Here is a 57,671-nt window from a genome sequence, read left to right as displayed (position 1 = left end):
GTCGCCGACCGAAACCGGCAGCGCCCGCCGGACGTGAAGCCCGGCCCGCTCACCGCCCATATCCCGATGCTGCGTGCCAACGACGCGGTCCATGTCTCGGGCCGCGCCGCGACTGTCGGCGCCGTCGAAGTACTCGCCGCGAGCGTCGGCGCGCGCTGCTACACCATCCCGCTCGACCCGACGCTCTGACAAGAAAGGCCCGCGGCGACGGATCGCGGCGGGCCCTTTGGTCGGACAGCGTTGTGGTCAGGCGACCTTCACCCGCCAGATCTCCGCCGCATATTCGCGCATCGAGCGGTCCGATGAGAACCACGCCATACGCGCGGTGTTCAAGATCGCCGCACGCCACCAGGTTGCCGGACGCTTCCAGGCGGCGTCGATCTCCCGCTGAACCCGCCAATAGTCATCGAAGTCGACGGTGATCAGGTAGGGATCGTGATAGCGCACGCCGTCGACCAGCGAGCCGAAGCGGCCCCGCTCGTCCGGTGAGAACATCCCCGATCCGATGGCATCGAGCGCCTTGGCGAGCCGCGGCGATGCTGCGATCGCCCGCTGTGCATAGGCATGCTCGGTGACGCGTGCCTGCACGCCAGCGGCGTCGAGGCCGAAGATGAAGATGTTGTCCGCGCCGACATGGTCCCGGATCTCGATGTTGGCCCCGTCGAGCGTGCCGACGGTCAGTGCGCCGTTTAGCGCCAGCTTCATGTTGCCGGTGCCCGAGGCCTCCATGCCGGCGGTCGAAATCTGCTCGGAAAGGTCGGCCGCGGGAATGATCGCTTCGGCTAGGCTCACCGAGTAGTTCGGCAGGAAGACCAACTTGAGCCGGCCGGCGACGTCGGGATCGTCGTTGATCGTGCGGGCGATGTCGTTCGCCAGCTTGATGATGAGCTTGGCCTGGACGTAGCTCGGCGCCGCCTTGCCGCCGAAAATTTTGACCCGCGGGGTCCAGTCCTTGTGCGGAGCCTCCTTGATCGCCTGATAGAGCGCGACCGTCTCGATCAGGTTCAGGAGCTGGCGCTTGTATTCGTGGATGCGCTTGATCTGGACATCGAACAGGGCCGACGGATCGACCGAGATGCCGGTACGCTCGACGATGACCTGCGCGAGTTTACGCTTCTTGGCACGCCGAACGGCCGCATAGCGTTTGCGGAAATCCGGATCATCGGCGTAGTCGGTGAGGCCGATGAGCAACTCGGGATCGTCGAGGACGCCCTCGCCGACCGTCTCCACGGCCAGGGCCGTCAACTCGGGATTGGCGTTGTGCAGCCAGCGGCGGAAGGTGATGCCGTTGGTCTTGTTGACGATTTTTTCCGGTTCCAGATCGTGGAGCGGCTTGAACAGCGTTGATTTCAGCAACTCGCTATGCAGGGCCGAGACGCCGTTGACGCGACGGGAGCCGTGAAAGGCGAGATGGCCCATCCGCACGCGCTTGCCGTGCGATTCGTCGATGAGCGAGACGGCGGCGACGTGGGCGGAGTCGCTCTTGCCCTGCTTCGCCTGCTCTTCGAGATGGGTCCAGTTGATCAGGTAGATGATCTGCATGTGGCGCGGCAGCAGTCGCTCCATCAGCTCGACCGGCCAAGTTTCCAGCGCCTCGGGCAGCAGCGTGTGGTTGGTGTAGCCGAGGGTGTTCGTGGTGACGTGCCAAGCGTCCTCGTAGGAGAAGTCGTGCTCCTCCATGAGGATGCGCATCAGCTCCGGCACGGCGATGGCGGGGTGGGTGTCGTTGAGCTGGATCGCGGCGTGGTCCGGCAGCGAACGCAGGTCGCCGCGCTCGTTCAGGTGCCGGCGCACGAGATCCTGCAGCGAAGCCGAGGTGAAGAAGTATTCCTGGCGCAGGCGCAATTCCTGGCCTTCGGCCGAGGAATCGCTGGGGTAAAGCACGCGCGAGATCGACTCCGCCCGGGCGCGCCCGGCCACCGCGCCGACATGGTCGCCGTGGTTGAAGCGGGCAAGCTCCACCGGAGCGTCGGCCTCGGCCTTCCAGAGACGCAGCTGGTTCACGTGCTTGCCCCGCCAGCCGACGACCGGGATGTCGTAGGCCACTGCGTTGACGGTCTCGGCAGGGTGCCAGTGGCGGCGGATTAGGTCGCCGTTCGCTGACATCGTGACATGGCCGCCGAAGCCGATCCGGTAGGTGGATTCCGGCCGCGGAAACTCCCAGGGGTTGCCCTCCTCGAGCCAGGTCTCCGGCGCCTCGCGCTGCCAGCCGTCTTCCATCGATTGGCGGAAGATGCCGTGGTCGTAGCGGATGCCGTATCCGATCGCCGGGATCGACAGGCTCGCCATGCTCTCCATGAAGCAGGCGGCGAGGCGGCCGAGGCCGCCATTGCCGAGCGCGGCGTCGGGTTCGGCCTCCTCGACCTCGGTCAACTCGACGCCGAGATCCTTCAGGGCCGCCTTGGTGGTCTCGACGAGGCGCAGATTGTTCATCGCGTCCGACAGCAGCCGGCCGATCAGGAATTCGAGAGAGAGGTAATAGACCCGCTTCTCCGGGACCTTGCCGCCGGTTCCCTCGTGGCAGGCGTCGATGACGCGGTCGCGAAGCGCCAAGGCGGTTGCCGCGAACCAGTCGCGATCGCGGGCACTCTCGGGTGTCTTGCCGAGCGCGTAGACGAGCTTTGCCCGGATCGCCTCGCGCAGCTCGACGACGGAATCGCCGTTGAAGAGCTTTTCCTTGGCGAGTGCCCGCGTCGCCGCGGAATCCTTCGCAAACTTGGCGGAGGACGACGCGGACGCGTCCGCACCGCCCGTCGGCTCATGGCCGGCCTGAGCTTCGTTCAGCATCGTCAAGTCCCCCTTCGTCGCCGCCGGAGCGCGATCGGATTCCGGATGCCTCACGCGCTTCTGTCGACGGTGGTCGGCTCCAGAGTTCTGGTCCGGCATGGTGTGTCCAGCTTCGTGGTTCTGTCGAGACGTCGTCATAGTACAACCCTGCACTACAGGCGCTGTGCCCGCCCATCTGTGTCTCAGTCGACACAGACCGCAACCCGCCACCGACGAATTGACCTTGCCGGCGCACGTTTGAACGCTTTCTGCACGGACGGGCCAGCGGCATCGCTCCGATCGTACGTGGTGAAAGCTCGGCGCAAGCCTTTTGATTCGGCGGCTCGCCTCGGCCGCCTACACCGGCTAAGCCTGAGCCGTGCAGTCTCAGGATTCGGCAGGGAGTCTCGCATGTCCGGCACGGTCTGGTGGAAGAGCGGGACCGTTTATCAGATCTATCCGCGCTCGTTCCAAGATAGCGACGGAAACGGTGTCGGTGATCTGCGCGGGATTACGCAACGGCTCGACTATCTCGCCTGGCTCGGCGTCGACGCGATCTGGATCTCGCCGTTCTACACTTCGCCGATGGCGGATTTCGGCTACGACGTCTCGGATTATTGCGGCGTCGATCCGTTGTTCGGCACGCTCCACGATTTCGACGAGCTCATCGCGGAGGCCCATCGGCGCAAGCTGAGGGTCATCCTCGACTTCGTGCCGAACCACTCGTCGATCGCCCACCCGTGGTTCGCCGAGAGCCGCGCATCGCGAAACAGCCCGAGGCGGGACTGGTACATCTGGCGCGATCCGGCACCGGACGGCGGCCCACCCAACAACTGGCTCTCGAATTTCGGCGGCCCGGCTTGGACCTGCGATGCGGCGACCGGGCAGTACTACTACCATGCCTTCCTGCCCGAGCAGCCCGACCTGAACTGGCGCAACCCGGACGTCAGGGCGGCGATGCACGACGTGCTGCGTTTCTGGCTGAAGCGCGGCGTCGACGGTTTCCGAGTCGACGTGATCTGGCACCTGATCAAGGACGAGGGGTTTCGCGACAATCCGCTTAATCCGGCCTTCGTGCCGGACCTGCCCGAGATCAACCGCTTCGAGCAGATCTATTCCTGCGACCGGCCGGAGGTGTTCGACATCATCGCCGGGATGCGGGCGGTGCTGCGCGAGCACGGCGAGCGCGTGCTGATCGGCGAGATCTACCTGCCGATCGAGCGGCTCGTCGCCTATTACGGCGACGACCTCACCGGCGCCGACCTGCCCTTCAACTTCCAGCTTCTCAGCACGGCATGGGAAGCGGAGTCGGTGGCGGCCCTCGTGGAGGAGTACGAGGCGGCCTTGCCCGTGGGCGGCTGGCCGAACTGGGTGCTCGGCAACCACGACCGGCCCCGCATCACCGACCGCGTCGGCGAGGCGCAGGCCCGGATCGCCGCAATGCTGCTGCTGACGCTGCGCGGCACGCCGACGCTCTATTACGGCGATGAGATCGGCCTCGCGAATGTGGTGATTCCGCCCGACCGGGTGCAGGACCCCTGGGAGTTGAACGAGCCAGGCCACGGTCGCGACCCGGAGCGCACCCCGATGCAATGGGACGATACGCTCCATGCCGGCTTCTCGACAGTCGAGCCCTGGCTGCCGCTCAGCACGGATGCCGCCCGGCGCAACATCGACGAGATGCGCGACGATTCCGGCTCGATCCTGACGTTGCACCGCCGCCTGCTCCACCTGCGGCGCGACCACGCCGCGCTCTCGGTCGGCGGCTATCGCACCGTCTCATCGGCTGCAGAATTGCGTGAAGGTCTGTTCGTCTACGAGCGTTTCGAGGGCGATGTGACGGTGCGGATCGTGCTCAACTTCGGCGACTGCGAGCGGCGGCTGATGCTGCCGGCCGGCACGACCTGGGCCGTGCTGCTATCGAGCCGATCGGGACGCTCGGGCGCAAGCGAAGCCGGCGAACTAAACATCGCTCCCAACGAAGGCGTGATCCTGATGCCGCACATAGAGATCTGATCGCAAAAAATGCTGCGGTGCGAGAGACGTGGCAGATTCGTTAACCTAGAAGATGGCCTGGATTGTGCAACGCAACGAGTCCGTTGCAACACGGGACCGTTCGCATGCCGACGCCTGGGCTCGACCACGAGACAGTCAGCCAGACCCCCATCGAGATCGGCCGGCCGCCGGTCTCGGGTGGCAACGCGCCCGTTGCCGTTCCCACCTACCGCACATCGCTCGCGCCCCGGGTTCTGTTCGCGACGCCGGAGATGGCGGATTTCGTGAAGACGGGTGGGCTCGGCGAAGTCGCCGGCGCCCTGCCCCGTGCCCTGCGCAAGCACCACGACGTCCGGGTGCTGATTCCCGGCTACCGGCAGGTGGTGGAGAGCTGCGGCGACATCGCGGTGGTCGCGCATCTGCCGGGCTTCGCCGACGTGCCGCCGTGCAATCTCGGCTTCGTCGAGACCGCGGACGGCCTCGGCATCTATATCCTGCTGTCGGCCGACCTGTACGACCGCGACGGTTCACCTTACGGCAACGCCGCAGGCGATTTCCACGACAACGATCTGCGCTTCGCCCGCCTAAGTCTCGCTGCCGCGGAGTTGGCGCGTGGAGCCGATCCGGCCTGGTCCGCCGATCTCCTGCACCTCAACGACTGGCAGACGGCGCTGGCGCCGGCCTATCTCGCATGGCGTGGAGCGCGTACGCCGAGCGTGCTCACCATCCACAATCTCGCCTATCAGGGCCTGTTTCCCCGCGAGACCGTGCATCGGCTCGGGCTGCCGGAGGACGCCTTCCGCGTGGACGGGGTCGAGTTCTACGGACAGCTCTCGTTCCTGAAGGCCGGGCTCTACTACGCTTCACAGGTCACCACGGTCAGCGAGACCTACGCCCGCGAGATCACCACTCCGGAATCGGGTTGCGGCATGGACGGACTGCTGCGCACCCGCGCCGCGCAAGGCCAGCTTGCCGGCATCCTCAACGGCATCGACGAGAGCTGGGACCCGCGTGTCGACCCACATCTCGCCGCCCGCTTCGAGGCCGGCGACTGGAAGGGCAAGTCGGCGAATGCCGAGGCCGTGCGGCAGGGCTTCGGCCTCGCCGTCTCGCGCGGCCCGCTCTTCGCCATCGTCTCGCGGCTCGTGCACCAGAAGGGCATCGACCTCAGCCTCGACGCTGCCCGCACGATCCTATCCGAGGGCGGACAGTTGGTGGTGATGGGCCAGGGCGAGGGTCATTTCGAGGAGGCACTCCGCGGCCTCGCCGAGCGCAATCCGGGCCAAGTCGGGGTCCATATTGGTTTCAGCGAAGAAAACGCCCGGCGCGTCTTCGCAGGAAGCGATTTCCTGCTGATGCCATCCCGCTTCGAGCCCTGCGGGCTGGCGCAGCTCTATGCCCAGCGCTTCGGCTCGCTGCCGATCGTCCACCGCACCGGCGGGCTCGCCGATACCGTCGAGGATGAGGTGACCGGTTTCAGCTTCGGCGAAGCGTCCGTGGGCGGCCTCACCCAGGCCGTGCGGCGGGCGATCGACGCCTTCGGCCGCAAGAAGCGGCTGAATGCCATGCGGCATACGGCGATGTCGCGCGATCGTGGGTGGAACGGCGCGGCGCTCGATTACAGTGCACTGTATGCGCGAGCCTTCGGCAACAATGCACCGCGGCGTTGGCAGGCTGCTTAAGTCATTCTGAGCAGTATGACCGTTTGGTGACTTGAACGCTCTTTGACGACTCATTGCCGCATGTGGTCTCTTGAAAGGGTCGCGACGTCCGAGGAGGCGTCGATCCTGCCGACATCACATGCGAGACCGACATGCGCTTTTCCAAGTACGGCTGGGCGCTGTGCGTGATGATCGCGACCTGTGTTGCCGTGTCGGCAGAAACTGCGCCGCCGATCGCCGATGCGCTGGCGAATATCACCGTGCTCGTGCGGCCCGGACGGGTCGGCTACGTCACCGTCTGGGACGGCAACAAGTACGTCCAATGCCGTCGCGTGCCTGATGATTCTCTGCACTGCGAAGCGGGCGGTGTGACCATGCAGCCATCCCTTGCGGCGGTTCTCGATCCCAACCGCCTCCAAATGCTTGGTAATCTTGGCTGGTCTCTCGATCGCAGCTTCGGGAACTACATCCGAACATTTCCGGCGCCGATGTCGTACGCGGTGGTCGCCGAACAGATCCTCGAAGTGCTGACTCGAGCTTACGAGGCCAATCCCACCGACCTGGAAATCAATACGGATTGGATTGCAGACATACCTTGCCCTCCACGAAACGGGCCTTACAGAATCTTGCCGGTTCCGTCAACGACGCCCCGGCCATGCGCGCATTCTCCATTCGGACCTGTGAGTTCAAAGCCGAGCCACCTCCTCTCAAGGCGGAGACGCGCGAAGATGTGCTGGCGCAGTATGGAGGGATCGTCGCGGCCGAACTTCAGCGCCTCCGCATCAATGCAAAGCGCCGGGTCTATACCGTCTTTGATGTTGGGATCGGATACATACAGTGCGCGCCGAAATCTCCGATGCGCATTCTGTTTTGCGAGGCGCAATCGGCTGAAAGCTGGCCGGCGCTTGCCGTCGTGCTGACACCGCAGCGCGTCGCGAGGCTTCAGGCCGCGGGGTTTGCCGCACCGGGCCGATCCCCCAACTATTGGAGAGATTATCACCTCGATGAGATGTCAGACGCCGATCTCGCGAAGGAACTGCTGTCGCTTCTTGGTGATGTTTATGGATATTCCGGCTCGACCCGATTGATGATCAAGACCGAGCAGTTTTGAAACTTGGAATTGGGGTCGCGCTCGCGGACCTGCGAAAGCGACCCCCCGTAGTCGAAATTTCTTTCTCTACTGTAGTGCTCAACTCTCTCTGACCAAGATCAGAGTCCCGAGCGGCGGCAGCTTCAGGCTCAGCGAGTGCGATTGGCCGTGGCTCGGAACGGCCTCGGCGTGGAGGCCGCCCATGTTGCCGACGTTCGAGCCGCCGTAGCGCTCGGAATCGGAGTTTATCGCCTCACGATAGAAGCCGCCGGCCGGCACGCCGACGCGGTAGCCGTCGCGCGGGACGGGCGTGAAGTTCGACACGACGATCGCGATCTCGCCTTCGTTCTGGCCTTTCCGAGCCCAGGCGATGACGCTGTTGTCCTGATCGTCCGCAACCAGCCACTGGAAGCCCTCCGGCTCGAAGTCGCGCGAATACAGCGCGGGCGTCGCCCGGTAGACGTGGTTGAGATCGTGGATCAGATCCTTCACGCCATTGTGGAGGCCGTCTTCGAGCAGATGCCAGTCGAGGGACTGGTTGTGGTTCCACTCCTTCTCCTGAGCGAATTCGCCGCCCATGAAGAGCAGCTTCTTGCCGGGATGCCCCCACATGAAGCCGAAATAGGCGCGCAGGTTCGCGAACTTCTGCCAGCGGTCGCCGGGCATCTTGCCGAGCAGCGAACCCTTCCCGTGCACGACCTCGTCGTGTGAGAGCGGCAGCACGAAGTTTTCGCTGAAGGCGTAGAGCAGCCCGAAGGTCAGGTTGTGATGGTGGTAGCGGCGGTGGATCGGATCCTCGCTGATGAACTTCAGCGTGTCGTGCATCCACCCCATGTTCCACTTGAAGCCGAAGCCGAGGCCGCCGGTGTAGGTCGGGTGCGAGACGCCCGGCCAGGACGTCGACTCCTCGGCGACCGTGATCGTGCCGGGCGCGTGGCTGTAGGTCGCCTCGTTGGTCTTGCGCAGGAAGTTGATGGCGTCGAGATTCTCATTGCCGCCGTACTGGTTCGGCACCCATTCGCCGGCGCGGCGCGAGTAGTCGAGGTAGAGCATCGATGCGACGGCATCCACGCGCAGGCCGTCGAGGTGGTAGTGCTCCAGCCAGAACCGGCCGTTGGCGGCGAGGAAGGACGAGACCTCCGAGCGGCCGAAATTGTAGATGTAGGTTCCCCAGTCCTGGTGGAAGCCCTGGCGCGGGTCGGCATGCTCATAGAGATGCGTTCCGTCGAACATCCCGTGCGCGTGGGCATCGAGCGGGAAGTGGCCGGGCACCCAATCGAGCAGGACGCCGATACCGGCTTCGTGCGCGGTGTTCACGAACGCGACGAATTCGTCCGGCGTGCCGAAGCGGCTCGACGGCGCGAACAGCGAGACCGCCTGATAGCCCCATGAGCCGTCGAACGGGAATTCCGTGATCGGCAGCATCTCGATATGCGTGAAGCCAAGTTCCTTTACGTAGGGGATCAGCCGCTCGCCGAGTTCCTTGTAGGTCAGGTAACGGTTGCCCTCCTCGGGCACCCGCATCCATGAGCCGAGATGGACCTCGTAGATCGAGATCGCGACATGGCGCGGATCGCGTTCGCCACGCGAAGCCATCCAGGCCTTGTCATGCCAGACCGGCTCGTGTCCGCCCTGCAGGACGGACGCTGTCTCCGGCGGATGCTGGGCGCGGAAGGCGACCGGGTCGGCCTTGAGCGGCAGCAGCGCACCGTCGGGGCCGCGGATCTCGTACTTGTAGGTCTGGCCGGATTTCAGCCCAGGAACAAACAGCTCCCAGACCCCGCCGCTCTGCCAGAGCCGCATCGGGTGGCGGCGGCCGTCCCACTCGTTGAAGTCGCCGACCACGCTGACCTTGCGCGCATTCGGCGCCCAGACGGCGAAACGATAGCCGTCGATGCCGTCCTGCTTGCGCTCGTGCGCGCCGAGCACCTTGTAGGTGACGTTCGAGCCGATCTCGCGCAGCGCCTCGATGTCGTGCGCCTCCAGCGTCGTGCCGAAGCCGTAGGGATCGAAACGACGGCGCTCGCTGCCATCCCACTGCTCGACCGCGATCTCGTAGAGCGGCCGGCCCTGGCTCTCGACGGTGGCGACGAAAAAGCCCTCGGGATGCGCCTTCTCGAACGGCACGCGCTGCCCGCCGACGAGCAGCGTCGCACCCTTGGCCTCCGGCAGGATCGCTCGGACCTCCCAACGGCCCTCGCTCACCTGATGAGGGCCGAGCACCGCGAAGGGATCGCCATGATCGGCCCCCATCATGGCGGCGATCGCATCGTGATGCAGCGTCGTCGCGCGCGAGGGCGACGACGCCTTCGGCGTCACCGAACCCGACTGTGCCGCGCCGGTCCGCGAGCCGAGGTCACGGGACGCTCCATCCGCAACCGGGGTGCTGGTCACCGGGGTGGCAGCCTTCGTTGCGAGCTTCTCGTCCGCATCCGTCATTCAGTGGGGTCTTCCCTTAGCTTCGCTTGGCTTCGTCTAGAATGTTGAGAACCCCGCGTGCCGGGATTTCGATCCAGTCCGGACGGTTGTTGATCTCGTAGTCGACTTCGTAGAGCGCCTTGGCGATGAGGCTCAGACGCAGCAGTTGTTCGAAGGTCGAACCGTCCGCGACCGCGGCGCGGCTGCCGGCGACGGCACTTGCGTAGCCTTCGAGGAAGGCCGCATCGATCATGCCACGCCAGGCGATGGCTGCGTTCCGGGCCCGCTCCTCGCTGTCGCCGAAGCGAGCCGCGATCTCGCGCACCACAGTCTCGGCGCCGTAGGCGAACGACCGCAGCATGCCGGCGACGTCCCGCAACGGCGTCGACTTCGCCCGCCGCACGTCCACCGGACGCGACGGCTCGCCCTCGAAGTCGATGAAGATGAGGTCGCCCTCGGAGGCCAGTACCTGCCCGAGATGGAAGTCGCCGTGAATGCGGGTCTTGTAGGCCCCGATCGGTGGGCGCTCGGATAGCTGTTCGATGAGCGCTTCGACCTCGGCGCGACGTCCCGCCAGCGCCTGGCTCGCGGAGCCGGGCGCCCAGGCCGCGACGGCGGCCAAGCCGGTGAAGGCGCGCTTCGCCTGCGCATGCGCATCCGCGACGAGCGTCGCCAGATCGTCCTCGCCGAACGGCTCGGCCGCGAAGGCCGGGTCGTCGGTTTCGATGGCAAAAGCCTTGTGCAGCTCGGCCGTGCGGCGCCCCAGCAGCTCCGCCCAGCGGCGATGATCCTTGAACGCCTCTTCGGGGCTCGGTGCCTCGCTCTCCGGAACGAGAACCAGGATGTCGAAGTCCCGGCGCAGGCCTTCCAGCATCAGAGTCCAGGCATCACCCTGGTTGCGCACGAAGCCCTGCAGCACGGCGAGCGCCGTGCGCGTTCCGTCGGCCTCGACGTGTTCGAGGGTGCCGAGCAGCTGCGGCGTGTTCGGGAAATGCGCCTGCTCGGTGAGGAAGCGGCCGACCTCGACTTCCGGGTGCGTGCCGGTCTGCAGACGGCGCAGGATCTTCAGCATAGCCTTCGAGCCGAGGGCGATTGAGGTGTTGCTCTGCTCTGCCGAGAGGCGGCGGACGTCACCGGGCTCGAACGTGACCTCATGGTCGTAGGCCTCGGTCGTCGCGAAGACGAGCTTGCCGCGCTCGGTCGGGATCTCGCGACCCTCGCGCATGCCATCCACGATGCAAATCGGGAAATCCGAGGATGCGACCGCGCCATAGAGCAGGCCGGTGCGCGGACCGCGCCGGACGCGTGCCACGGCGTGTTCGAGAAGCGTCTCGTCCTCGCGGCCCTCGTCGACGCCGACCGGCACGAAATAATCGTGCGTGTCGCCGTTCGAGAGCTGGATCTTCAGACGCGGCAACAGGAAGCGCGGCTCGCCGCCGACTTCGAGGGTCGCGCAGTCGGTGACCTGCACGCTCTTGATCCGCGAACCCTTGGCACCGAACCAGCGGCGGGTGGCCAGGAACGGCGGGATCACGGTGCGCTCGAAGGCCGTGCGCTCGCGGCCCGCCATCAGGCTCTCGACGCCGCCGGTGAGGACGAGCGTGAACAGCTCGGGCGTCAGCGGCTGCGGGCCGATCTGGCCGGTGTCGGAATAGCTGAGCGAGAACCAGTAGAAGCCATAGGCCGGCAGCGTCAGCAGGTAGGGCAGATCGCCGATCGCCGGGAACTCGGAGCCGCCGGTCAACTCGACGGGGATCGCGCCGCGCAGGTCCGACAGGTCGAGCTGCACCGCCTGGGGTGCGCGCGACAGGTTCGCGACGCAGAGGATGCGCTCGTCCTCGAACTCACGGAGCCACGCCAGAACCTTGCGGTTCGACGGGTAGAGAAACTGGATCGTGCCGCGACCGAGCGCGGTCGAGTTGTTGCGGATCGCGATCATGCGCCGCGTCCAGTTCAGCAGGCTGGTCTGGGCCTGCGTCTGGGCTTCCACGTTGATCGCGTCGAAACCGTAGATCGGGTCTTGGATCGACGGCAGAAACAGCTTCTGCGGATTGGCGCGGGAGAAGCCGCCGTTGCGGTCCGGAGACCACTGCATCGGCGTACGCACGCCGTCGCGGTCGCCGAGATAGATGTTGTCGCCCATGCCGATCTCGTCGCCATAGTAGAGCACCGGCGTGCCGGGCATCGACAGGACGAGGGACTTCATCAGCTCGATCTTGCGCCGGTCGTTCTCCAAGAGCGGCGCGAGGCGGCGGCGGATGCCGAGATTGATGCGGGCACGGCGCTCGGCCGCGTAGAATGACCAGAGGTAATCACGCTCCTCGGCCGTCACCATTTCGAGCGTCAGCTCGTCGTGGTTGCGCAAGAAGATGGCCCATTGGCAGCCGTCCGGGATCTCCGGCGTCTGACGCATGATGTCGGTGATCGGGTGCCGGTCCTCGCGGGCGATCGCCATGTACATCCGCGGCATCAGCGGGAAGTGGAACGCCATGTGGCATTCGTCGCCGTCGCCGAAATACTGCGCGGTCTCCTCCGGCCACTGATTGGCCTCGGCCAGCAGCATGCGGTCCGGGTAGCTCTCGTCCAGTGCCGCGCGGATCGCCTTGATGACCGAGTGGGTCTCCGGCAGGTTCTCGCAATTCGTGCCGTCGCGCTCGATCAGGTAGGGGATCGCGTCGAGGCGCAGCCCGTCGACGCCCATGTCGAGCCAGTAGCGCATCGTCTCGATGACGGCTTCCAGCACCTTCGGGTTGTCGAAGTTCAGGTCCGGCTGGTGGCTGTAGAAGCGGTGCCAGAAATATTGCTTGGCGACCGGATCCCAGGTCCAGTTAGACGTCTCGGTGTCGAGGAAGATGATGCGCGTGTCGGAATACGGCGTGTCGGTGTCCGACCAGACATAGAAGTCGCGCTCGGGGCTGCCGGGAGGCGCCTCGCGGGCGGCCTGGAACCAGGGATGCTGGTCCGAGGTGTGGTTGATGACGAGCTCGGTGATGACCCGCAAACCGCGCTCGTGCGCCGCCGCGACGAACCGCTGGAAGTCCTCCATCGTCCCGTAGGACGGGTTGACCTCGCGATAGTCGGCGATGTCGTAGCCGTCGTCGCGGAGCGGCGAGGGATAAAACGGCATCACCCAGATCGCGGTGACGCCGAGGTCACGCACGTAATCGAGCTTCTGCGTCAGGCCCTCGAAATCACCGATACCGTCATTCGTCGAGTCGAAGAACGACTTGACGTGAATCTGGTAGATAATGGCATCGCGGTACCATTGGGGATCGCTGCGATCGATCATCGCGTCGCTGCCTCAGTCTCGGTTCGGGAGCATTTCTGACGACCTTGGGGCCCGGATCGAGATCCGGGCACGAAGGCGGCGAGCGCGGTTCTGACCGCTGATCTTGGCGTTAGCGCGACCTGAAAAGGCCGTGCTGTGTCGCGCCGCACCGGGTTACACGCCCGCACCTATTGCGCAACCCGCCGTGGCACTCTGAGGCGCCAGATCACGCAAGAACGCTCGGCCGGATCGAGGGCGATGCGATGGCCGCGGCCACGCAGTTCGAACGTGTAACCCTCGAGCAGATCCTCGACCTCGAGCGCACCGTCATCTGGCTGGCCGAACAGCCAGAGCGGGATCTCGTAGGAGCATTCCTGCCGGCTCTTCGGGTCGAGGTTCACCATCGTGAAGACGCAGTTGTCGCCATCCGGCGTCATCTTGGCGTAAGCGATGATGTTGGCGTTGTCGGCGCCGGTGAAGACGACGTTGCGGAAGTCCTGCAGCGCCGGATTGTCGCGACGGATCTGGTTGAGCTTGACGATATGCTCGCGGATGTTGCCGGGCCGATCCTCGTCCCAGGCCTTCAACTCATACTTTTCCGAGTGAAGGTACTCTTCCTTGCCGGGATAGGGCGCGGCCTCGCACAGCTCGAAGCCGCTATAGATGCCGTAGACCGAGGAGAGCGTCGCCGCGAGGGTCGCCCGCACCACGAATCCCGGCCGGCCGCTGGTCTGCAGATAGTACGGATTGATGTCCGGCGTGTTGCCGAAGAAGTTCGGGCGGTAGTACTCGCCCATCTCGCCGGCGAGCTCGACCGAGTAGTCGATGAGTTCCTGCTTCGTGTTGCGCCAAGTGAAGTAGGTGTAGCTCTGCTGATAGCCGGCCTTGGCGAGCTTCTTCATCATCTTAGGCCGGGTGAAGGCCTCGGCCAAAAAGATCGCGTCGGGATAGCGGCCGTTCACCTCGCGCAACATCCACTCCCAGAACGGGATCGGCTTGGTGTGAGGGTTGTCGACGCGGAAGATCCGGACGCCGAGCGCGCACCAGCCCATCACGATGTCGCGAAGCTCGGTCCAGAGCCCTGGCAGCGCACCGCCGTAGAAGCTGACGTTCGAGATGTCCTCGTACTTCTTCGGAGGGTTCTCGGCGAATTTCAACGTGCCGTCGGGCCGCCACTCGAACCATTCCGGATGCTGCTTGATCCAGGGGTGATCGGGCGAGCACTGGATCGCGAAATCGAGGGCGATCTCCATGCCGTGAGCATGGGAGGCGGCGACGAGCTGGCGGAAATCGTCGAGCGTGCCGAGTTCGGGATGCACCGCCTCGTGGCCGCCCTCGGCCGCGCCGACGGCGTAGACCGAACCGACATCGCCGGGCTCGGCCTTCAGCGTGTTGTTCTTGCCTTTGCGGTTGGTGCGGCCAATCGGATGGATCGGCGTGAAGTAAAGCACGTCGAACCCGAGCTGGCGGATCTCAGGCAGGCGCCGGACCACGTCCTGAAAAGTACCGTGCCGGCTCGGATCACCCGATTGCGAGCGCGGAAAGATCTCGTACCAGGCCGAGAAGCGGGCCGCGAGTCGATCGGCGATGACAGGTATGTCGACCGGATAACGCGAGAGGTTCACGCGCTCGGCGTTGCGCCGGATCAGGGCAGCCGAATCCGGCGCCAGGATTTTGTCGAGGACAGCGGGCGAGGCTTCCTGCTCGGCGGCGAGAGCGGAAACGAGGGCGGCGAGCCGTTCCTTGTCACGCCCCGTCGCAAAGTCGGCGGCGATTTGGACGAGTTCGACACCCTCGACCGTCTCCAGCTTCACATCCACGCCGGCGTCGCGCTTCTTCAGCGTGTCGCGCGCCCAGGACGAAAAGCCGTCGCGCCAAGCCTCGACGGTGAACTCGTAGCGGGCGTTGCGCTCCAGCGGGAATTGGCCCGCCCAACGGTCGTTGTCGACGAAGACCATCGGGTCGCGCCGCCATTCGCTCTCGCCGACGATACGCGAGAGGACCGCGGCGTCGATGATCTCATGGCCGTCCGAGAAGATGTCGGCCTCGACGCTCACGGACTCGCCGACGACCCGCTTCACCGCCGATCGGCCGCCATCGATTTCCGGCGTCACCGCCTCGATGACGACGCGGCCCTCGCCGTCAGGCGATGTCGGCTTTGGCGCGGATTTTTCGCTGGGGGCGTCGGCCGCGAGGATACGCAGTTCGCCCGGCAGCAGGTCGATGCCGGCGCCGGGGTGGAAGGCGATCGGATCGGCGTCGGGCGTGCGATCGACGAAGGCGCCGAGCCGGCCGCCCGTCCGCGCGATCAGCCGGCCGGCATCGACCGGCACCGGAGCATTCGTTGGGTTGTAGAGCACTAGGGTGCCATGGGTGGCCGAGGCCGCGTGGCCGGTATCGGTGCGGAACAGCGCAACGTAGGCCGCGTCGGGCGACGAGAGGCGCGCCTGCGCACCCTCGACGTTGGCCGAGGGCAGCTCGGCCTTCAGGGCGTTGATCGCGGTGACGTAGGCCGAAATATCGATGCCGGTATCGTGCTCGCGCGAGCCCGGCGTCGTGTCGACGACGTGCAGCGCGCGGCGATAGCCCCACTCGTAGCCGATCGGCATCAGCACGCCGGCCGAGAAGAAGGCCGAGAGCGCGTAGCGAGTCTTGAGATGCGCGGCGATCGCCTCAGGCCCACCGCCCGTGCCGGCCGCGAGGCGCGGCATGTCGTGGTTCTCGGGGAAGGCGATCGACGGCGCGATGACGCGCAGGCGGTCGTATTGCTCCAGCGCCCAGGGCGCCTTGAGATCCCACCAGGCGAAGGAGTTGAACAGGTAGTCGAAGCCGGCGCCGGCCGTCGCCTGCGCCTCCTCGAAGGTGCAGCCGAGCGTCTCGGCGGCGAACAAGGTCGCCGGCTCACGCGTCTTGGTGGCTTCGATCAGCGCCCGCCAAACCTCGGCCGGCACCTTGTAGGCGGCATCGCAGCGGAAGCCACGCACGCCGAGGCCCTGGAGCTTGGCGATGTAGGCATCGAAGATGCGCGTCAGTTCGTGGCGCGCGTGCTCGGAATGGTAGTCGAGCTCGATCAGGTCGCCCCAGACGGTCTTCTTCGAAGGATCGTCCGGATCGACGGCACCGGGGCTGACCGGCTTTCCCTCGCCGTCGCGCATGAACAACTCGGGCCGCTCCTGCAGCAGGCGGGCGTTGTCGGCGGTGTGGTTCACCACGAGATCGGTCATCACGGCGACGCCCTGCGCCTCGGCCGCGCGGCAGAAGCGGACGATCTGCTCGTCGTCCGAGGTTCCGTCGATGTCGCGAAAGCGCTCGTCGAGACGGTCGGGGTCCTGCACGGCGTAGAGGCTGCGCGAGCCGCCGGTCTGGTGGAACGGATTGAGGTAGATCCAGTCGAAGCCGAGGCCGGCGATGCGCGGGAGTTCCGCCGTCCAGGCCGAGACCGTGCCGACGAGGAGCGGAAACAGGTTGTAGATCCGCGGACCTTCGGCGCGCGGCGCCAGCGCGGCCGGCAATCCCACCGTTCCGGCGTCGGTGCGCGTTGCGGCGCTCTTAGGCGTGGTCGGTGCGTTCATGGTCGGCCTCCCTCGGCACGCGTCTTTGGCGTGTCGTCGTGACATGGTGGTGATACCGGCGGCCGTAGAGAGATCGGCTCATCGAGCGATCGGCCGTTGGCAAGCGCAACTGCGCATCGCCGCTCGCGCGGCGGATGGCTTCCGGGGCAAAGCCTCGAAAGCCACTGGTATAAGTCGGTCAGGCTCAGGCGGTTCGCTTCAACACGGCGTAGGGCAGCGCATCGAACAGCGTGCCGAGATCGAGACGCCCGTTCTCCGATGCGTGGCTGGCGCCGCCGACGATGTCGGTCCAGCGGCTACCCTCCGCCACCGGCAGATGCGTTCCCCCGAACGCTTCAGCCGACCACACAGTGTCGCCGACGAGACGGGCAACGAGGCGCGGAACGGCCACCAGCAGATCGCCCTCTCCGCCGCCGTTCTCCGATCGGAGGAACGCGACGACGTGGTCTGCATGCTCCCCGGAAGCTGCGACGGCCTGATAGCCGGCATCGGCGTAGAAGGCCGGCCTGTCGGCCCGGTCTGCGAGCAGCTTCGTCAGCGTCGCCTGTTTCACACGGCCGTCCGTCCAGTGCGCCAGAAGTTCGGCGGGCGCACCCTGTTCGGATAGCGCACCGGCACGCGCGCCGTAATCGACCGGCCGCCGGTTGTCGGGATCGACGAACGAAAAGTCCCAGAATTCGGTGCCCTGATAGATGTCTGGGATGCCCGGTAGCGTCGCCTTCAGCACCGTGCGGCCGAGCCCGGCGATCATGCCGAGATGGGCAAGGCGCTTGGCGAAGGGCCGCGTACGAGCCAGGAAATCCGAGCCCGGCGCGATCAGCTTGGCGAAGAGCGCATGCACCGCGCCCTCGTAGGCCTCGTCGACGTTGACCCAGCTCGAGAACCGCTTGGCCTCGCGTAAGGCCTTCTCGGCGTAGGCGTCGAGGCGCTTGCGGAAGTCTTCGATCGCGCCCGCGTCGTCGCCGTCCAGCAGTTCGAGCGGCCACGCCCCGAGGATCGCCTGAAGGAACATCCACTGGTCGTTGCGGTCGGGCGCCGGTTCATCCTCGATGGTGGCGAGATGCGGCGTCGCGGCGCGGCGCCAGGCATCCCAGGCGCGGGCCCACTCTTCGGGCAGCTCCGACAGCGCGAGCTGGCGCGAGCGGGCATCCTCGCCGCGCTTGGTGTCGTGCGTCGCCGTCGTGATCATCGCGTTCGGCCAGTCGCGGGCGCGGGCGGCCTGGAGCGCATGGAAGTGGGGTACGTCGATGCCGTACTCGCCCGGATCTCCGCCGACCTCGTTCAGCGCCAAAAGCTCGCTGAAGCGGTAGAACAGCGTATCCTCCAGGCTCTTGGCCATGACCGGGCCGGTGAGCTGCTGGAAGCGGCGGCGGAAGCGCAGGATCACCCGCGGATCGGGACGGGCGGTGCCCGTCGTATCGATCCGCCCGATCAGCGCATCGGCAGCGAAGTTGTGCACAGAGCGGTCCGGCAACGCACTCCAGCGCTTAGCCTTGCGCACCGTGGTCTCGATCAGCGTCACGTCCTCGACTTCGACGTCGCTCTCGTCGAGATCGCCGGCCAAGTAGCTGCGATAGGTCGGGAAGCGGGCGATGATCTCGATCAGCGCGCGCCGGATCGCGTTCATCGAGAAGTCGCGGGTGCGCCGGTCGGCGTCCGCGATCTCCTTCAGGTCGGCGGCGAGCACTTCGAGCTCGCTGGCGAAACTGATCTCGAGGATCTCGGCCTTCGCCGCGCGAAGCTGGAACTTGTAGGGCTCGTCGACGCCGGTGGCCCATTCGTAGAAGCGCTTGATCCGCGGCTTCAGCGCCTGATCGACGTGGAGACCGTCGAGCTGGTTCAGCACGTCGTAGCCGGTGGTGCCGGCGACCGGCCAAGGGCGCAGCTTTTCCCCCGGCTCGAGAATCTTTTCGACCACCACGTAGAATCCGGGGCCGACGGCGGCCTGCAATGCGCGGGCATAGCCGAGCGGGTCGGCGAGACCGTCGATGTGGTCGATGCGCAGACCGTCGATCCGACCCTCGGCGACGAGGCGGAACAGCAGGGCGTGCGACTTCTGGAAGATGTCCGACTTCTCGACACGCAGGCCAGCAAGCGAGTTCACGTCGAAGAAGCGGCGATAGTTGATGTCGCTCGACGCGATCCGCCAATGGGCGAGCCGGTAGGATTGGCTCTCCAGCAATCGGTGCAGCGGCCCGAACGTGTCGGGATAGTCTTTGTTACCGTTGAGAAGTTGCAGCGCCCGGTAGATCGCTGCTGCGATCTGCGGCGAGGCGCGCACGGCGTCGGCGAGATCCTGCTTCAGGCCCTCGGCCTCGGCCGGCAGCGCGCGGCGGCGGTCGAGACTGGTCTCCGCGTTCATGCCGCGTAGGCGCTCGGAGATGGCGAGCACGTCGGCCGACGGGTCGTCGCCGATCTCGCCGAGCGCGGCCAGCGCGCGGTTCAGGATCGTCGGATATTGCAGCGGGCAGATCGGGAACTGGTGCTCGTAGTGCCAGACGCTGAAAGCGCCGGCCGCCTCGTCGAACTTCAGTTCGAGATGGCCCTGCTCCAGGGCATCGCCGTAGCGCTCGCCGAGGAACGGGATCACGAGCTTGCGGTTCGCGCCGAGGCGCTCCCAGTCGATGTCGAAGGCATGCGCGAAGGGCGACAGGCCGCCCCATTCGAGCACCGAGAGCCACCACGGATTGTCGGCGCCGCCGACGCCCATGTGGTTGGGTACGATGTCGACGAGGAGCTTCAGCCCCTCTGCCTGCAGCGCGTCGGAGAAGGCGATGAAGCCGGCCTCGCCGCCGATCTCCGGGTTGATCTGCGAGTGATCGACGATGTCGTAGCCATGGGTCGAGCCGGGTCGCGCCATCTGCAGTGGCGAGGCATAGACGTGGCTGATCCCGAGTTTCGCCAGATACGGCACGATCTCTTGCGCATCCGCGAAGGTGAAGCCCTCGTGGAACTGCAACCGGTAGGTCGCGCGCGGCGGGGCCGAACTGAGACGCGCGGCGCCCGAGCGCGGGCCGCGATCCTCGTCGGCGAGCGAGGCCGCGAGCTTGGCGAGCGGACCGCCGGGGGCGGCGATGGCCTCCAGCGTCCGGTCGAGCTTGCGCCGCCAGTTGGGGTGGCCTTCGGTCGAGCCCGGCACGTTGGCCTGAGCGAGCTCGGAGACGACGTCCTCGTACTGGACGGCCGTCAGGATCGAGGGCGCGCGGGCGAGGTATCGGGCGGCGGCCTCGAAGGGAGCGGCATCGGGTGGTTCGGCGCCGGTGAGCAGCTGCTCGGAATGCAGCGCTTCGGCCAGACGGCGGCGCTCGGTGACCCGTTCGGCCCGTTCGGCGTCGGCTCGCTCGGAATCGTAGAGACCGAGCGACTGGCGCGTGTCAGTGTCGACGCCGCGCCACCAGCCCAGGAACGTCGGCAGGTCGTGCGTGGTGATCGCGGTCAACGCATCGTGCGGATAGGCGGCCGGCGGCTTGAAGGCACCGCCGTCCTGCCGCTCGAAGGCGAGGATGCGGTAACTCAGGATGCCCGCCACCATCAGCGCATCGGAAAAGCCCTCCGGGGCCGTGCCGAGGTCTTCGGCGATGACGAGGCATTTCGAGCGGTGGCTCTCCAGGCGCAGCACCGCGAGCATCGGTTCGAACGGCATCGCCACATAGGCACCAGCCCGCGCCGACTGGCCGAGCGGAATCAGAAACAGCCGCGCCAGCTGGAAGGCGTGGTCGATCCGGATTGCGCCAGCATGGCGCATGTTGGCCTGGACCAGATCGCGGAACGCCCTGAGGCCGTCGCGCTCGAGTTCGAGCGGATGGAAGGCCGGAAGGCCCCAATCCTGGCCCTTCGGAGCGAGCAGATCCGGCGGCGCGCCGATCGAGACGCCGTTGGCGAAGCGCTCGGGATGCGACCAGATCTCGGAGCCGCCGCGATCGGCGCCGACGGCGAGATCGCGATAGAGGCCGATACGCATGCCGGCATCGCGTGCGGCCTGCGACGCATGCTTGAGCTGCAGGTCGGCAAGGTATTGCAGCCAGATGTGGAAGCTGACGCGCTCGGCGTTCTTCTCCGCGAAGGCACGGACTTCCGGCGTACCGGCACGCCGGAACGCCTCCGGCCACTCGCCAAGCCAATGCGCACCCTCTGCCGTGAAACGCTCGGACAGCGTCTCGAAAGTCGCGTGGGATTCGAGGTTTTCACCGCCCTCGCTGCGAAAGGCGGCAAAGCCGGCATCCGTGCCGGCGCGCGCGGCCGATTCCGGCCAGAGCGCCTCGAGCACCGGTGAGAGCACCTCCCAGATGCCGGCGTGATCGACGAGCGTGGCGTCGCGGAGGGCGTCGAGGCGCGGACGCATCGCGTCGAGGATCGTTTCGGCGCGGCTGCCGACGAAGCCCGGCAGCGCGCCCGGCTCGATGTAGAGCGTCTCGAGGAAGAGCCGCGACGAGGGCGAGTAGGGCGAAATCTTTTCGCGATCAGTCGGGAAGAGCGCGTGGACCGGGCTTAACCCCAGGAACGACGCACCGCGCAGGCCCGCATCGGCAGCGGCGCGGCCGGCATCGGCGAAGGTGCCGATGCCGAGATTGTGCGGCGAGCGCAGGCCATAGAGCTGGGCGGCAAGGCCCCAATCGCGGGCACCCTCCTCGGCATAGGCCCGCGGCCGCCAGCAGCGCTGCGGCGCGGCGATGATCCAGGCCTGTGCCTTTCGGTCGCCCAAAGTCACCGTGAGGTGGTGATAGCCGGGCGTCTGGGGCGGCAAGTCGAAACCCGGACCGGCGTCAGATGCCGAGAGAGCGGCACGACCTTCGACGGCGTGACCGCGCTCGTCGAGCAGACGCCAGATGATCGAGCCGGCCGTGCTGTCGGCCAGGACCGGCACGCGCAACGCGCGGCGCGCTTCCGCCGGCAGAAGCGGCGGAATCAGCCCGTTGCGGAGTGCCTCGACGCTTGCGAGGCTTTTCGCAATCTCATCGTCGGTGGCCATGGCGAAGCCGAGGGCCGCGAGCATGCCGCAGCGGGTCTCGTTCGAGGTCTCGACGGCGTTGCCGAAGGCGTCGGTATAGCCGCTGGCGATGCCGACGAGGTCGGCGAGCCGGGTCAGGTGCTCGCTCATGCCGGTGCTCCAACCAGGAACACACCGGTCCAGGGCGGCAATTGCAGCGCCTCCCGCGACAGGGCGCTCGACCAGATCACCTGACCGCCCTCGCTCGACGCCGAATACTCGTCGGTGCCGACATTGGCGACGAAGCGCAGCGTCCCGGCCTCGAAGCGCCACGTGCAGTCGATCACGCCGGGCGCCGGCAGCTTGGCTTCGGCTCCGCGAAACGCCGTCTTGGTCAACGGCACCACGGTCTGGTGGCGGATCTGCAAGAGATTGCGGGTGTCAGCCCAGACGCCGCGATGCGGACCTTTTTCGGATTCCTCCCAGTCGATCTTCGAGTCGTCGAACGTCTTGGCCTCGGTCGGGTCGGGGATCACCGACGTGTCGTCGGCAAACGCGGCAAAACTCTTGAACTCGCGGCGGCGGCCCTCGCGGACGGCCTTGTTCAGCTCTTCATCCGGCGCGAAATCGACGAAGAACAGGAACGGCGCTGTGGCCGACCATTCCTCGCCCATCCAGAGCATCGGAATCTGCGGCGCCAGCAGCAGGCCAGCGCGGGCAAGCGCCAGCTTCTCGGGGTCGGACAGTTGGCTCAGGCGCTCGCCGAGCGCCCGGTTGCCGACCTGATCGTGATTCTGGAGGAAGGTGACGAAAGCGGAGGGCGGCAGGTGGCCCGAGGGCTCTCCGCGCGGATGGTTGTCCAGCGTTTTGAACGGCTCGCCCTGATACGCAAATCCCTCGGCGAGGCAGCGCGCGAGGTGCTGCACCGGCTTGTCCGCGAAGCTTTCGTAGTAGCCCGCGTCCTCGCCCGTCAGCAGCACGTGCCAGCAATGGTGCAGGTCGTCCGCCCATTGCGCGCTGTGCTGGATCGGCTTGGCGTCGGCGTCGCGTTCCAGCCACCGGGCCTGGTTCGCTTCGTTTTCGAGGACGAGGTGGATGTGGCGACCCGGCAGCTTTTCGCGAATCGTCTCGGCGAGTTCGCCGATGAAGTGTTTGTCGGAGTCGTCGAGGATGGCGTGCACCGCGTCGAAGCGGATGCCGTCGAAGTGGTACTCTTCCAGCCAGTAGAGCGCGTTTTCGATGAAGTAGTCGCGAACCGTGCGTCCGCTCTCCTTGCCGTCGAAGTTGATGCCGGCGCCCCACGGGGTCTGGTGGCGCTCGGTGAAGAAGCTCTTGGCGTAGGCGTGTAGGTAATTCCCGGCCGGGCCGAAGTGATTGTAGACGCAGTCGAGCATCACCATCAGGCCCTTGCCGTGGGCCGTGTCGATCAGGTGCTTGAGTTCGTCCGGGCGGCCATAGACGGCGTCGGGCGCATAGGGCAGCACACCGTCGTAGCCCCAGTTCCGGGTGCCCTTGAAGTCGGCGAGGGGCAGCAGCTCGATGGCGGTGATGCCGAGATCGACGAGGTCGTCGAGCCGGGCTTCGAGCGCCGCATAGGTTCCCTCGGGCGTCGCGGTGCCGACGTGAAGCTCGTAGATCACCGCCTCTTCCCAGGGCCGGCCGGTCCAGGCCCCATCGGCCCAGACATAGGCGGCGGGGTCGATCAGCTCGCTCAGGCCCGAGACGTCGTCGGGCTGGAAGCGCGAAGCGGGATCGGGGACGACGAGATCACCGTCGATGCGGAAGCCGTAGCGCGCACCGGCCTCGACCACCGTCACCTCGGTCCGGCGCCAGCCGTCGCCGACATCCGGGATCGGGTGATCGGCACCGTTCAGTGTCAGCACCACGTCCTTCGCGGTGGGCGCCCAAAGCGCGAAGCGGGCACCACCGTCCCCGGTCAATTCGCTGCCGTAGGCCATCGCATGGCTGCGCCGCATCAGGCCGTGATCCCTGTTCTCATGAAGACATCGCCGGATCCGGAAATCTGCGTGTTTGCAGAAGGCCTGCCGCGGCAACCGGTTCCGTCCCCCGACTTATGGCAGCCATGCCGAGCGGCAACCGCATGGCAGCATGGAATTGCGCGGAATCTCGCAGATGCGAAAAAGGCTCCCCGCTGTGATGCGGAGAGCCCTGTTGCATATCTGACCGTGGAGGACGGATTAGGCGTCGATGGTCGAACCACCACCTTCGGAACGCTTCTTGGCCATATAGGCGTCGAACTGCTCGCGGTCCTTGGCGCGCTTCAGCTCGTCGACGAACTCAGTGAAGGCACGGCTCTCCTCCTGAAGCGCGCGACGGCGGGCCTCCAGGCGGTCGAGCTCGCTCTTGCGATACTCGTCGAAAGCGAAGTTGCCGGTACCCGAGCGGTAGAGGCCGTGATCCTTGGCGGCCTCGTAGGCCTTGGCGAACCGTGACCCGCCGGCGGACGAACCGAAGCTCCACGAGCCGCTCCGGGCATACTCACGCATCTGGCTGAGCGCAGGATAACCCGCGATCTTCCACGCAACGTAGGCGACCGCCAGCGGCCACCAGTAGATGAAACCGACGACGACGGCGCCGATCTCGAGAGAGCGGCGGGGGAAGGGACCGCTGCGGCAGGCGCGACCGCCGGCCCAGGGAGAGGAGGCAGAAGACGTGCTCACGGGTGATGGCTCCGGGGTGGTATGTGAACGACATTCACATGCGGACCCGAGCTAACCGTTTCAAGGGGCCGGACCAGCGCCCGGTTCGGGGTTCTTCGTCGGCACGCCCGCGCCGTGGACCAGGGCGAGCACCCCGGCGCGGAGCAATTCGTACTTGTCCGGCCCGGTCTTCGGCAGGTGCCCCGAGGCGGCGAGCGTGGCGATGCCGTGGGAGAGCGCCCAGACCTCCATGGCCACGAAGCGCGGATCGACACCATCGAAGCCGTCGGGGAATGTCGCGCGAAGCGCCTCCACTAGAAGATCGAACGGGTTGAGGCGGTCCGGGCTCGGCTCCGCACCCGGCATGCGCACGTCGAAGATCGCGGCGTAGTAGCCCGGCTCCTCCTCGGCGAAGGCGAGATAGGCCTCGCCCATGCGCGTGAAACGCTCCAGCGGCGTGCCGCGGCCCCCGAGCGCGCGGGCCAGACGTTCGGCGAGATCCTTGAAGCCGCGGCCGGCGACCTCCTCGAGCAACGCTTCGCGCCCCCGGAAATGGCGGTAGAGCGCCGCCGGGGTGACGCCGACGAGGCGGGCCGCGTCGACCAGCGTGAATCCGCCGACGCCACGCTCCGCGATGAACCGGCGTGCCGCCTCGATCAGCGCCTCCTTGAGGTTGCCGTGGTGGTAGCTGCGCCTGTCTTCCGGCCGTTCGCGCCAGGGTCGCACGACACCGTCTCCTCGCAAAGCTGGGCGGCTGCCCGATCGGGAAAGCCGCATCGGGCCGCGAGGTTGCACCCGATCTCCACCATCCGCCATCGGTATCGGACATCGGTGTCGACGAGTCGACAGTTCTCCACGACGCCTGTTGACAGCCTCCATGATAAGAAATGTTATACTGTTTCATTTCCAAGAGAGAGAGACAGCATGTCATCGCCCGACGCCCGCCTGCCCGTCACCGTCCTGTCCGGCTTCCTCGGCGCCGGCAAGACGACGCTGCTGAACCACGTTCTGAGCAACCGTGAAGGCCGCCGCGTCGCGGTGATCGTCAACGACATGAGCGAAGTGAACATCGACGCCGACCTCGTCCGGGACGGCGGCGCCGACCTCTCGCGCACCGACGAGAAACTGGTGGAGCTGACCAACGGCTGCATCTGCTGCACCCTGCGCGACGACCTGCTGGCCGAAGTGCGCCGGCTCTCGGAGGAAGGCCGCTTCGACTACCTGCTGATCGAGGGCACCGGCATCGCCGAGCCGCTGCCGGTGGCGAGCACCTTCTCGTTTCGCGACGAGGATGGTCAGGCGCTGAGCGACGTCGCCCGGCTCGACACGATGGTAACGGTGGTCGACGCCGTGAACCTGCTGCGCGACTACGGCTCCAACGCCTTCCTGCGCGACCGCGGCGAGACGGCCGGCGAGGAGGACAACCGCACGCTGGTCGACTTGCTGGTCGAGCAGATCGAGTTCGCCGACGTCGTCGTCATCAACAAGGTCGAGGACGTCTCGGCCGAGCAGCTCGCACTCGTGCGCTCGGTGGTGCGCGGGCTCAACGCCGATGCCCGCCTGGTCGAGACCTCGCACGGCCGCGCGCCGCTCGACGCCATCCTCGATACCGGCCTGTTTGACGAGGAGAAGGCGGAGCGCCACCCGCTGTGGTTCAAGGAGCTGTACGGCGCCGAAGAGCACGTGGCGGAAACGGAAGAATACGGCGTGTCGAGCTTCGTCTATCGCGCGCGCCGGCCGTTCGACCCCGAAACGTTCAAAGCCTTCATCGACCGGACCTGGCCGGGGCTGATCCGCGCCAAGGGCCATTTCTGGCTGGCGACGCGACCGGACTGGGTCGGCGAATTCTCGCTGGCCGGGGCGATCTCCCGCGTCTCGGCCATGGGCTTCTGGTGGGCGGCCGTGCCGCGCGGGCACTGGCCCGACGAGGCCGGCTGGAAGGGCCACCTCGCCAAAAACTGGAGCGAGGTCTGGGGCGACCGCCGGCAGGAACTCGTCTTCATCGGCACGGGCATGGACCGCGACGCGATCACCGCCGCCCTCGATGGCTGCCTCGTCGGCTCTGAAACCGTCGCCCGCTTCGAACCCGCCGCCTATCGCGACCTGTCCGATCCCTTTCCCGAATGGCGCCGGGCGGCCTGAGGCATGGGCTTCGTCAGCCTGAGATCCTTTCGCGCCCGCAGTGCGGCCCAGGCCGAAGCGAGCGCCGCGCTCAAGGCTCGGCTCATCGCGGCGCTCGCCCTTGGTCCGGAGGACGCGCTGGCGGTCAACGCGATCGCCTGCGCCGATCCGGGTTGTTCGGATCTGGAAACGTTCGTGCTGGTGATGCGGGTGGGGGAACCGACGCGCGCGGTGAAGATCCGGCGGCCGATCGAAGCGGTCGAGGTGACGGATGTCGTAGCAATCGTCGCGGAGGAGCGGCGGCTTCAAACCGGGTCTGAGAGCCCCCTCGGAACGATGTCGGATCAGGAGAATCGGTTATGATTCAAGTTGCGGTTGGAGATCGCCATCATATGCAGACAAAGGATCTCCGTCGCGCCGCAAATCATCGAGGACTTCGACGTTCAAGCGATTGAACCCGAGGCCGAGTGGGAACCCATCGAACCATTCAACCGTCCAGCCAAGCGAGAGCCGACCGCGTTCGGTCAAGATCCGCTAAAGCGCTGTCCGACCAAGTGGGTACCGGTTGGTCGGACAGCGCTCTAGAGCCGCCGAACCGATGCAATCGGACCGCGTACGGATGTCGCGCAAAGTTGCAGCAGCGGAGATCGTGCATTATTTCGAGGCGCTCACGTTGCGGGAGCAAGCCGATTAGACATTTTTGCGAGAACGTAGATTCTGTAGAATCTGGGGCTATCGATATAATATATCGATGGATTAATCCAGAAATCGGACTCGCAAAACAAAGACAGATTATTGCGAATGAACCAATTTATTATATTGGTGGTACAAATTGTATAAATAGATACCGCGACAACCACGAATTAAAATATTCTCTGCGTTCTGTCGCGGAATATGCAGAATGGGCTCGAGCCATATATATTATCGGAGAGGGGCCGCCGCCCAATTGGCTTTTGATCAGACATCCTATCGTTTGGATTGATTTGGACGAACTTCTTGAGGCCAATAGTCTAAAGCCTCAGCCAAACTCCGAACTGCAGAAGCTTTGCTTTGCAAAAATAGATGGTTTGGCAGAGAGGTTTATCTGTTTTGATGACGATTGGTTTTTGGGAAGAAAAGTCGCGGCGAGCGACTTTTTTACTGCAGAAGGCAAACCAATCCATCCGCATCGAGACCACACTCCTATCGCGTGGACCAAATCTCTTTATGAAAAGGGTCTGACCATGCTGCCTCAAGGGTTTGTGGATCTGGTGAAGCTCGCAGGAACTGCGCGACATGATGTTGTACTGAAGATGCGCGAAATTATGGTGGCTGAGGATCTTGTTACCACATCGTCCGAACGGGACGCTCAGTTTTGGCTTCGAGACGTAAATGTCGGTCACTATCAGGACGTACTGCGACAGATCGAAGAAGCACAGCCAAAAACCTACTGCATCAACGATGACTGGAGCTCTGATGAAGCAGAGTATGCCGAGCAAATGAATTTTCTCCAATTATTTTTTGAAAGAATACTCCCTAATCCAGCTTCCTGGGAAAGGCATAATGACGAGCCTTCCGAACTTTGTTGAGACCTATTCATCGGTCGTGATTCAAGGTTTGATGAGATTACATTGCGCATGTGGAAAGCGGATCACCGTCCCGCCCCCGCCGCAGATCGTCGAGGACATCTATATCCGAGCGATTGCACCAATACCAAGTAGACATGCGCCGAACCGTTCATCCATCCAACCAATTCTTCGGATGGGCTCCAAGCCCTGCTAGACCTCGCATCGCACGGGGGGCTAGGAGATGCACGTGAGCTTCGTCGCGGGGACCGTACGACGCCTCATTACCACGACCGCCCGGCCCAGGTGTGATCCAGCCCAAGATGCCCGGCGACCGTCGCACCAATATCCGCAAACGTCTCGCGCCGACCGATCGGCCCCGCCGCGATCCCGGGCCCGAAGGCCAGGATCGGCACCTGCTCGCGCGTGTGCTCGGTGCCGTGCCAGGTCGGGTCGTTGCCGTGGTCGGCGGTGACGACGCAGAGGTCACCCTCGCGAAGGGCCGCCCGGATCGCAGGGATGCGCGCGTCGAAGGCTTCGAGCTCGGCGGCGTAGCCTGGCACGTCGCGGCGATGGCCGTGCTCGGTGTCGAAATCGACGAGGTTCACGAAGACGAAGCCGCCGTCGACGAGCGTCGCCAGGGCGTCGAGCGCCACATCGACACCGGCAGCGTTGCTCGCCGTCTTGAGCTCGCGGCCGGTGCTGCGATGGGCGAAGATGTCGCCGATCTTGCCGATGCTGACGATCTCGCGGCCGGCGGCCGAGAGCCGGTCGAGCAGTGTGTCCTGCGGCGGCGACACCGAGAAATCCTTGCGGTTCTTGGTTCGCTTGAAGCCGTCGGCCTCCGAGCCGACGAAGGGCCGCGCGATGACCCGGCCGACGCGCCAGTCGTCGCAGATCTTCCGCGCGATCCGGCAGGTCTCGTAGAGCCGGTCCAGCCCGAAGGCCTCTTCGTGGGCGGCGATCTGGAAGACGCTGTCGGCGGAGGTGTAGCAGATCGGCTGGCCGGTCCGGACGTGCTCGGCGCCGAGCGCCTCGATGATCGTGATGCCGGAGGCGTGGCGATCGCCGAGGATGCCGGGGAGGCCCGCCTGCGCGATCAGCGCCTCGGTCAGTTCGGCTGGGAAGCTCGGTCGGGTCTCCGGAAAATGCCCCCAATCCTCCAGCATCGGCAGACCGGCGATCTCCCAGTGGCCGGACGGCGTGTCCTTGCCGGCCGCCGTCTCGACGGCATGGCCGTAGGCGCCGACGATGAGGCCGGTCGGCGCGAGCCCAGGCGGCACCCGGCCCGTGGCACCCTCGGCAGCGAGGCCAAGGCCCAGCGCCGTCAGGTTCGGTAGACGCAGCGGACCGGAGCGCAGACCCTCGCGGTCGCCCTCCCCGCAGGCGCAGGCCTCGGCGATGTGACCGACGGTGTCGGAGCCCGCGTCACCGTAGCGGGCTGCGTCGGGCGCGCCGCCGATGCCGACGGAATCGAGGACGATGAGCAAGGCGCGAGGCATGTCCGCTCGACGGTTTCGCTCAGGCCGGGACGGCGTCGGCGTGCGCCGATGCGTCGTCCACACTCTCGGCCTCCATGTCGAAGGCGGCCGCGAACAGTGTGCGCGTGTATTCGGTCTTCGGGTCGGCGAAGATCTCGGCGGTGGGCCCCTCTTCCACCACGCGGCCGTTCTGCATGACGAGCACGTAGTTCGCCAGCGCCCGCACCACCTTGAGGTCGTGGCTGATGAACAGGTAGGCAAGGCCGCGCTCGCGCTGCAGGTCGCGCAGCAGCGTCACGATCTGCGCCTGCACGGAGCGGTCCAGTGCCGAGGTCGGCTCGTCGAGGACGACGAAGCGCGGGTTCAGCACGATGGCGCGGGCGATGGCGATGCGCTGGCGCTGGCCGCCTGAGAATTCGTGCGGGTAGCGGTCCATAGCCGCCGGATCGAGCCCGACATCGGTCAACGCCTTGGCGACGATGGCGCGGCGCTCGGTCCGCGATTTCGCCTGCCCCTGCACCACCAAACCCTCGGCTACGATGTCTGCGATGGACATGCGCGGCGAGAGCGAGCCGTAGGGGTCCTGGAAGACTACCTGCATGTCGCGCCGTAGCGGCCGCATGGCGCGCGGCGTCAACGCCTCGATCGGCTTGCCGAGAAACACGATCGGCCCTTCGGAGACGGTCAGCCGCAGCAGAGCGAGGCCGAGTGTGGTCTTGCCCGAGCCGGATTCGCCGACGACGCCCACCGTCTCGCCCTGGCGCACGACGAGGCTCACGCCGTCCACCGCCTTGACGTGATCGGTGGTGCGCCGGAGCAGGCCCTGCTTGATCGGGAACCAGACCTTGATCGGACCGGCGTCGACCAGCATCTCGGCTCTTAGGCCGACCGGGTTGGCACGGCCGGTGGGCTCGGAAGCCAGAAGGCGCTGCGTATACTCGTGCTGCGGCCGGTCGAACACCTCGGCGACCGAGCCGGCCTCAACGATGCGCCCGCGCAGCATCACGCAGACCGAGGTGGCGATACGCCGGACGATGCCGAGATCGTGGGTGATGAACAGCATCGCCATGCCGAGCCGCTTCTGCAGGTCGGCGAGCAGCGTCAGGATCTGCGCCTGAACGGTGACGTCGAGCGCCGTGGTCGGCTCGTCGGCCACGAGAAGGTCGGGCTCGCAGGCGAGCGCCATGGCGATCATCACGCGCTGGCGCTGGCCGCCGGAGAGTTCGTGCGGATAGGCCCCGAGCCGGCGCTCGGCATCACGGATGCCGACGAGGTCGAGCAGTTCGAGGATGCGGGCGCGCGCCTTCTTCCCCGTCAGGCCGCGATGGAGCTGCAGCACCTCGCCGATCTGCCGCTGGATCGAATGCAGCGGGTTCAGCGAGGTCATCGGCTCCTGGAACACCATGGTGATGTCGGCGCCGCGAACCTTTCGGAGATCGCGCTCGGGCAGTTGCAGCAGGTCGCGGCCCTTGAAGACGATTTTTCCGCTCGGATGATGCGCCGCCCCGTCGAGCAGCCGCAGGATCGAGAGCGCCGTCACCGACTTGCCCGAGCCGGATTCGCCGACGAGCGCCAGGGTGTCGCCGGGGGCGATGGAGAAGCTCACCCGGTCGACGGCCAGCGTTTCGCCCTCCGACGAGCGGAAAGCCACCGAGAGGTCTTGGATGGAGAGAAGCGGGTCGGTCATCGGCACCGCGCGTGAGACAGTCCCGGCCGGGCGGCCGGGCGACATTGGCGAGGGTTATAGCGCCGCGGTTGCCCGAGGGCGAATGGGCAGCGCTCGATGGAACGACAGGGTACGGATTTCCTTACCGGCCGGCACACGTCTAGATGGCGGTCGTGCCGCGCGCTTCGCTGATCCTCACCGCCCTCCTCGCCCTCCTCTGGGCCGCGCCGGCCACTCACGCCGCAGCGGACGGAACCGGCGGCGACGGCGAGACCGTCACCCAGGCGCTCTGCCGGCTGATCGAGGATTCGGCCAGAACCCGGGCGATCCCCGTGCCCTTCCTGACGCGGCTGATCTTTCGCGAGAGCGCCTTTCGCGTCACCGCGGTCAGCCCGGTCGGCGCACAGGGCGTCGCGCAGTTCATGCCGGGCACGGCGAAGGAGCGCGGGCTGCTCGATCCGTTCGATCCCGAGCAGGCTATCCCGCATGCGGCGCATCTGCTCGCGGACCTGCGCACGCAGTTCGGCAATCTCGGCCTCGCTGCGGCGGCCTACAACGGCGGCCCGGGCCGGGTGTCGAAATGGCTCGCCGGCACCGGCGGCCTGCCGTCGGAAACCCGCGCCTACGTCATCGCGCTGACCGGCCGCCCCGCCGAGGATTGGCGGCCTGGCGTCCAGATCGAGATGGCGCCGGAGGAAGGCGAACCGGCGAGCAAGACCGCCGCGAAACCGCCGGAGCCCGCCAGGGCGCCCGACACGGCCAAGGACGCCGCGAAGGACGCCGTCGCCGAGCCGGCCCAGAGCTGCATCCAGGTTACCGCCCTGCTGCGCATCCCGTCGCGCGGCGACCGCTTCGCGCTGCCGGTCGAGGCCGGGGTGACGGCGCCCTGGGGCATCCAGCTCGCCGGCAACTTTTCGAAGTCGCTGGCGCTGGCGAGCTTCTCGCGCACCCGCTCGCTCTATGCCGGCGTGATCGGCGAGGTTCGCCCGATGATCATCGGGACACGCCTGCGCTTTCGCGGAACGCGAGCCTTCTACCGTATCCGCATCCCGGCCGAGACACGGGCGGCTGGCGACACGCTGTGCAACCGCATCCGCAAGGCCGGCGGCGCCTGCATCGTCCTGCGGACCTGATGCCGCATCGAAACCGGGCGGCGCATCGCGCTTCGCCGCGCCTCGGCCATGAATCCGCCCCGTCTGCCCCGTCACCTGCGGTCAAACGCCAAGTCGCGGGAGTTGCATGATCCGGGTCCTCGTCGCCGTACTCTCGTTCGGCTGCCTCCTGCTGTCCATGATCGGCCTGACCGGCTGCTCGCCGCTGGCGCTGTTCGATGCGCTCGGTCCGCGCGATGCCGGGGCGAAACTCTCGCTCAGAGACGCGGCCTATGGCGGGGATCCGCGCCAGCGCCTCGACGTGTTCACGCCCACCGCCGACGTGACCAACGCTCCGGTGCTGGTGTTCTTCTACGGCGGCTCCTGGAAGAACGGCTCGAAGGACGACTACGCCTTCGCCGCTCAGGCGCTCGCCGCGCAGGGCTTCGTGACGGTGCTGCCGGATTACCGGCTCTATCCGCAGGTACGCTTCCCCGATTTCCTCGACGACGGCGCGCAGGTGGTGGCCTGGGTGCGCGACAACATCACGGCCTATGGAGGCGACCCGAAGAAGATCGTCCTCGCCGGCCACTCGGCCGGTGCCTACAACGCCATGATGCTCGGGCTCGACCCGACCTACCTGCGGCGAGCCGGGGTCGATCCGCGGGTGATCCGCGCGGTGGCCGGCCTCTCCGGCCCCTACGACTTCTTCCCCTTCGACCAGGCGACCTCGATCGACGTGTTCGGCCAGGCGCCCGACCCCAAGGCGACGCAGCCCGTCACCTTCGCCGGCCCGAACGCCCCGCCCGCCTTCCTCGCCACGGGCGACGCCGACACCACGGTCCGCCCGCGCAACACAAGGAGCCTCGCGGCGCGGCTGCGTGAGGCCCGCGTGCCGGTGCAGGAGCGGGTCTATGCCGGCCTCGACCACGCCGACACGCTGCTCGCCCTCTCCGTGACCTTCCGCTCGAAGGCCCCCGAACTTTCCGAGATGGCGGCCTTCCTCCACCAGCATGCCGAGCGCCGGCAGCTGAGCTCGGTGCGGATGCGATAGCGGGCCGCAATCGGCCACTTCATGAACCCGCACCAGCACAAAGCCGGAAGCGCGGCTCCTTCGCCCCCTTACCGCGCCACCGCCCCCACCATCGGCCCGAGCGGACGGCTCAGGTCCGAGCGGCCGAGCCCCGGCGCGTAGAGGCTCGAGACCGAGCCGTCGAGAAACAGCGCGTTGCGACAGCCGAGGTCGTCCTTGAACAGGCGGGCGAAGGCCCCGAAGCTCACGGGGCGCTCTGAGATCGCAAAGATCGCGGTGCGGCCGTCGTCGCGCACGCCGACGCCGTTGCGGATCTTCTGGCTCGGGCCGTCCTCCGAGATCTTCGGGTGGATCTTGCCGTCGATCACCAGCATCGGTCCGGATTGCGTGGCGAAATCCGGCTTCGGCTTGGTCTTCAGGTAGCGGGCGGTGTCGAGCACGCCGGCCTTGTCGCCCTTCACGTAGAAGACGCCGTTGGGCTTGAGGTGGAAGTTGCCCGGCCCGTTGGCGGTGGAGACGCGCTTCATCTCGCGGCCGTCCTCGACATAGAGCCCGACCGGGGCCTGCTCCGCATCGTACATGCCGGCATTCATGGCGAAGCTGAGGGCGGCCCCCTGCGCGCGGGCGAGGCTCGACAGCGAGGCGTAGGGCGCGCCGTCCCGGCCGAGCCAGAACAGGCGGACGCGCTCGCGCTTCAGGTCGACGACGCAGACGGTGTAGCTCTCGCCACCCGAGAGGGTCGCACGGCACGGGCCCTTGTTGCCGGATCCGGCCTGAACCGCCGGCTCAGGCTCGCGCGCTACGGCCGGCCCCATCGCCACCGACGCCGCGAGGGCGACACAACCGGTCAGACGTGACCGTTTCCCAAAACGCATCCCGAGATCTCGCGCGCATTCCGGCGGGGCGTCCCGTCCGGCCAAGCCTCTCCTCGCGGCAAAACGCGGCGATTTTCAAGCCGCGCTCGCATGGGCTGGACGATCACAAAACTGGGATCGCCCGCCGCATGAACCGTTTCCCGCGGCTGCACGTTTCATGAATTAGCGGGGGAACGGCGTCTTCGGAGATGAAACGATGAAACGGGTGTTTCTGGCCTCGGCGCTTCTTGCGGGTGCGCTAACATTGGCACCGGCGGCGGCCGATGCCCGCGGCTTCGGCGGCGGCGGCTTTCGCGGCGGCGGCTTCGGTGGCGGCTTCGGCGGCGGTGGCTTCCGTGGCGGTGGGTTCGGCGGCGGCTTTCGCGGTGCCGGCTTCGGCGGCGGTGGTTTTCGCGGAAATGCCCTCGGCGGCGGCTTCTATCGCGGCGGCTTCGGCGGCGGCGGGTTCGGTGGGTATCGCGGCGGCTTCGGTGGATACCGGGGCGCCGGCTTCTACGGCGGTCGTGGCTTCGGCGGCGGCTATGGCTGGCGCCGGAGAGGCTTTGGCTATGGCGGCCTCGGGTTGGGCCTGGGTCTCGGCCTCGCCGCAGGCGGTCTCTACGGCGGGTATGGCGCTTACGGTTATCCCTACGGCTACTCGAACGTCGGCTACGACGACTACGGGTATGGCGGTGGCTGCTACACCGTTCCGCGCCTGCGCTGGACGCCTTTCGGCTATCGCCGCGTCCTCGTTCAGCGCTGCTACTGACGCTGCGTCGAGGATCTGACGTTCGTCGGGGAAAGGGGTCGCGCGAGCGGCCCTTTTTCTTGAGACGACTGGACTACAAGCCGCCCGTGAGCTTCCACAGCCCGAACAGCAGCACGCCCCCTCCAAGACATCTCCGCCACGGATTGACGCCGCGGATCACCTCGTCGAGCGCCCACCACGCGAGGCAGACGGCCGACGCGATCTGCAACCCCAGGACCACCGAGGCCGGCGCGGGAAGCCCCGCCGCCTCGATCACCCACGAGAGCCCGGCCGCCAGACCGAACAGCCAAAGGGGCGGGTTCGGCCATTGCCCGATGACGACCGTGCCGGTGGTGCGGTCCCGGAAGAACCAGTCCACAAAGCGGTTCACGCGCGGCGGCGGGGTCGTCGGCCGGATCAGATCTTGTCCGCCGGCGCACCGTCGGCCTTGCGGATCGGATCGCAGATCTGCGGGCTGACCTTGTCGAGGGTCTCGCAGGCATTGGCCAGATACCAGGTCCGCAGCTCCGGCTGGTTCGGCGCGACGAACATTCCGACGAGCACGAAGCCGCCGACGAGCACGATCAACAGGACGAGTAGGTTTCGCATTCGAATCTCCCGAGAATGGCACCTCTGCCTATTTTCGAGGCAGTCGGCGCATCCATACCACATGGGGTTGGTATGGCGACCGTCCGGTCCGATCCAGCAAAATATTGTCGGGCCGACCTCAGGACCCTGCCCTAACGCGGCCGATCCTGCGGCAGCGCGCTTCCGTCGAGCAGGGGCGGCGCGCCATTGCCGCGGAGGTAGCCGTTGTCCTGCAGCCAGATCAACAGCAGCAGGCCCCCCAGCAGGCTCGCGACCTGCATCAATGATCCGAGGTGACGGCGCCAGAACACCATCACCAGAAGGACGACGGCCAGTGCGATGCCGAGAACGAGAGTCATACCCCCTTCTGCCATTCGCGCGCGCGCCATGCACCCCCCGACTCGGCACTGGTGGCCGATCGCGGCCGAGGGTTACGAGACGAGCCGAATCGCAGTGTGCGAATACTGATTTTCTTAACCGACGCCGAATCCCGATGGCGGATCAGTAGAAAACGCATCGCTCGAATTGTTGCCGAACACTGAAAAGCGTGTCAGAAGCGCGGATCACATCGGGACACGGCTCCTGCCGGTCTTGAGGGCTTCTCCATGATCACCGCCCCTTCTTTCGGCGCGTCGGCTTCCACGCCGGCCAGCGAACCCGTCGCCGCGATCCGTGTCCGGGCTGCCGGGGATGCGCGGCAGCTGCGCGCCCTCGCCCGCGCAGCGCAACGGGACGGCATGCCGAAGGCCGACCTGCGATCGGCGACCGCCCTTGCCGCAGCACGCCGAGTGGTCGAGCACGCACGCCGTCTCTCCTCGCTCCGCCCGCGCATGCCGGAACTGGCGGACTGACCCGGCGAAGCGCTCTGAAAAGCCGCGCGTGAGGTCGCTTTCGCGCGCCGAAAACATGGGCTGGACAACGGGTCGTGAAGCCCGTAAACGGCCCGAACTGCGCCGGCCGACACATTTGACGTCGTACCGGATCATGGGAGCCGCATCCTTCGACGATGTCAGGCTCTCGGCGGTGGGGGATAGTTTAACGGTAGAACAGTGGACTCTGACTCCTCTAGTCGAGGTTCGAATCCTCGTCCCCCAGCCATCTAATTTCGCCCGCTAGGTCAATGACTTGGCGGGTTTTTTCTTGCTGTCCCGCAACAATGCGGCGGACGGCGGACCGGCATTCGGTGCCCTACGCCGACCGACAATCCCCTGTCAGTTGACGCTGGAATCGAACGCCGGCCGCAGCGTCGGCAGGGTGGACGGCTCGTCGCCCAGGGACAGTCTCCTGGCCATCGGCGGCAGTGCCACCGGCCGGGCGGGCGGGGTGTAGCGGAGATCCTGCGGACGGATGGTGTCGAGCGACATGTCCGACATCAGCGCCAGCAGACGGAAGCCGGCGACGATCCGGTCGCGCTCGGCGGTTTCGAGGCTCACCCGGGAATCGAGCAGCGCCTGCTGCGTGATCAGCACGTCGAGCGTGGTCCGCTGTCCGACGCTTGCTTCGAGGGTGGCTCCGGTGAGCGCGCGATCGTTGGCGAGGATCTGGGCCTGTGCGGACCGGATCGTGCTCTCGGATGCGACGTACAGCCCCCAGCTCTGGATGACGCCCGCGCGCACGACGGCGCGCTCCCGGTCGAGCTCGGACAGCTTCTGGCTGCGGATCTCGGCCGCGCGCTGCACTGCGGCCGGGGTCAGGCCGCGGTCGAAGATCGGGACGGTGAGCCGCCCGACCACCGACATCTGGTCGAGCTGGCTCTTCGGCAGGATGATGTCGGGGTCCCATCGCCGGTCGGCCGACACCGACAGGTCGAGCGAGGGCAGGTACCCGGACTTCTGGACGGCGATGTTCAGCTCGGCCGCCGTGATCGCGTTCCTGGCGGCGCGAATGGCCGGATTGAGCTTCATCGCCTTCGCGATGGCGCCGTCGAGGCTCTTGGGCATCAGGGCCGTCGGCAGGCCCGTGCGGGCGAGCGGTCCCGGATCGTAGCCCACGATCGAGGCGAAGACCGCGCGGCTCGTGTCGAGGTTCAGCTTGGCGACGGCGATGTCGGCCTTGCTCCGGGCCAGGCTCGCCGCGGTCTGTTCGGCATCGGTCTTGGTGATCTGGCCGACCTCGAATTGATACAGCGCCTGCCTGTGCCGGGCCGCGAGCAGTTCCTGGTTCTTCTGCCGGATTTCGAGGATGGCGGTGTCGCGCAGCACGTCCACATAGGATGTCGCGACGTCGGCGAGAATGAATTGCTCGGTTTCCGAAAGCCTGTCTCGTTGCGACAGCAGGGCGGCCTCGTCCCGTGCCACGCTATTCGTGGTCCTGAAGCCGTTCCATAGGTTCTGCGTCAGGCCGGCCCCGTAGCCGCGTGGGCGGCTTCCCTGGTCTATCCTGGGATAGCCCGGCGATAGGACGTTGCGGTCGCGGTAGCCGATATCCGAGTTCAGGCTGATGTCGGGAGCAAAGCCCGTGGCGGAGATGGCCACGTCCTGTAAGCCGACCCGGACGGCGGCGCGCTGCGCGCCGATGGTGGGGTTGTTGGCATAGGCGGCCCGGAAGGCGTCGTAGAGCGTTCCGGCCGGCGCCGCCTGTCCGGGACCCACGCACAGAGCCGCGACGGCGACGGCGGCGAGCAGGCCGCCGAGCGCGAAGGACCGGGCCTCACGCGGAGACGGGACGCGCCGGGGATGCTGGCGGCGGACGTCGTCTCGCGCCGCGGCTCGATCGGTCATCAAACTCGCAAGCCCTACCGAGCCCGTGCCCCGCACGTCGTCCTCGGGCGAGACTATCGAATGTTAAGTTTAATTTTGGGTAAATGCCTCTTCTACCGAAAGTCTTCTGCCACCTTCCAAGATGGATCGATTTTCAGTTCATAAACCAGTCGAACTGCAAATCTAGCGGCCGCACGAATTTGGACTCGAAAGTAAAACGACACCGAAAATCTGCCGTAACACAGTTCTGCGGGTGGCACGTCCCGACCGGCAGAGGGTTGGCGCTTGATCGCCTCGGCTTCGGCTCGCCGCGACGGCGTAGGGATCGCCCTACCCGACCTGCGCCGTCCGATCCGACGGCGATCCGTTCCGCAGCGGCGGCAGCTCGGTCGGCCCTGCCCTACAGGCTCCGGCTCGTCTTGCCCGACAGCAGCCATGTCCGCGCGCGCACCAGAAGCGCCGGACGGACGCGCGTGACGTCGTCCTCGTCGACAAGCGGAGAGGAGGATAAGGCGGAGAGATAGGCTGTTTCGCTCGCGCGGCATTCGCCGAGCGCCGCTTCCGCGGCCGATGTGCGGCCGGAGAGGGCGGCGCGCAGGGTGAAGGCGTCGGTGAGGCAGGTGCGCCAGGCGTCGTGCCGGTCGCTCACGCCGCCCTGGGCCAGCGCAGGCGCGGCACAGCCGATCGCGCAGGCGAACAGCACAGTGCGAGAGATCGTGCGAGCCGAGACCATGGCAGGGGCTCCTGACCGTCGCCGGACCTGCATGGAGGCGCGGCGGAACTGGACACGGCGCATTCGCGGCTTCTGCGAAACGCTCCGGTAACCCTTGCGGCCAAAACCTTAAGGCATTCGTTACGATCGACGCCGCGCGGCCGTCCCGTTTCGGGAAAACCCGTCTCCGCAGGATGTCGCTGGAGACCCGCCGCGCGCCACTCTTGCGCCACAGGCGATCAGCGGTTCGCCGTCGTCACCGGCGAGACGGCGACGCCGAGGCCGACCCAGGCGACCGCGTCCTGGCTCTCGCGCTTGATGAAGGTGTAGCCGGTCTGGCGCCAGGGCAGGACGGCGCTGGTCTTGTTGTCGAGCACGAGGTCGCCGCGATCGGTAAGGATGGTGAGCACCGCATGACCCTCGCCCTTCTCGTCGATCACGACGGTCATGCGCATGGCCCGGCGCGGCAGGCCGGCATCGGCCAGGAGCGCCCGCTTGCGCAGCTGGAAATCCTCGCAATCGCCCTGGCCGTCCTCCGCGAGGTCCCAGCGGTCTGCGACGTTCCAGTGGTCCTGGTCGGTGACGGCGTGGATCGCCTTGTTCACCCGGCGGTTGATGGTGTTGAGGGTCTGCCAGATCGCCGGGGTCAGGGTGATCGACGCGGCCTCGCTGCGATCCACGGCGCATTCGCTGGCGTAGCGCTCGCAGAACTCGGTCCAGGCGGCGATCGGCCGGGCGGTTCCGGTGATCGAGGCGGCGAGGCCGGAGGACGGCAGCGAGGCGAGGGTCTGCGCCTGGGCGGCGGAGCCGGACGCGAGGGCGGCGAGCGCCGCGAGACCTGCGATCAGGCTGCGGACCGGGGCCGTCATCCGCTTCGAAACGCCGGTACGCATGGCTTCGGTGAACCCCGTTAAGCTTCTGTTAACGAACGTCTCACAGCTGCCTCTCCGCGGCAATCATTCGGTTAAAGATCGGTTAACGGGCCGCGGCTTCTTCCGGGTGGCATCCCGTCGTCGACGGTCCCGTGACGAAATTTGGGACGTACGGACAAATCTCCGGCCGGGCGGTCCGGCCGCGCCCGTGCATAAGTATCGCGCGCCAATTGTCCCGCTTCGCGAGTCGGTGACAGATGGCTGCCGGGGCGTTCGCGATCGCTTCGCGCCACGGGTTGGATCTGCCAGCAGCCGCCTCGGGCGGTCTCCCTAGGAAGAGTGTCGACGGTGCTGAAGATCGCTTCCCTTCTTCTGGGGTTCTTCCTCGTGCTCCAGCCGGCCTTCGCGCAGGCGCAGGGCCTGACGCTGAACCGGATCAAGTCGATGCTGGTGGAGGCGGGCTTCAAGGACGCCCGCGTCGAGGACAGCCTCGTCCTCGTCGACGGGCTCGGCCGCTTCGACAGCCAAGCCGCGATCGGGCTGGCCGACGACAAGTCGACCTTCATGATCTCGACCAACTGGGACATCCCGGCCGAGAAACAGAAGGCCATTCCGGCCCTCAAGATGCTGGCGGCCAACAGCTACGGCTACTTCGTGTTCGCGATGGTGGACGACGAAGGCGAGCTGTCGCTGAACATCGAGGCGACCTACGACAGTTCGCTGATCTCCAAGACGATGCTGCGCAAGGCCCTCGAACAGTTCGTCGAAACCGTCGACGGCAACGAGGAGATCTGGAACGTCGACAAGTGGGTCGCGGAGAGCACGGGCGCCAAGTCCGAGCCGACGAAGCCTCTGCCTGCGAAGCCCGCGCCTCCGGTGGCCTCGGCCCCTCCCCCGTCGGCCCCGGTGGCCCAGGCCGCGCGGCCCCTCGCCCTGCCGCGACTGCTGTTCGTGTCGCGCAAGGCCAAGGATTTCGGCGACGTCGCGGCGCGGTCCTCCAACGCCTTTCCGCAGGGCGACACGCTGCTGGTCTATATCGAGGCGGCCGGCCTGACCGTCGCCCCGGGCGAGGCCGGCAAGAGCCGCGTCGGCGTCGGCCTCGATTACGAGGTCCGGACCTGGGCGCGCCAGAGCGTCTACCCCCGCAAGACCGAGCTCGACGAGGCCGTCTCCTTCCAGGGGGCCGAGCCGCCGCCGGTCTACGTGACGAGCGCCATGACGTTCCGCGATCTGGCGCCGGGCTCCTACGTGCTGACCTTCTTCCTCCGGGACACCCTCGGTGGCCGGGTGGCGCAGGGCGATCTGCCGTTCACGGTGGTGCCGGGTGCTGCGCCTAGGGCCGAGACGCCCGCCGCGGCAGCGCCCGCCGCCCCGTCGCCCGTTGCGCCGCCGCAGGCGGCGGCGACCCCGCCCGCCGCGCCGAAGCCACCGGCCCGTCCCGCCCTGCCGCCCGCCAAGCCGGTCATCACCGCGCTCGGCGGCGACGGCCTGCTCGCCACCGGCCTGCGCGCTGGAATCGGCGACAAGATCTACGCGGTTTCGCGCATCGAGGTGCGTGGAACCATGATGACGGCCGACGACCTCGGCCGCCTGCTCGACCCCGCGGCGGCCGGGAGCAGCTGGGAGCGGCTCCAGACGATCACGGCCCGCGAGATCGCCACCCCGGAAATCCGGATCGAGACCGCGGCCGACCTTGGAGCCGGCGTGACCGTGCTGCGCGACGTGCGGATCACCGATGTGACGCAGGGCCGGATCGGATCCCTGACCGTCGGCGGCGGAGAGTTTCCGCAGGGCGCCGACGCCGTCGGCGGTGGCGGCTTCACCCGCCTCGAATCCGCCGGCCTCGACCTGCCGCTGCTGGCCTCCCTGTCGAAGCCCGCGCCGAAGGAGGCAACCACTGAAGCGAAGCCGGCCTATCGCAGCTTCGCGATCGAGGGCCTCACCTTCCCGACGGATCAGGCCGGCGACGTCTTCCGCATCGCCCGGATCGCCAGCCGCGACGTGCGGGTCCGTCCGCTCTCCGACGGCTGGGCGGCCGCGTTCGAGCGGGCGCAGCCGGCCGGCGACGACAAGGCGCCGCCGCAGGCGCGCATCGCAGCCCTGGCGCCCCTGGCCGACCTGCTCGATTCCTTCGAGCCCGGCAGTCTCGACGTAACCGGCTTCGAGATGCTGAACGGACCGCCCAAGTCGATCATAGTCCGCATGGCCCGGTTCGGCTTCAGCGCGGAGCGCGAAGGCCAGGGCGAGATCCGGGCCGACGGATTGGCGGTCGGCAGCCCGGACGGCCAAATGCGACTCGCCTCGTTCGCGGTCGAAGGCATCTCGCTGCGCTCCGCCATCGCCGGCATGCGGACCCTCGCGGCCTCGGGCGCGACCCAGTTCGGCCCGGCGGATGCCCGCCGTCTCGTCCCGCAGATCCGGACGGTCCGGCTCGGCGGCGCCGACGTGGACCTCGCCGAGAGCAAGTCCGGCCCGGTGCGCGTCTCGATCGGCGCGGTCGAGCTCGAGACGACCAACCCGGTCGAAGGGGTGCCCTCGAACCTCCGCTTCGCGATCAACAACTTCGTCATGCCGATCAATGCGGCGCAGGCGCTCGACGGGACCGGCCAGGTCGGAGCCCTCGGCTATTCGAGCATCGGGCTCACCGCCCGGCTCGATCTCGGCTGGAACGAGGCGTCGCGGCAGCTCGTGGTGAAGGAGCTGTCCGTCGACGGGGCCGGCATGGGCACCGTCGCCGTCCGCGGCGTCGTCGCCAACGTGCCGAAGGACGTGTTCAGCCCCAACCCGTCGCTCGCCACCGTGGCGGCGCTCGGCGCGGCCGTCGAATCTGTCGACATCGACATCGAGGACCGCGGCCTGCTGGAGCGGAGCCTCGCCGCCAAGGCCGCCGAGGGCGGCGGGACCGTCAGCTCCGCCCGGACGGAGGTCGCGGCCGTGGCCACGCTCGGGGTGCCGGCCATCCTCGGCGATTCGGCGGAAGCGAAGGCCCTCGGCCAGGCGCTGGGCCGCTTCGTCGCCGCGTCCGGCCGGCTGCACATCGGCATCAAGGCGAAGCAGTCGCCGGGCCTCGGCCTCGCCGACGTCCAGACCCTGTCGAACCCGGCTGCGTTCTTCGACAAGGTGCAGGTGGTCGCGGAGCCGCGCTGAGCGTCTCTCACGACAGGCCCGCCGGACCCCCGAGGCCGGCGGGACAAGCTCCTATCAACGGGCGCGCTCGTGAGGCACCCGACGACACAGAGGTCCTGAGCCCGTGGCAAAACTTGCAAACATCGTGCTGGCGCTGGGCATCCTCGCCGCCCCGGCTCCCGTGGCCGCCGAGACCCTGACGCTGAACCGCGTCAAGGCCCTGCTCGGCGAGATGGGCTTCAAGCCGACGCGACCCCGGGACGGGGTCCTGACGCTCGAGGGCCAGGGCACGCACAAAGCCGATCTGAACTTCACGCTGGCGAAGGACGACACGGCCCTGACGATCTACAAGTCCTGGGCGATTCCCGGCGACAAGCAGACCCTCGTCCCGGGCGTCGCCATGCTGAAGGCCAACAACGGCTACCCGTTCGCCTTCGCGATCTACGGCGAGCCGGGACAGCTCGCCTTCGACCTCGAAAAGACCGTCGACGGCGGCCTCGTCTCGAAGACCATGCTGCGCAAGTCGATCGACCAGATCATCGAGATGATCGACAGCAACGAAGAGATCTGGAACACCGACAACTGGCCGATCAAAGCCAAGCCATAAACCACGGATCGTTCCGGCCGCAGAGCCCGGGTCCTGGCGCGGACGCGGCGGCATAGTGAGGACCGCCGCCGCACGATGCCGCCGGGCGCCTGATCGAATTTGGAAACGATGCGTTTCGATCGTTTCTCTATCGAGCCTCCCTCCCCGTCATGCACAATACCGCATCGCTGCCGAGCCGTTCGGGCCGGGCAGCGCATGAGGAGTTTTGGCGATGAGCTGGCATAGCGCAGAGGATCCGATTCCGGGCGATCGCTTCAGTTGCGACGCCATCCAGACGTTGATTGTGCCGCGCTCACGCGACCTCGGCTCCTTTGCCGTGCGGCGAGCGCTTCCATCGACCGAGTGCCGGATGGTCGGCCCGTTCGTGTTCTTCGATCAGATGGGGCGGTCCGAATTCCTGCTCGGGCAGGGCATGGACGTGCGTCCCCACCCCCATATCGGTCTCTCGACGGTCACGTACCTCTTCGAGGGCGAGATCATGCACCGGGACAGCCTCGGCACCGAACTGCCGATTCGCCCGGGCGAGCTGAACTGGATGACCGCGGGGCGCGGCATCACCCATTCCGAGCGCACGGGCGCAGGCATGCGGCAGACCGGCTCCAAGCTCTTCGGCATCCAGAGCTGGGTCGCCCTCTCCGCGAAGGACGAGGAGACCGCCCCCGCCTTCGAGCATTACGACGCGTCCGCGCTGCCGGTCCTGACCGGCGAGGGCAAGACCGTGCGCCTGATCGCGGGCGAGGCGTTCGGCGCCCGTTCGCCGGTGCGCACGTCGAGCCCGATGGTCTACGCCGACGTCGTCCTCGAAGCCGGCGCGGTCCTGCCCCTCGACCCGACCTACGACGAGCGCGCGATCTACACGGTCTCGGGCGCGATCGAGATCGCCGGCGACGGCTTCGGACCGGGGCAGCTCTTGGTGTTCCGGCCCGGCGACCCCATCAGCATCCGCGCGACGCAGGCTGCCCGCTTCATGGTGCTGGGCGGAGAGCCGATGGACGGTCCGCGCCATCTCTGGTGGAACTTCGTCTCCTCGCGCCCGGAGCGCATCGAGCAGGCGAAGGAGGACTGGCGCCGGGCCCGCTTCGACACCGTCCCGGGTGATTCCGAGTTCATCCCCCTGCCGGACCCGGCCCCGCCCGTCCGCTATCCCTGATAGAGATCGGCTGAGGCTCGAATACCGCGCCCAGGGTCCCGTCATCGAGAAAGCATGAAGCCCATGGCTGTCGAAGCGACCGGCGCTGCGAGCGACCTCGTCCAGGTCGTCGCCCTCCTCGCGGCGGGCGTCGTCGCGGTGCCGCTCTTCAAGCGGATCGGTCTCGGCTCGGTCCTCGGCTATCTCGTGGCCGGGCTGGCCATCGGTCCCTTCGGTCTCGGCCTGTTCTCGGACGCGCATGCGATCCTCCACGTCGCCGAACTCGGCGTCGTGATGTTCCTGTTCATCATCGGGCTGGAGATGGAGCCGTCCCGGCTCTGGGGGATGCGGCGCGAGATCTTCGGCCTGGGTCTCGTGCAGGTCGGCATCTGCATCGCGGCGCTCACCCTCGTCGGCATCGCCATGGGCTTCGCGCCGGCCGTGGCGTTCGTGGCCGGCACCGGCTTCGTGCTGACCTCGACCGCCATCGTCATGCAGCTGCTCGAAGAGCGCGGCTCGCTCTCGAAGCCGAAGGGCCGGCGGATCGTGGCGATCCTGCTGCTAGAAGATCTCGCGATCGTGCCCCTCCTCGCGGCCGTCACCCTGCTGGCCCCCGGCGGCGGGGAATCGGGCGCTGCGGAACGCGCCGTCGCCATCGGGATCGCCCTCGGCTCCGTCCTGGCGCTGGTCGCGGCGGGGCGCTGGCTGCTCAACCCGATGTTCCGGCTGCTGGCCGCGTCGAAGGCCCGGGAGGTGATGACCGCCGCTGCCCTGCTGGTCGTGCTCGGCGCGGCCCTCGCCATGCAGCTCGGCGGCCTGTCGATGGCGATGGGCGCATTCCTCGCGGGCGTACTGCTCTCGGAATCGAGTTTTCGCCATCAGCTGGAAGCGGATGTCGAGCCGTTCCGCGGCATCCTGCTCGGCTTGTTCTTCCTCGGCGTCGGCATGTCCCTCGACCTCACCGTGATCGGCGCGAACTGGCGCCTGATCCTGGGAAGCGTCGCGGCCTACATGGTGGTGAAGAGCCTCGTCATCTACGCGGTGGCCCGTGCGCTGCGGGCCTCCCATTCCGAGGCCGTGGAGAGGGCGGCCCTGATGGCGCAGGGCGGCGAGTTCGCCTTCGTGCTCTACGCGGCGGCGACGGGCGCCGGCATCATCGACGGTCCGACCAACGCGATCCTGACGGCGACCGTCATCCTGTCGATGGCCCTCACGCCCCTCATGGTGATCGCCTTCGACCGCCTCGGGCCGAAGCCCGCCGTCTCGATGGACGGCGTCGAGATCCCGGAAAACCTCGTCGGCAGCGCCCTGATCGTCGGCTTCGGGCGCTTCGGCCAGATCGTCAGCCAGCCGCTGATCTCGCGCGGATGCTCCGTCTCGATCATCGACACCAATTCCGGCTACATCCGCGTCGCGGAGGAATTCGGCTTCAAGGTCTATTACGGCGACGGCACCCGGCTCGACATCCTGCGTGCGGCCGGGGCCGCGACGGCGCGCGCGATCCTCGTCTGCGTCGACGATCGCGAGGCGGCCAAGCGCATCGCCGAACTCGCGAAGGCCGAGTTTCCGCTCGTGCCGGTCCTCGCCCGCGCCCGGGACCGCGAGCACGCCATCGAACTGATTCAGGCCGGCGTCGCATTCCAGCTCAGGGAAACGCTCGAATCCGCCCTCGCCTTCGGCGAGCGGGCGCTGCTGACGATTGGCGATTCCCCCGAGGCCGCCACCGAGGTCATGGCCGAAGTCCGCCGGCACGACGCGGAACGCCTCGACCTCGAAACCGCGGGCGGCATCTATGCGGGACGTGAGCTCATCCGCGGAAACACGGCTTCGGCGCACGAGCTGGGCTGACCGTCGAACTGTAACAGACCCGCTGGGCGCCAAGGCGGTCGCCTTTCCGGCCGCCCGGATCGTCCGGTGACGGTGTGAGCCGGGGCTGACGCTTTCTCCCCGTCATTGCGGGCGCAGCGAAGCAATCCAGGGCCAACTCACCGACGCTTGCGTGTGTGGCCCTGGATTACTTCGCTGCGCGCGCAATGACGAAGTGGATCGATAGTACGGGTCTGACCTCGTACTGGCCGATTGGCACGGCGGTCGTCGCACGCTCGTCGCCGTTGGGCTCGCACACCCGACCTCGGCGCCGAATCCATCACGACGCATCAGGCCGTCGCCCAAGCTCCGGTCCACCCACGCCTTGACATATATCCGTTATGCGCATTAGTTAGGCGCAAGACAGATATAAGGTTTGGCTGTGAGCGAGGCAAAATTCCTCTCCGGTTACGATCCCGACGCCTACGACCGGCCGGCCCTGGCCGTCGATCTGGTGCTCCTCGGCCTGCATGACGGACGGCCGTCCGTCCTCCTGCTGCAACGCGCCGAGCATCCGCATGCCGGCCGCTGGGCGCTCCCCGGCGGCTTCGTCGCCCTCGACGAAACGCTCGATGCGGCGGCCGAACGCGTCCTGCGCGACAAGGCCGGGCTCGCCGGGATTCAGTGCGAACAGCTCTACACCTTCGGCGCGCTCGACCGTGACCCGCGCATGCGCATCGTGTCCGTCGCCTATCTCGCCCTGCTGCCGGAGCGTGCCTTCGGCGAGGCCTTGGACGGCATGCCGAAACTGTCGCGGGCGGTGATCGACGTGCCGTGGACGGGCGAGGCCGGCGGGCCCGTCGCGGTGCTCCCGGCCGACGGCCGGATGCGGGGCGAGCCCCTGGCCCTCGCCTTCGATCATGCCGAGATCCTCGCCCTCGCGATCCTGCGGCTGCGGGGCAAGCTCGACTATTCGGATGTCGGCTTCGCGCTGCTGCCCGAGCACTTCACCCTGCGCCAGCTGCAGGACGTGCACGAGGCCATCCTCGGCACGCCGCTCAACAAGCCGGCCTTCCGCCGCCGGATGCTCGACCGGGGCTGGCTCGCGCCGACGGGCTCTCGCGAGGCCGGGACGTCGTTCCGTCCCGCCGAACTCTATCGTTTCCAGAAGCCAAGTTGATCCAGGGAAAGGTGCCATGGCCACGATTCGCAACATCGGTCTGATCGCCCAGCTCAGGAGCGAGGCGAGCAGCCACATCATCCGCTACCGCAACGGGCGCGTCCGGCAGAGCGGGCGCGGGCTCGTCTTCTGGTTCCGGCCGGAAACTGCGAGCATCAGCGAGCTGCCCATGGACGACCGCGAGATGACGCTGTTCGTGCGCGGCCGCAGCCGCGACTTCCAGGCCGTCGCCGTGCAGGGGACGATCGGCTGGCACGTCGTCGATCCCGAATTGCTGGCGAGCCGCGTCGATTTCTCGATCGGGCTGGCCACCGGCAAGCTGCGGGGCGAGCCGATCGAGCGGATCGAGGCGCGCCTGAACGGCATCGCCGGTCAGGCGGTCCTGCAATATCTCGGCGCGAACCCGGTCGGCGCGCTGCTCGATGCCGGCCCGGAGCCGTTGCGCATCACCCTCGAATCGGTCCTCGCGGCGGCCTCTGCGCTGGCCGAGATCGGCGTCGAGGTGGTCTCGGTGCGGCTCACCAACCTCGCGCCGACGAGTGAGCTGGAACGCGCCCTGCAGACGCCGACCTTCGAAGCGCTTCAGCAGAAGGCCGACGAGGCGACGTTCTCGCGCCGCGCGCTGGCGGTCGAGAAGGAGCGGGCCATCGCCGAGAACGAACTCGCCACCAAGACCGAACTGGCCCGCCGCGAGACGCAGCTGATCGCGCAGGAATCCGAGAACGCCCGCAACCGCGCCGTCGGCGTCGCCGAAGCGCGCGGGTTGGAATCCGCCGCCGAGGCCGAGCGCATCCGCCTCGTCGAGGGTGCCAAGGCCGAGGCCGAGCGGCAGCGCGTGGCCACCTACCGCGACCTGCCGCCGGCCGTGCTGTTCGGGCTCGCCGCGCGGGAACTCGCCGGCAAGCTGGAGACGATCGAGCACGTCAACATCACGCCGGACCTGCTCGCCGCCGCGCTCGGCGAGTTCCGCAAGGTCCCCCCGTCGATCGCGGCACGCTGAGGACATGCGATGGCAGCCGTCACCCCACGCGCCGTCTTCGTGGTGCGCGACACCGACTACGAATTGCTGCTGGCCCGGCACGCGACGCGCGGCCAGGCCAAGTTCTTCCTGGACAGCCGCGAACAGAGCATCGCGGAGGTCGAGGCACGCCACGTCGTGTTCCATACCGTGCTCGGCCGGGCGCGCGCCGCCGTGCCGGCGGATTGGCGACAGACGCTGGCGCGCCGGGCCGACCTCGATCGCTTCCTGTTCGCACCCGAAGACGTCATCGTGGCCGTCGGACAGGACGGGCTCGTCGCCAACGTCGCGAAGTATCTCGGCGCGCAGCCGGTGATCGGCGTCAATCCGGCGCCCGATCTGTACGACGGCGTCCTGGCGCGGGTCGCCGTGGAACGCCTGGGCGCGCTGCTCCCGGCGAGCGTCGCCGGCGCGGCCCGCGTCGAGCGGCGGACCATGGTGCAGGCGGTTCTGGACGGCGGCGAGCGGCTGCTGGCGCTGAACGAGATTTTCGTCGGCCACCGCAGCCACCAATCCGCCCGCTACCGGATCGAGGCCGGAGGCACGGCCGAGGACCAGTCGTCGAGCGGTCTCATCGTCGCCTCCGGGACGGGGGTGACGGGCTGGGCTCGGTCCATCAGCGAAGCGAGCCATCTCAGCCTCGCGATCGGCCCGGAAGAGCCGGCCGTCGGCTACTGGGTGCGTGAACCGTTCCCGAGCGTCGCCACCGCCACCGGCCTGCGCGCCGGCAAGCTCGCCGAGACCGCCCTCGTTGTGACCTCGCGGATGAACGAGGGCGGCGTGGTGTTCGCCGACGGCATCGAACAGGATTTCTTGGCCTTCGGCTGGGGCAGCCGGGTCACGATCGCGCCGGCTCCTCAGACGCTCAACCTCGTGGTCGCGTAGCTCGTCGCCGGGAGTCGAGGGGCCGCGCGTGATTCGCGCCGACATGGTCCGCGCATCCGGTTTCGAGACCCCGCTCCCCGAACACCGCCTTCAACGCCGCCGGCCCGATTGGTTCGGAATCGGCGGGTTCGGCGCCGACCACACCACGCGAGCAGGTAGCCTTGCGCACCGTGCAACCCCACCGCCGCGATGCCGCGCCGGCAGCGACGTCGCCATGATGGCAACGATGAATGCCGACGGCCGCCGTCGTACCGCGAATACCGAGGCAGCATCCGGCTACGCGCCGAGTCCGCGGCTCTTCAGGCTCTCGCCGATCTCGTCGAGGGCCGCCGGATCCTCGATAGTCGGCGGCGTGGTGTAGCTTTGCCCGTCGGCGATGGCCTTCATCGTGGCGCGAAGAATCTTGCCGGATCGCGTCTTCGGCAGACGCTCGACGGTGAGCGCCAGCTTGAAGGCGGCGACGGGTCCGATTTCGTCGCGGACGCGGGCGACGAGCTCTCGCTCGATCTCCGCCGGTTCTTTGAAAACCCCTGATTTCAGGACGACAAAGCCGCAGGGAGCCTCGCCCTTCAGCGCGTCGCGGATGCCGATGACGGCGCATTCGGCGACGTCGGGATGGGCGGCCAGCACCGCCTCCATGCCGCCGGTGGAGAGGCGGTGGCCGGCGACGTTGATGATGTCGTCGGTGCGCCCCAGCACGGTGACGTAGCCGTCCGCGTCCCGGATGCCGGCATCCGAGGTGTCGTAGTAGCCGGCGAAGGTCGCCAGGTAACTCGACCGGAAGCGCGCGTCCGAGCCCCACAAGGTCGGCAGGCAGCCCGGCGGTAGCGGCAACTTCAGGGCGATGGTGCCCATCGTGCCGGCTGGGACGGGCTTCCCGGATTCGTCGAGGATATGAAGGTCGTAGCCCGGCATCGGCATCGCCGTTGAGCCGTATTTCACCGGCAGCTTCTCGATGCCGATCGGGTTGCCGGCGATGGCCCAGCCGGTCTCGGTCTGCCACCAATGGTCGATGACGGGCTTGCCCAAAGCGGTCTCGGCCCAGGCCACGGAATCCGGGTCGGCCCGCTCGCCGGCCAGGAACAGGGCGCGAAATCCGGACAGGTCGTAGTCGGCGATTTTTGCGGCGCGCGGGTCGTCCTTCTTGATCGCGCGAAGCGCCGTCGGGGCCGTAAACAGCGTGCCGACGCCGTGCTCGGCCACCACGCGCCAGAACGCGCCGGCATCGGGCGTGCCCACGGGCTTGCCCTCGTAGAGTACGGTCGTGCAGCCGTGCAGCAGCGGCGCGTAGACGATGTAGGAATGCCCGACGACCCAGCCGATGTCGGAGGCGCAGAAATACACCTCGCCGGGCCTCACCCCGTAGAGGTTCGTCATCGACCAGGTGAGCGCCACGCAGTAGCCGCCGGTATCGCGCACCACGCCCTTCGGCTTCCCGGTCGTGCCCGAGGTGTAGAGGATGTAGAGCGGGTCGGTCGCCGCCATCGCGATCGGATCGGCCGTCCGGCCCTCGGCCTTGGCCGCGGCGACCGTCTCCGCCCAGTCGTGGTCGCGGCCTTCCATCAGGCCGGCAAGTGCTTGCGGGCGCTGTAGAATCAGGCAGGCTTCGGGCTTGTGGCTGGAGCGCGCGATCGCCGCGTCAAGCAGCGGCTTGTAGGCGACGGTTCGCGCCGGCTCGACGCCGCAGGAGGCGGCCAGGATCACCGTCGGCGATGCATCCTCGATGCGCGCGGCGAGCTCGTTCGCCGCGAAACCTCCGAACACCACCGAGTGGATCGCACCGAGCCGGGCGCAGGCCAGCATCCCGAACAGGGCTTCCGGCACCATCGGCATGTAGATCACCACCCGGTCGCCCCGGCCGACGCCGAATCCGGAGAGCACGGCAGCGAGCGTGGCCACTTCGTCCCGCAGTTCGCGATAGCTGATCGTGCGCTTGGTGCCGGTGACGGGGGAGTCGTGGATGATCGCCGCCTGATCGGCGCGACCGCCCTCGACGTGACGGTCGACGGCGTTGTGGCAGGCGTTTAGCCGGGCATCTGGAAACCAACGGCCGTAGATTCCAGCGCCTTCGTCGAAGGCGCGCTCCGGCGCGGTCTCCCATTCGATCGCCTTCGCCGCGTCCAGCCAGAAGCGCTCGGGATCTGCGATCGAAGCTGCGTGCACGGCGGCATAGGCGGGCGCAGCGGCGGTCATGGCGTTCCTCGGCGTCGATCCGCCGGTCGGCGCCGGCTTATGCGGCATCTTCTCACGAAGCCGAGATGGATACCCCAAAAAACAACCGCCGCACCGGTGGTCCGGGGCGGCGGCGAACGCGTCAGGATATCGAGGGATACGGCCGGAAAAACCTTGCCGTTGTACGGATCAGTGGAGAGTGTCTCCGTCATCCCGGAGGCGGTTGATCTCGTCCTTGAGATGGAGCTTCTTGCGCTTGAGTTCGGCGATGCGGAGGTCGTCGCTCGATGGTGACTGCATCGCGTCGTGCAGTTCTCGCTCCAAGGCATCGTGCTTGCGAGCGAGCTGGCTCAAATGCGTGTCCAAGGACATGAGTCGTCTCTCCTGTCATCGTTACCGACTCGGGCATCGTGGCACACGCTGAGCCGGCTGTCGAAGCGATTCCCTTGTCAAGCTCTCGATTTCGTCATCGAATTGCCGCCGGTTTTCCGCAACTATGGCGGAGACTTTCGGGACTGAGCGGTCGCGTCGTCAGGGCGGAGAAACATCGTGGACCGTCGCCCGCGGCAGACCGTGCCGTCTTGCCCGAAGCGAGGCCATGGCGCATGGTTTTCGATAGGGGCCTGAGCGAGATCTGCCGGTGGAAGTGGGAGACAACGACACGGGCGACGCAGCGAGGGACTTCGCGCCCGAGCTGAGCCGCCTCAAGGAGGAGCATCGCGACCTCGACGGCGCGATCGAGGCGTTGAAGGTCGGGATTGCCGGCGATCAGTTGCAGATTCAGCGACTCAAGAAGCGCAAACTCTTCCTGCGGGATCGGATCGCGCATCTCGAAGATCAGATGCACCCGGATATCATCGCCTGACGACTACGAAAAAGGGCGCGCCGTCGCGGCACGCCCTTTGTTTCGCTTAGCCGAGCGGGCCGGCTCATTTCGATAGGTAGGCGCTCACGCTGGAGACGCGGGTGCCGACTATGCGAACCGCCTTGCGCAGTCGCTCGTCCGTCACGCCGAGGAGTTCGGCCCAGCGGGCGCGGCTTGCGTGATCGTAGATGTCGATATGGGCGTTGGCACTGATCTGAGGGGAGGCAGCCGAGGGAGACATGTCGGTTCCGTCGAGGCTCGAGGGACTGGACCGGACGAGGCCCATTTCGCAGACAACGCGGCCTCCCGCTCCGGGCTCCCGCGTCCAAGGCGTGTTTCTGAACGTTTCTCAAGATTCTTTGCCGGAGGCCTACACCGGCGCCGCAGCCTTGCCGGGCGACGGCAGCCCCTGTATTCGGCGCAAGGACCTTGGCGCCCTTCGCCGGTCCGTTTCGAGATACCGGAAGTGACGAGGATGACGGGATCGACCCCGGTCGCGATCATCATGGGAAGCCAGTCGGACTGGGCGACCATGCGGCACGCCGCCGAGACCCTCGATGCGCTCGCGGTCGCCTATGACGCGCGCATCGTCTCGGCACACCGCACGCCCGACCGGCTCGTGTCGTTCGCCAAGGGCGCGCGCGAGGCCGGCTTCAAGGTCGTGATTGCCGGTGCCGGCGGCGCCGCGCACCTGCCCGGCATGACCGCCGCGATGACATCGCTGCCGGTCTTCGGCGTGCCCGTGGAATCGAAGGCGCTCTCGGGCCAGGACAGCCTGCTCTCCATCGTGCAGATGCCGGCCGGCATTCCCGTCGGCACCCTCGCGATCGGGCGGGCCGGCGCGGTCAATGCGGCGCTTCTCGCGGCTGCCGTCTTGGCACTCACCGATGAGGCCCTCGCCGAACGACTCGATGCTTGGCGCGCGCGCCAGACCGATGCCGTCACCGAGCGGCCCGACACGACCGCCAACTAAAAAGACCTGAATTCATGACGACGACTAAAAAGGAGGGGCCGGTTCGGCCCGGCGGCACCATCGGCATTCTCGGCGGCGGCCAGCTCGGCCGCATGATCGCACTCGCCGCGGCGAATTACGGCTTGAAGGTCCACGTCTACGCGCCCGATGCCGACAGCCCGGCTTTCGATGTCGCCGCCGCGAAGACGGTGGCGCCCTACGAGGACGCCGAGGCGCTCGCCACCTTTGCCGACAGCGTCGACGTGGTCACCTACGAGTTCGAGAACATCCCGCACGCGACCGCCGAGATCCTGGCGCGGCACGCCCCGTTGCACCCCAACCCGCGCGCGCTGCTGACGACGCAGGACCGCCTCGCAGAGAAGCGTTTCGTCAACGGCCTCGGCATTCCGACCGCACCGTTCCAAGCCGTGGATACGGCACAAGATCTCGCGGACGCCCTTGGCGCGCTCGGCCGTCCCGCCGTCCTGAAGACCCGACGCTTCGGATACGACGGCAAGGGCCAGCGCATGATCCGCCACGGCGACGATCCGGCGGCGCTGCTGGCGGAATTCGGCGGTGCGCCGTGCATCCTGGAAGGCTTCGTCCCGTTCGAGCGCGAGATCTCCGTCGTCGCCGCACGTGGCCTGGATGGCACCTTCGCCGCCTACGATCCCTGCGCCAACGAGCACGAGGACCACATCCTCGCCCTCACCCGCGTGCCCGCCCCGGGGCTCGCTCCCGAGACCTCCGAAGCGGCGACCGGCATCGCGAAACGGATCGCAGAGGCGCTCGACTATGTCGGGGTGCTTGCCGTCGAACTATTCGAGATCGCCGGGCCTGTCGGCACCGGGCGTCTCGTCGTCAACGAGATCGCGCCGCGCGTCCACAATTCCGGCCATTGGACCATCGAGGGCGCGACGACCTCGCAATTCGCCCAGAGCGTCCGGGCCGTTTGCGGCTGGCCGCTCGGTGACGCCTCGCGCGTCGGCGGCCTCGACGTCGAGATGCGGAACCTCATCGGCGATGCGGTCGACGACTGGCCAAAGATCCTAGCCAAGCCCGGCGCCCACCTGCATCTCTACGGCAAGGGCGACGCCCGACCCGGCCGCAAGATGGGCCACGTCACCCGGCTGATCCGTCGCCGCCATCCGTAGCTCCGGCGCAACAGCCCGGCCTCGTCAGGCCCTTCCGACCGTCTTCGGACGCCCCGATTGGCCCCTGCGCCCGGCTGGGCCACACCTTCGCCACATCGAAAGGCTTCAGCGGCAAAGTCGCGCCGTCTTAAGCGTGCGTTCACCGCATTCGGCGAACGTACCGGACACTCGGACCAGACGTCGAGCGCGCGACGGGATCGTAGACAGGGTCGGCCTCGCGCACCGAGCGCGAACGGGCCGAAGGGGAGCGGGTCGATGACGTCCATGAAGCTGAGGACGCACTACGTCGGATTGGTCGGTGCGGTAGCGCTTTCAGCGGTGTCGCTTGCCGGCTGCGAGACCTACAGCGCCGGCTCGCCGCGCCAGTATGCGGTACTCGAAGCGGCCGACACGACGGGCGCCACGAACGTCAACATCTCCTCGCTCAGCGACGTGATCTCGCGCAATCCGTCCGATGCCGGCGCCTACGTCACCCGCGGCGCGGCCTTCGCCCGCTCGGGCCAGTACAGCGACGCCATCAACGATTTCTCGAAGGCGATCCAGCTCGATCCGAATTCCGGCTCGGCCTACAACAACCGCGCGCTGGCCTACCGCCAGACCGGCCGCAACGACGCAGCGCTGCAGGACTTCTCGAAGGCGATCGCCAACGATCCGAACTTCGCCGCCGCCTATATCGGCCGGGCCAACCTCGAGCGCGCCCAGGGCGACCTCGGCGGTGCCGTCAACGACCTGAACGTCGCGATCCGCCTCGCTCCGGAATCAGCGGAGGCCTATCACGCCCGCGGCCTCGTCCGGCAGAAGCAGGGCCACGACGCCGAGGCCATCGGCGACTTCGCCGCCGCCATCGACCGCAATCCCTTCGTCGCAGCGCCCTATGCCGCCCGCGGCCAGAGCCTCATCGCCACGAACCAGTACGACAAGGCCATCGAGGACTACAACGCGGCCCTCAACGTCAACTCGAAGGACGCCAATTCCTGGGCCTATCGCGGTCTCGCCTACGAGAAGACGAACCGGAAGAAAGAGGCCAAGGAAAGCTACACCCAGGCCGCCCAACTCGACCCGAGCAATCCGATCGCCAAGCAGGGCGTCAGCCGGATGTCGGGCGGGATTTTTTAAAGTCTCCGATCAGGCAGACGAACGAAAAGGGCAGCGGATCATCCGCTGCCCTTTTCGTTGATGCCGTCAGCCGTTTATCAGCTCCGGCCGACGGTGCTCGCAGGCAATGCGGCGCACCGTGCCGGTGTTCGAGCGGTACACCACCGTCTCGGTCTCGATCATTCCAGGCTTGAAGCGCACGCCGGCGAGCAACGCCCCGTCGGTCACGCCTGTCGCCGCGACGATGACGTCGCCGCGCGCCATATCGTGCATGTCGTATTTCCGGTTCGGATCGGTGATGCCCATCTTCGCAGCACGCGCCCGCTTGTCGGCGCTGTCGAGGATCAGCCGCCCTTGCATCTGGCCGCCGATGCAGCAGAGCGCGCTTGCCGCGATCACACCCTCCGGTGCGGCGCCCGAGCCGAGATAGATGTCGACGCCGGTCTCTTCCGGCTTCGTCACGTGGATGATCGCGGCGATGTCGCCGTCCGAGATCAGGCGGATGCCCGCGCCCGTGGCGCGCACGGCCGCGATCAGGTCGATGTGGCGCGGACGGTCGAGAATGATCGCGGTGAGCGCCGAGGGCTCGACGCCCTTGGCCTTGGCCAGCGCCGCGATGTTCTCGGCCGGGCTGCGGTCGAGATCGATCGTACCCGGGGGATAGCCCGGCCCGATGGCAATCTTCTGCATGTAGACGTCGGGCGCGGCGAGCAGCGTGCCCTTTTCGGCGAGCGCCATCACGGCGATCGCGCCGGGCATGTCCTTCGCGCAGAGCGTAGTGCCCTCGAGCGGATCGACGGCGATGTCGACTTCGGGACCCTGGCCGGTGCCGAGTTCCTCGCCGATGTAGAGCATCGGCGCCTCGTCGCGTTCGCCCTCGCCGATCACCACGGTGCCAACGATGGGCAGTGCCATCAATTCCTCGCGCATGGCGTCGACGGCGGCCTGGTCGGCTTCGCGCTCCTTGCCCTGGCCGCGCAACTGCGCCGCAGCGATGGCGGCGCGCTCGGTCACGCGCACGAGTTCCAGCGTCAGGCCCCGCGCGGAGCGGTCGCTGAAGATCCCGGTATCGGCCAAGGGCATCGTGGTTTCGTCCCCGTCATTTCTATCGGGCCGCCGCGTCCGCGGTCCGGCCCTTATTCGCGCTCGATCCGGATCAGCTGCGGCGCCTCCGCCAGCAGCCCGTCCGCGGCGATGGCGTCAAGGGCCGCACGGATGTTGCCCTCGGTCGCCGCGTAGGTGATCAACACCAGCGGCACCGGCTGGCGCGACAGGCCGTGCGGATCGCTGGATGCGGCCTTGGCCGAGCGGCGTTGCACGATGCTCTCGATCGAGATCTCGCGCTCTGCCATCCGGGTGGCGACGCCCGCGGCGACGCCGGTGCGGTCATGCACCGTCAGCCGCACGTAGTAGCCGCCTTCGTGGCGCTGCATCTCCACACGTCGGGACGCGGCGAGTTGCGTCACGGGCTTGCCGAAGGTCGGGCGCACCAGCCCGGCCGCGACGTCCGCGATGTCGGCGACGACGGCCGAGGCCGTGGCGTCGCCGCCGGCGCCCGGGCCGATCAGCGTCAGTTCCTTTATGGCGTCTGCGTCGATCGTGACGGCATTGGTCACGCCCATGACCTGCGCGATGGCGGAGGCCTTCGGCACCATGGTCGGGTGGACGCGCTGCTCGATCCCTGCCTCCGTCGCCTGGGCGACGCCGAGCAGCTTGATGCGATAGCCGAGCTCGTCCGCCATGGTCAGGTCGAGAGGCTGGATCGCGGAGATGCCCTCTACCGAGACGCCCTCCACGTCGATTTCAACGCCGAAGACGAGGCTCGTCAGGATCGCCAGCTTGTGAGCGGTGTCGAAGCCTTCCACGTCGAAGGTCGGATCGGCCTCGGCGTATCCGAGCGCCTGCGCATCCTTGAG

The 57,671-nt window shown here is 67.3% G+C and carries 44 protein-coding genes and 1 tRNA gene (2 of these 45 cut by a window edge); 23 read left to right on the top strand and 22 right to left on the bottom strand.

Annotated features, from left to right (window positions below; translation table 11 throughout):
* Positions 1 to 189, top strand: the end of a protein-coding gene (locus MFF07_RS00490; RefSeq protein WP_147816226.1) for a ferredoxin reductase domain-containing protein. It extends 756 nt beyond the left edge of the window; only the last 189 of its 945 coding nucleotides appear in the window; its start codon lies off the left edge, out of view; its stop codon occupies positions 187 to 189.
* 57 nt (positions 190 to 246) lie between these two features.
* On the opposite strand, the gene MFF07_RS00485 is transcribed toward MFF07_RS00490, so the two are convergent.
* Positions 247 to 2,787, bottom strand: a complete 2,541-nt coding sequence (locus tag MFF07_RS00485) for a glycogen/starch/alpha-glucan phosphorylase (protein WP_147816228.1) — start codon at positions 2,785 to 2,787, stop codon at positions 247 to 249.
* A gap of 390 nt (positions 2,788 to 3,177) precedes the next feature.
* Between MFF07_RS00485 and MFF07_RS00480 the strand changes: the two genes are divergently transcribed.
* The 3 genes from MFF07_RS00480 to MFF07_RS00470 all read left to right on the top strand — a co-directional run bounded on the left by MFF07_RS00480 (position 3,178) and on the right by MFF07_RS00470 (position 7,533).
* Entirely contained in the window at positions 3,178 to 4,782 is a 1,605-nt protein-coding gene (locus MFF07_RS00480; RefSeq protein ID WP_147816230.1) for an alpha-amylase family glycosyl hydrolase, read from the top strand.
* 104 nt (positions 4,783 to 4,886) lie between these two features.
* Positions 4,887 to 6,443, top strand: coding sequence for a glycogen synthase GlgA (glgA, locus tag MFF07_RS00475; protein WP_238230327.1), 1,557 nt, complete (start codon positions 4,887 to 4,889; stop codon positions 6,441 to 6,443).
* A 634-nt stretch (positions 6,444 to 7,077) separates the two neighbouring features.
* A complete protein-coding gene (locus MFF07_RS00470) occupies positions 7,078 to 7,533 on the top strand; it encodes a TY-Chap domain-containing protein (RefSeq protein WP_238230325.1) in 456 nt (151 codons plus the stop codon).
* 78 nt (positions 7,534 to 7,611) lie between these two features.
* Here the strand turns inward: MFF07_RS00470 and glgB are convergent, their stop codons facing one another.
* From glgB to MFF07_RS00435, 7 genes are all read right to left on the bottom strand, one after another.
* Positions 7,612 to 9,951: a 1,4-alpha-glucan branching protein GlgB gene (gene glgB, locus MFF07_RS00465; RefSeq protein ID WP_238230323.1), complete on the bottom strand. Its 2,340-nt coding sequence runs from the start codon at positions 9,949 to 9,951 to the stop codon at positions 7,612 to 7,614.
* Between the two features lie 16 nt (positions 9,952 to 9,967).
* Entirely contained in the window at positions 9,968 to 13,219 is a 3,252-nt protein-coding gene (gene treS, locus MFF07_RS00460; RefSeq protein WP_147816235.1) for a maltose alpha-D-glucosyltransferase, read from the bottom strand.
* Between the two features lie 167 nt (positions 13,220 to 13,386).
* The gene (locus tag MFF07_RS00455) at positions 13,387 to 16,770 is read right to left on the bottom strand and encodes a maltotransferase domain-containing protein (protein ID WP_238230321.1); all 3,384 of its coding nucleotides are present in this window, start codon (positions 16,768 to 16,770) and stop codon (positions 13,387 to 13,389) included.
* 184 nt (positions 16,771 to 16,954) lie between these two features.
* Positions 16,955 to 21,868 carry a malto-oligosyltrehalose synthase gene (locus tag MFF07_RS00450; protein ID WP_147816240.1) on the bottom strand — a complete coding sequence of 1,638 codons (4,914 nt, stop codon included), beginning with the start codon at positions 21,866 to 21,868 and terminating at the stop codon, positions 16,955 to 16,957.
* On the bottom strand, positions 21,865 to 23,673 hold the full coding sequence (gene treZ, locus MFF07_RS00445) for a malto-oligosyltrehalose trehalohydrolase (RefSeq protein WP_147816242.1): 1,809 nt from the start codon (positions 23,671 to 23,673) through the stop codon (positions 21,865 to 21,867). The genes MFF07_RS00450 and treZ overlap by 4 nt, the downstream gene beginning before the upstream one ends.
* Positions 23,674 to 23,895: 222 nt before the next feature.
* Positions 23,896 to 24,378, bottom strand: coding sequence for a DUF2852 domain-containing protein (locus MFF07_RS00440; protein ID WP_147816243.1), 483 nt, complete (start codon positions 24,376 to 24,378; stop codon positions 23,896 to 23,898).
* A gap of 60 nt (positions 24,379 to 24,438) precedes the next feature.
* Positions 24,439 to 25,083, bottom strand: coding sequence for a TetR/AcrR family transcriptional regulator (locus MFF07_RS00435; protein ID WP_147816245.1), 645 nt, complete (start codon positions 25,081 to 25,083; stop codon positions 24,439 to 24,441).
* A 198-nt stretch (positions 25,084 to 25,281) separates the two neighbouring features.
* On the opposite strand from MFF07_RS00435, the gene zigA reads away from it, so the two are divergent.
* The 3 genes from zigA to MFF07_RS00420 all read left to right on the top strand — a co-directional run bounded on the left by zigA (position 25,282) and on the right by MFF07_RS00420 (position 28,046).
* Positions 25,282 to 26,499 (top strand): zinc metallochaperone GTPase ZigA, encoded by a 1,218-nt coding sequence (gene zigA / locus MFF07_RS00430; RefSeq protein ID WP_147816247.1) that lies wholly within the window; start codon positions 25,282 to 25,284, stop codon positions 26,497 to 26,499.
* Positions 26,500 to 26,502: 3 nt separating this feature from the next.
* Positions 26,503 to 26,841 (top strand): hypothetical protein, encoded by a 339-nt coding sequence (locus MFF07_RS00425; RefSeq protein ID WP_147816249.1) that lies wholly within the window; start codon positions 26,503 to 26,505, stop codon positions 26,839 to 26,841.
* 104 nt (positions 26,842 to 26,945) lie between these two features.
* Positions 26,946 to 28,046 (top strand): stealth family protein, encoded by a 1,101-nt coding sequence (locus MFF07_RS00420; RefSeq protein WP_147816251.1) that lies wholly within the window; start codon positions 26,946 to 26,948, stop codon positions 28,044 to 28,046.
* 260 nt (positions 28,047 to 28,306) lie between these two features.
* On the opposite strand, the gene MFF07_RS00415 is transcribed toward MFF07_RS00420, so the two are convergent.
* The gene (locus MFF07_RS00415) at positions 28,307 to 29,524 is read right to left on the bottom strand and encodes a phosphopentomutase (RefSeq protein ID WP_147816253.1); all 1,218 of its coding nucleotides are present in this window, start codon (positions 29,522 to 29,524) and stop codon (positions 28,307 to 28,309) included.
* 19 nt (positions 29,525 to 29,543) lie between these two features.
* Positions 29,544 to 31,190, bottom strand: coding sequence for an ABC transporter ATP-binding protein (locus tag MFF07_RS00410; RefSeq protein ID WP_147816255.1), 1,647 nt, complete (start codon positions 31,188 to 31,190; stop codon positions 29,544 to 29,546).
* A gap of 143 nt (positions 31,191 to 31,333) precedes the next feature.
* Here MFF07_RS00410 and MFF07_RS00405 point away from each other — a divergent pair, with 143 nt between their 5' ends.
* On the top strand, positions 31,334 to 32,302 hold the full coding sequence (locus MFF07_RS00405; RefSeq protein ID WP_238230318.1) for a lytic transglycosylase domain-containing protein: 969 nt from the start codon (positions 31,334 to 31,336) through the stop codon (positions 32,300 to 32,302).
* Between the two features lie 106 nt (positions 32,303 to 32,408).
* Complete coding sequence (locus tag MFF07_RS00400; RefSeq protein ID WP_147816257.1) at positions 32,409 to 33,314, top strand: alpha/beta hydrolase; 906 nt, start codon at positions 32,409 to 32,411, stop codon at positions 33,312 to 33,314.
* Between the two features lie 68 nt (positions 33,315 to 33,382).
* On the opposite strand, the gene MFF07_RS00395 is transcribed toward MFF07_RS00400, so the two are convergent.
* Positions 33,383 to 34,108, bottom strand: a complete 726-nt coding sequence (locus MFF07_RS00395) for a phosphodiester glycosidase family protein (RefSeq protein WP_147816259.1) — start codon at positions 34,106 to 34,108, stop codon at positions 33,383 to 33,385.
* Between the two features lie 256 nt (positions 34,109 to 34,364).
* Here MFF07_RS00395 and MFF07_RS00390 point away from each other — a divergent pair, with 256 nt between their 5' ends.
* On the top strand, positions 34,365 to 34,916 hold the full coding sequence (locus MFF07_RS00390; RefSeq protein WP_238230316.1) for a hypothetical protein: 552 nt from the start codon (positions 34,365 to 34,367) through the stop codon (positions 34,914 to 34,916).
* A gap of 73 nt (positions 34,917 to 34,989) precedes the next feature.
* Here the strand turns inward: MFF07_RS00390 and MFF07_RS00385 are convergent, their stop codons facing one another.
* From MFF07_RS00385 to MFF07_RS00375, 3 genes are all read right to left on the bottom strand, one after another.
* Complete coding sequence (locus MFF07_RS00385; protein ID WP_147817060.1) at positions 34,990 to 35,286, bottom strand: hypothetical protein; 297 nt, start codon at positions 35,284 to 35,286, stop codon at positions 34,990 to 34,992.
* A 26-nt stretch (positions 35,287 to 35,312) separates the two neighbouring features.
* Complete coding sequence (locus MFF07_RS00380; RefSeq protein WP_147817059.1) at positions 35,313 to 35,504, bottom strand: hypothetical protein; 192 nt, start codon at positions 35,502 to 35,504, stop codon at positions 35,313 to 35,315.
* 131 nt (positions 35,505 to 35,635) lie between these two features.
* A complete protein-coding gene (locus MFF07_RS00375) occupies positions 35,636 to 35,842 on the bottom strand; it encodes a hypothetical protein (RefSeq protein WP_147817058.1) in 207 nt (68 codons plus the stop codon).
* Between the two features lie 246 nt (positions 35,843 to 36,088).
* Between MFF07_RS00375 and MFF07_RS00370 the strand changes: the two genes are divergently transcribed.
* Positions 36,089 to 36,334, top strand: a complete 246-nt coding sequence (locus MFF07_RS00370; protein ID WP_147817057.1) for a hypothetical protein — start codon at positions 36,089 to 36,091, stop codon at positions 36,332 to 36,334.
* Between the two features lie 173 nt (positions 36,335 to 36,507).
* Positions 36,508 to 36,581, top strand: a tRNA-Gln gene (locus MFF07_RS00365).
* 113 nt (positions 36,582 to 36,694) lie between these two features.
* On the opposite strand, the gene MFF07_RS00360 is transcribed toward MFF07_RS00365, so the two are convergent.
* From MFF07_RS00360 to MFF07_RS00350, 3 genes are all read right to left on the bottom strand, one after another.
* A complete protein-coding gene (locus tag MFF07_RS00360) occupies positions 36,695 to 38,203 on the bottom strand; it encodes a TolC family outer membrane protein (protein WP_238230314.1) in 1,509 nt (502 codons plus the stop codon).
* A gap of 379 nt (positions 38,204 to 38,582) precedes the next feature.
* Positions 38,583 to 38,915, bottom strand: a complete 333-nt coding sequence (locus MFF07_RS00355) for a hypothetical protein (protein WP_147817055.1) — start codon at positions 38,913 to 38,915, stop codon at positions 38,583 to 38,585.
* A gap of 218 nt (positions 38,916 to 39,133) precedes the next feature.
* The gene (locus MFF07_RS00350) at positions 39,134 to 39,787 is read right to left on the bottom strand and encodes a transglutaminase-like cysteine peptidase (protein ID WP_147817054.1); all 654 of its coding nucleotides are present in this window, start codon (positions 39,785 to 39,787) and stop codon (positions 39,134 to 39,136) included.
* A 327-nt stretch (positions 39,788 to 40,114) separates the two neighbouring features.
* Here MFF07_RS00350 and MFF07_RS00345 point away from each other — a divergent pair, with 327 nt between their 5' ends.
* From MFF07_RS00345 to MFF07_RS00315, 7 genes are all read left to right on the top strand, one after another.
* A complete protein-coding gene (locus MFF07_RS00345; protein WP_238230312.1) occupies positions 40,115 to 42,913 on the top strand; it encodes an aq_1923 C-terminal domain in 2,799 nt (932 codons plus the stop codon).
* 103 nt (positions 42,914 to 43,016) lie between these two features.
* Positions 43,017 to 43,499, top strand: a complete 483-nt coding sequence (locus tag MFF07_RS00340; protein WP_147817322.1) for a hypothetical protein — start codon at positions 43,017 to 43,019, stop codon at positions 43,497 to 43,499.
* A 211-nt stretch (positions 43,500 to 43,710) separates the two neighbouring features.
* A complete protein-coding gene (locus MFF07_RS00335; RefSeq protein WP_238230311.1) occupies positions 43,711 to 44,649 on the top strand; it encodes a pirin family protein in 939 nt (312 codons plus the stop codon).
* A 63-nt stretch (positions 44,650 to 44,712) separates the two neighbouring features.
* Positions 44,713 to 46,476: a monovalent cation:proton antiporter-2 (CPA2) family protein gene (locus tag MFF07_RS00330; protein WP_147817358.1), complete on the top strand. Its 1,764-nt coding sequence runs from the start codon at positions 44,713 to 44,715 to the stop codon at positions 46,474 to 46,476.
* A gap of 400 nt (positions 46,477 to 46,876) precedes the next feature.
* On the top strand, positions 46,877 to 47,614 hold the full coding sequence (locus tag MFF07_RS00325) for an NUDIX hydrolase (RefSeq protein ID WP_147817324.1): 738 nt from the start codon (positions 46,877 to 46,879) through the stop codon (positions 47,612 to 47,614).
* A 16-nt stretch (positions 47,615 to 47,630) separates the two neighbouring features.
* The gene (locus tag MFF07_RS00320) at positions 47,631 to 48,614 is read left to right on the top strand and encodes an SPFH domain-containing protein (protein WP_147817325.1); all 984 of its coding nucleotides are present in this window, start codon (positions 47,631 to 47,633) and stop codon (positions 48,612 to 48,614) included.
* Positions 48,615 to 48,623: 9 nt separating this feature from the next.
* On the top strand, positions 48,624 to 49,517 hold the full coding sequence (locus MFF07_RS00315; RefSeq protein ID WP_147817326.1) for an NAD(+)/NADH kinase: 894 nt from the start codon (positions 48,624 to 48,626) through the stop codon (positions 49,515 to 49,517).
* Between the two features lie 276 nt (positions 49,518 to 49,793).
* Here the strand turns inward: MFF07_RS00315 and MFF07_RS00310 are convergent, their stop codons facing one another.
* Together MFF07_RS00310 and MFF07_RS00305 are read right to left on the bottom strand one after the other, a co-directional pair.
* Positions 49,794 to 51,710: a propionyl-CoA synthetase gene (locus MFF07_RS00310; protein WP_147817327.1), complete on the bottom strand. Its 1,917-nt coding sequence runs from the start codon at positions 51,708 to 51,710 to the stop codon at positions 49,794 to 49,796.
* Positions 51,711 to 51,878: 168 nt separating this feature from the next.
* Entirely contained in the window at positions 51,879 to 52,061 is a 183-nt protein-coding gene (locus tag MFF07_RS00305; protein ID WP_147817328.1) for a YdcH family protein, read from the bottom strand.
* A 274-nt stretch (positions 52,062 to 52,335) separates the two neighbouring features.
* Between MFF07_RS00305 and MFF07_RS00300 the strand changes: the two genes are divergently transcribed.
* The gene (locus MFF07_RS00300; protein ID WP_238230522.1) at positions 52,336 to 52,554 is read left to right on the top strand and encodes a YdcH family protein; all 219 of its coding nucleotides are present in this window, start codon (positions 52,336 to 52,338) and stop codon (positions 52,552 to 52,554) included.
* 64 nt (positions 52,555 to 52,618) lie between these two features.
* Here MFF07_RS00300 and MFF07_RS00295 read toward each other — a convergent pair whose 3' ends face one another.
* The gene (locus MFF07_RS00295) at positions 52,619 to 52,795 is read right to left on the bottom strand and encodes a DUF3606 domain-containing protein (protein WP_147817329.1); all 177 of its coding nucleotides are present in this window, start codon (positions 52,793 to 52,795) and stop codon (positions 52,619 to 52,621) included.
* A 234-nt stretch (positions 52,796 to 53,029) separates the two neighbouring features.
* Between MFF07_RS00295 and purE the strand changes: the two genes are divergently transcribed.
* The 3 genes from purE (at position 53,030) to MFF07_RS00280 (ending at position 55,776) form a co-directional block, all read left to right on the top strand.
* The gene (gene purE, locus MFF07_RS00290) at positions 53,030 to 53,527 is read left to right on the top strand and encodes a 5-(carboxyamino)imidazole ribonucleotide mutase (protein ID WP_238230309.1); all 498 of its coding nucleotides are present in this window, start codon (positions 53,030 to 53,032) and stop codon (positions 53,525 to 53,527) included.
* A 14-nt stretch (positions 53,528 to 53,541) separates the two neighbouring features.
* Entirely contained in the window at positions 53,542 to 54,660 is a 1,119-nt protein-coding gene (locus MFF07_RS00285; RefSeq protein WP_147817331.1) for a 5-(carboxyamino)imidazole ribonucleotide synthase, read from the top strand.
* A gap of 255 nt (positions 54,661 to 54,915) precedes the next feature.
* The gene (locus tag MFF07_RS00280) at positions 54,916 to 55,776 is read left to right on the top strand and encodes a tetratricopeptide repeat protein (RefSeq protein WP_147817332.1); all 861 of its coding nucleotides are present in this window, start codon (positions 54,916 to 54,918) and stop codon (positions 55,774 to 55,776) included.
* 66 nt (positions 55,777 to 55,842) lie between these two features.
* Here the strand turns inward: MFF07_RS00280 and glpX are convergent, their stop codons facing one another.
* Both glpX and MFF07_RS00270 read right to left on the bottom strand, forming a co-directional pair.
* Positions 55,843 to 56,838, bottom strand: a complete 996-nt coding sequence (gene glpX / locus MFF07_RS00275) for a class II fructose-bisphosphatase (protein ID WP_147817333.1) — start codon at positions 56,836 to 56,838, stop codon at positions 55,843 to 55,845.
* A gap of 53 nt (positions 56,839 to 56,891) precedes the next feature.
* On the bottom strand, positions 56,892 to 57,671 hold the 3' portion of the coding sequence (locus MFF07_RS00270; protein ID WP_147817360.1) for a homoserine dehydrogenase. 591 nt of this gene lie beyond the right edge of the window; the window shows 780 of its 1,371 coding nt (coding positions 592–1,371); its start codon lies beyond the right edge, outside the window; the stop codon is at positions 56,892 to 56,894.

Source organism: Methylobacterium thuringiense, from assembly GCF_022179645.1.
Lineage (GTDB): Bacteria > Pseudomonadota > Alphaproteobacteria > Rhizobiales > Beijerinckiaceae > Methylobacterium > Methylobacterium thuringiense.
The sequence above is the reverse complement of the archived record's forward strand: the minus strand, read 5'-3'. Positions and strand labels throughout refer to the sequence as shown.

Coding starts and splice junctions, on each gene's coding strand:
- glpX (WP_147817333.1), bottom strand. CDS start 56,838: ATGCCCTTGGCCGATACCGGGATCTTCAGCGACCGCTCCGCGCGGGGC.
- MFF07_RS00360 (WP_238230314.1), bottom strand. CDS start 38,203: ATGACCGATCGAGCCGCGGCGCGAGACGACGTCCGCCGCCAGCATCCC.
- MFF07_RS00280 (WP_147817332.1), top strand. CDS start 54,916: ATGACGTCCATGAAGCTGAGGACGCACTACGTCGGATTGGTCGGTGCG.
- MFF07_RS00400 (WP_147816257.1), top strand. CDS start 32,409: ATGATCCGGGTCCTCGTCGCCGTACTCTCGTTCGGCTGCCTCCTGCTG.
- MFF07_RS00415 (WP_147816253.1), bottom strand. CDS start 29,524: ATGCCTCGCGCCTTGCTCATCGTCCTCGATTCCGTCGGCATCGGCGGC.
- MFF07_RS00295 (WP_147817329.1), bottom strand. CDS start 52,795: ATGTCTCCCTCGGCTGCCTCCCCTCAGATCAGTGCCAACGCCCATATC.
- MFF07_RS00370 (WP_147817057.1), top strand. CDS start 36,089: ATGATCACCGCCCCTTCTTTCGGCGCGTCGGCTTCCACGCCGGCCAGC.
- MFF07_RS00320 (WP_147817325.1), top strand. CDS start 47,631: ATGGCCACGATTCGCAACATCGGTCTGATCGCCCAGCTCAGGAGCGAG.
- MFF07_RS00285 (WP_147817331.1), top strand. CDS start 53,542: ATGACGACGACTAAAAAGGAGGGGCCGGTTCGGCCCGGCGGCACCATC.
- purE (WP_238230309.1), top strand. CDS start 53,030: ATGACGGGATCGACCCCGGTCGCGATCATCATGGGAAGCCAGTCGGAC.
- MFF07_RS00330 (WP_147817358.1), top strand. CDS start 44,713: ATGGCTGTCGAAGCGACCGGCGCTGCGAGCGACCTCGTCCAGGTCGTC.
- MFF07_RS00450 (WP_147816240.1), bottom strand. CDS start 21,868: ATGAGCGAGCACCTGACCCGGCTCGCCGACCTCGTCGGCATCGCCAGC.
- MFF07_RS00335 (WP_238230311.1), top strand. CDS start 43,711: ATGAGCTGGCATAGCGCAGAGGATCCGATTCCGGGCGATCGCTTCAGT.
- glgB (WP_238230323.1), bottom strand. CDS start 9,951: ATGACGGATGCGGACGAGAAGCTCGCAACGAAGGCTGCCACCCCGGTG.
- zigA (WP_147816247.1), top strand. CDS start 25,282: ATGTCATCGCCCGACGCCCGCCTGCCCGTCACCGTCCTGTCCGGCTTC.
- MFF07_RS00480 (WP_147816230.1), top strand. CDS start 3,178: ATGTCCGGCACGGTCTGGTGGAAGAGCGGGACCGTTTATCAGATCTAT.
- MFF07_RS00470 (WP_238230325.1), top strand. CDS start 7,078: ATGCGCGCATTCTCCATTCGGACCTGTGAGTTCAAAGCCGAGCCACCT.
- MFF07_RS00425 (WP_147816249.1), top strand. CDS start 26,503: ATGGGCTTCGTCAGCCTGAGATCCTTTCGCGCCCGCAGTGCGGCCCAG.
- MFF07_RS00375 (WP_147817058.1), bottom strand. CDS start 35,842: ATGACTCTCGTTCTCGGCATCGCACTGGCCGTCGTCCTTCTGGTGATG.
- MFF07_RS00310 (WP_147817327.1), bottom strand. CDS start 51,710: ATGACCGCCGCTGCGCCCGCCTATGCCGCCGTGCACGCAGCTTCGATC.
- MFF07_RS00410 (WP_147816255.1), bottom strand. CDS start 31,190: ATGACCGACCCGCTTCTCTCCATCCAAGACCTCTCGGTGGCTTTCCGC.
- MFF07_RS00350 (WP_147817054.1), bottom strand. CDS start 39,787: ATGCGTACCGGCGTTTCGAAGCGGATGACGGCCCCGGTCCGCAGCCTG.
- MFF07_RS00305 (WP_147817328.1), bottom strand. CDS start 52,061: ATGTCCTTGGACACGCATTTGAGCCAGCTCGCTCGCAAGCACGATGCC.
- MFF07_RS00355 (WP_147817055.1), bottom strand. CDS start 38,915: ATGGTCTCGGCTCGCACGATCTCTCGCACTGTGCTGTTCGCCTGCGCG.
- MFF07_RS00315 (WP_147817326.1), top strand. CDS start 48,624: ATGGCAGCCGTCACCCCACGCGCCGTCTTCGTGGTGCGCGACACCGAC.
- MFF07_RS00405 (WP_238230318.1), top strand. CDS start 31,334: ATGGCGGTCGTGCCGCGCGCTTCGCTGATCCTCACCGCCCTCCTCGCC.
- MFF07_RS00485 (WP_147816228.1), bottom strand. CDS start 2,787: ATGCTGAACGAAGCTCAGGCCGGCCATGAGCCGACGGGCGGTGCGGAC.
- MFF07_RS00395 (WP_147816259.1), bottom strand. CDS start 34,108: ATGGGGCCGGCCGTAGCGCGCGAGCCTGAGCCGGCGGTTCAGGCCGGA.
- MFF07_RS00455 (WP_238230321.1), bottom strand. CDS start 16,770: ATGAACGCACCGACCACGCCTAAGAGCGCCGCAACGCGCACCGACGCC.
- MFF07_RS00380 (WP_147817059.1), bottom strand. CDS start 35,504: ATGCGAAACCTACTCGTCCTGTTGATCGTGCTCGTCGGCGGCTTCGTG.
- glgA (WP_238230327.1), top strand. CDS start 4,887: ATGCCGACGCCTGGGCTCGACCACGAGACAGTCAGCCAGACCCCCATC.
- treS (WP_147816235.1), bottom strand. CDS start 13,219: ATGATCGATCGCAGCGATCCCCAATGGTACCGCGATGCCATTATCTAC.
- treZ (WP_147816242.1), bottom strand. CDS start 23,673: ATGCGGCGCAGCCATGCGATGGCCTACGGCAGCGAATTGACCGGGGAC.
- MFF07_RS00390 (WP_238230316.1), top strand. CDS start 34,365: ATGAAACGGGTGTTTCTGGCCTCGGCGCTTCTTGCGGGTGCGCTAACA.